This is a genomic window from Sporichthyaceae bacterium, from assembly GCA_036493475.1.
Classification (GTDB): Bacteria; Actinomycetota; Actinomycetes; order Sporichthyales; family Sporichthyaceae; genus DASQPJ01.
The window spans coordinates 1-55,466 of the sequence record DASXPS010000116.1 but is presented as its reverse complement, the minus strand read 5'-3'; the positions used below and the strand labels follow the sequence as shown (position 1 = coordinate 55,466).

Below are 55,466 nucleotides of genomic sequence, written 5' to 3'. Positions count from 1 at the left end.
GACGCTGCGCGTATGACAGTGGCGGCGTTCAGCGCGGGTTGACGATCGCGGCCAGCAACAGCCAGGCGATGGGCGCGGCCACCAGCAGCGAGTCCAGGCGGTCCATGATGCCGCCGTGGCCGGGCAGCAGGGTGCCCATGTCCTTGACGCCCAGGTCGCGCTTGAGCACGGATTCGCCGAGGTCGCCGACGGTCGACGCCACGGATAACGCCAGGCCCAGTAGCGCGCCTTGCCACCACGAGCCGCCGTCGATCATGACGATCACGCAGATCGCGCCGCCCGCCGCGCACGCGATGAGCGAGCCCGCCATGCCCTCCCAGGACTTCTTCGGGCTGATTTTCGGCGCCATCTGGTGCTTGCCGAATAACACGCCCGCCGCGTAGCCGCCGACGTCGTTGCAGACCACCACGATCACGAAGGTGGCCACCCGCCGCGCCCCGTCGTGCGGGGCGTTCATCAGGATCGTGAAGCCGGCCAGGAACGGCACGTAGACCGCGGTGAACACCCCCGCGGTGATGTCCGCGGCGAACCCGTCGGGGCCGTCCACCAACCGCCAGCCGACCACCGCGAGCGTGGTGAGTACCAGCCCGACCATCAGCGACTCGGTGCCGCCTTGGTAGGCCGCGACCAACATCGCCACCGAGCCGATGGCCAGCGGCACCAGCGGGGCGCGCACATTCTTGGTGGCCATCGCGGAGGTCAGCTCCCACACCGCTATGAGCACCGCGATGGACACCAGCGCGACGAACGCGGCCCGGGAGATGACGAGACACGCGATGACGGTGCCGCCCAGCCCGACGCCGACACCGATCGCGGCGGGCAGATTGCGCCCGGCTCGACCGGGACTCTTGGCCGGCGAAGCTGCCGTCACCACAAGCTCGCTGTCGTTTCGTCAGACCTCGAGCAGCTCGGCTTCCTTGTGCTTGAGCATGTCGTCGACCGCGGCGACGTGCTTGTGGGTGACGTCCTCCAAGTGCTTCTCCGCGCGCCGCACCTCGTCCTCGCCGGCGTCGCCGTCCTTCTGCAACTTGTGCAGGTGGTCCATGGCGTGCCGGCGGATGTTGCGAATGGACACCCGGGCGTCCTCGGCCTTGTGCCGGGCGACCTTGATGTACTCCTTGCGACGTTCCTCGGTCAGCAGCGGCAGCGCGACGCGGATGATCGAGCCGTCGTTGCCCGGGTTCACACCTAGGTCCGAATCGCGGATGGCACGCTCGATGGCACCCAGTGCGCTTTTGTCGTATGGCGTCACGATCACCATGCGCGCCTCGGGCGTGGCGAAGCCGGCGAGCTGGTTCACCGGGGTCGGACTGCCGTAGTAATCGACCATGATCTTGGAGAACATGGCCGGGTTCGCGCGGCCGGTCCGGATCGCGGCGAAGTCCTCCTTGCCGACCTCGACCGCCTTCTCCATCTTGTCCTCGGCCTCGAGCAGGATGTCGTCGATCATGACCTCTCCTAGATCTCGGCGCCGATGACGGTGCCGATCTTCTCACCGCGCACGGCCCGGCCGATGTTGCCCTCGGTGAGCAGGTCGAACACCACGATCGGCAGGGCGTTGTCCCGGCACAGACTGATCGCCGTGGCATCGGCCACTTTCAGCCCGCGGGCGAGGAACTCCGAGTACGTCAACGAGTCGAAGCGCACCGCGTTGGGGTTGGTCTTGGGGTCCGCGTCGTACACGCCGTCCACGCCCTGCTTGCCCATCAGCACGGCCTGGGCTCCGACCTCCAACGCGCGTTGCGCAGCGGTGGTGTCGGTGGAGAAGAAAGGCTGGCCCAAACCGGCACCGAAGATCACGATGCGGCCCTTCTCCAGGTGGCGCACCGCGCGGCGCGGGATGTACGGCTCGGCGACCTGGCCCATGGTGATCGCGGTCTGCACCCGCGTCTCCACGCCCTGCTTCTCAATGAAGTCCTGCATGGCCAGGCAATTCATCACGGTGCCGAGCATGCCCATGTAGTCCGCGCGGCCGCGGTCCATGCCGGCCTCGGAGAGTTCCTTGCCCCGGAAGTAGTTGCCGCCGCCGATCACCAACGCGATCTGCACCCCGGTTTCCCGGGCTACGTCTGCAACCTGACGGGCAATCAGCTGGACCACCGTCGGATCCACGCCAATGCCCTTGGGCCCGGCGAGCACCTCACCGGACAGCTTGAGCATGACCCGGCGATACACGCCCGGTCCGGTACCTGGCGTGTCCACCCGGGTCGTCCCTCCTGCTTAGTTGCCCATGCGTGCTCAGCGGTGCGGGCGCGGTGGTCAGGCCCCGCCGACCGAGAGCCGCGCGAAGGCCTTGACGGTCACGCCGGCCTCGTCGAGGACCGCCTTCACCGACTTCTTGTTGTCCTGCACCGAATTCTGCTCGAGCAGCACGACGTCCTTGTAGAAGCCCTGCACTCGACCCTCGATGATCTTCGGCAGCGCGGCCTCGGGCTTGCCCTCCTCGCGGGAGGTGGCCTCGGCGATCTTCCGCTCGTGCTCCACGGTCTCGGCCGGGACCTCATCCCGGGTCACGTAGAGGGGCTTCATCGAAGCGATCTGCAGGGCGGCACCGCGGGCGGCGGTGGCGTCCGACCCGTCGTAGGAGACGATCACGCCGACGGCCGGCGGCAGGTCCTTGCTCTTGCGGTGCAGATAGATCTCGACCTGCCCGTCGAAGCGCGCCACCCGACCGAGGTCGAGCTTCTCGCCGATGACCGCGCTGGCGGCGTCTATGGCCTCCCGCACGGTCTTGCCGCTCGCGAGGGTCGCCGCGAGCAGCGCCTCGCGGTCGCCAATGCCGGCCGAATCGGCCTGCGCCACGATCTCGTCAGCGAGCACCTGGAACTGCTCGTTCTTCGCGACGAAGTCCGTCTCGGAGTTCAGCTCGATCAGAGCGTTGCCCGAGGCGGCGATGAGGCCGGCGTTCGCGGTGCGCTCGGCGCTGCGCTTGGCGGCCTTGGCGGCACCCTTGGTGCGCAGGTGGTCGACGGCGCCTTCGAGGTCGCCGTTCGTCTCCTCCAGCGCCTTCTTGCAGTCCATCATTCCGGCGCCGGTCAGCTCCCGGAGCTTCTTGACGTCTGCCGCGGTGAAATCGGCCATGATCCTTCTCGTCCATTCCTCGTGGGTGGGCGCAGTCTGTGCGTCAGCGCGCGCTGCGGTGGTGCGACCCGATCGGGCCGCACCACCGACGTGCTCAGGCCTGGTCGGCGGAGGGCTCGGGCGCAGCTTCGGCGGCAGGCTCCGGCGCGGCTTCGGCGGCGGGCTCCGGCGCAGCCTCGGCGGCGGGCTCCGGCGCAGCCTCGGCGGCAGGCTCCGGCGCAGCCTCGGCGGCAGGCTCGACCGGCGGCGGGGAGGCAGCCGACTCCGCACCGGTGGTCGCATCCGCAGTCACGTCGGCGGTGACGAGCAACTCGCGCTCCCACTCGGCCAGCGGCTCGTCGGTGGCGACCTGCCCGGATGGCTTCTCATCCCCGCGGGCGGCACCGGAACGCGCCATCAGACCTTCGGCCACGGCGTCTGCGACCACCCGGGTGAGCAGGCTGATCGAGCGGATGGCGTCGTCGTTGCCGGGGATCTTGTAGTCGACCTCGTCGGGGTCGCAGTTGGTGTCCAGGATCGCGACCACGGGAATGTTCAGCTTCCGGGCCTCACCGACGGCGATGTGCTCCTTCTTGGTGTCCACGATCCACACCGCGCTGGGCACCCGGGACATCTCCCGGATACCGCCCAGAGTCTTCTCCAGCTTCTCCTTCTCGCGCTGCAGACCGAGCAGTTCCTTCTTGGTCATGCCCGAACCGGGGACGTCGTCATAGTCGAGCAGCTCCAGTTCCTTGAGCCGCTGCAGCCGCTTGTAGACGGTGGAGAAGTTGGTGAGCATGCCGCCCAGCCAGCGCTGGTTCACGTAGGGCATGCCGACCCGGGTCGCCTGCTCGGCGATGGCCTCCTGGGCCTGCTTCTTGGTGCCCACAAACATCACCGAGCCGCCGTGCGCGACGGTGGCCTTGACGAATTCGAACGCGCGGTCGATGTAGGACAGCGACTGCTGCAGATCGATGATGTAGATGCCATTGCGCTCGGTGAAGATGTAGCGCTTCATCTTCGGGTTCCAGCGGCGCGTCTGGTGTCCGAAGTGGACACCGCTTTCGAGCAGCTGGCGCATCGTGACGACGGCCATGGGTGTTCTCTCTTCTCGGTTGTCGCGGCGACCGGTCGGCCGCCGCCCTGACGCCCCGGGCGCGCCGTCCGGTCACCGGAATGACCGACCGAGAGCGTGCACACCGGAGACCCGAACTCGTCGGGCGCCGGGGGGCGTGCGAAGTACGACCCGGTGATCCGGGCCGCCGCAGGCATCCTATGACATGGCGGCGAGACGGGTTCGCAGGGCCAGGACGGCCTTGGAGTGCATCTGACTGACCCGGCTCTCCGTCACGCCGAGCACCTTGCCGATCTCGGCCAACGTGAAGCCCTCGAAGTAGTACAGCCGGACCAGCATTTGTTCGCGCTGCGCCAGCGCGCTCACCGCATCGGCGAGCAACTGTCGGGTCTCCAGCGACTCGAAGACGGCAGCCGGGTCCGGGGTGCCCGGGTCGTGCAGGGTGTCGCCCAGGTTCGGCGCGCCGGGGGTGTCATCCACCGCACCGAGCAGCTCGTCCAGCGCCAACACGTTGAGCGTGGACACCTGCCCGAACAGCTGGTGCAGCTCGGAGGTGGCGATACCGAGCTCGCCGGCCAGTTCGGGCTCGGTCGGGGTACGGCCCAGGCGGGTCTCGACGGCGGCGTAGGCACGCTCCAGCGCGCGGGCCTTGGCCCGGATCGAGCGGGGGATCCAGTCCAGCGCACGCAGTTCGTCGAGGATCGCGCCGCGGATGCGCCCGATCGCATACGGCTCGAAGCGGATGCCGCGGGTCGGGTCGAACTTGGCCACCGCATCGATGAGGCCGAACATGCCGAACGAGATGCAGTCCGCGGGGTCCACGGTGCGCGGCAGCCCCGCCGCGACGCGCCCCGCAACGAACTTGACCAACGGGGAGTAGTGCAGGATCAGCCGTTCCCGCAGGTCCTCCGCACCGGAGTCCTTGTAGTGCGACCACAGGGTCTCGATCGGCTCAGGCACGGGGATGCGCCGATTCGAACGAGGCCCGCAGCCGCTCCACCGACACGTGGGTGTAGAGCTGGGTTGAGGTCAGCGTGGCGTGGCCGAGCAGTTCCTGCACGCTGCGCAGGTCGGCCCCGCCCTCCAGCAGGTGGGTGGCCGCGCTGTGCCGCAGCCCGTGTGGACCCAGCACCGGGGCCCGGGGTACCTGCCGCAGGTGCGCGCCGACCAGGTCGCGCACCGCGCGTTGACCCAGCCGCCCGCCGCGCGCGCCCAGGAACACCGCGGGCCCGCTGTCCGGGCGGGCCAGCGCCGGGCGGGCATCGATCAACCAGGTCAGCACGGCGGCTCGGGCGGGTTCGCCGAACGGGACGGTGCGCTGCTTGGCGCCCTTGCCCATGGCCCGCAGCACCCGACGGTCGAGGTCCAGATCATCGATGTCGAGCCCCACGAGTTCCCCGACCCGCAACCCGGTGGCGTAGAGCAGTTCCAGCACCGCGCGGTCGCGTAGCCCGATCGGGCCGTCGTGCTCCGCGGGCACCTCCACCAGCGCGGCGGCCTGGTCGCGGGTCAGCACGCCGGGCAGTTTGTGCCTAACCCGCGGGCTGACCAGCCCGGCGCCGGCGTCCAGCCGGGCGAGCCCGGTGCGCGCCGCGTGCTCGGTGAACGTGCGGGTGGCGGCGGCCCGCCGGGCGATGGTGGCGTCGGCGTGCCGGGTGGTGCGCTCGGCGGCCAGCCAGCGACGCAGCACCGGCAGGGTCAAGCCATCGGGCGAGGTGACCCCGCTGCGGGCCGCGTGCCGCAGCAGCCGGGTGACGTCCCCGAGGTAGGCGCGGACGGTGTGCGGCGACATGCCGCGCTCGGCGCGCAGATGCACCTCGAAGGCGGCCAGTGCCTCGGTCAGCGCAGCCGGCAGAACGGCGCCGCCCGTCGGCGCGTCAACCGATGCCACCCCCTGCCCCATGCCAGCAAGGTCTCGGCCGGCGCCCGCAGATGCAAGCACCGACACGTTGCAGGAGTGACTGATGTTGCGTCAGTGCACTCAATGTCGGGCGTTCCGCGCTTGTCGGGCCAGCCGCCAACCGCCGTCCACCCGCTCCGCGAGGGCCAGTGCGGCCAGTTCGCCCAGCGCGGGCAACGCGTCCGGCACGCCGCACTCACGGGCCACCCGATCGGCGCTGGCGCATCCGCGGGCGGGCAGCGCCTCGAGCACCTCGAGCAGCCGATCGGGCAATTCGTCGCGCGGGCGGAGTTCGGATGCACGCGGCGGGGCCAGGTCGACGCCGAGGCGTCCGATGGCCTCGATGACCTCAGCGGGCCGGGTGATCGGGATCGCGTGTCGCGACCGCAGCAGTTCATTGCTGCCCGCGGACATCGCCGAGGTGATCGGGCCGGGCACCACCATCAGCGTTCGCCCCAGCTCATCGGCCCATCGGGCGGTGGTGGCCGCGCCGCTGCGCACGGCCGCCTCCACCACCACCGTGCCCCGGGTCAACGCCGCGATGATCCGGTTGCGGGTGAGGAAGCGCCGTCGCGCCGGCGCAGCGCCGGGCGCGGCCTCCGACAGCACCGCTCCCTCCGCCGCGATGCGCTCCAGCAGCGCCGCGTGCGCGCCGGGATAGGGCACGTCCACACCACCGGCCAGCACCGCGACGGTGGCCCCGCCGACAGCCAGCGCGCCGCGGTGAGCTGCCACGTCGATGCCGAAGGCGCCGCCGGACACCACGGCCCAGCCGGACTCGGCCAGCGTCGCCCCGAACTCACCGGCCACGTGGGTCCCGTACGGCGTGGCCGCCCGTGACCCCACCATCGCGACGGAGTTTCCCAGGTGCTCGGCCAGGCCGACGCCGCCGAGCAGCCACAATCCGAATGGCCGGCCCGGTCCGAGGTCGTCCAGCCCGCCGGGCCACTCCGGTTCGCCGGGACAGATCCAGCGCAGCCCGCGCCGGGTTCCCGCTTCCAGTTCGGCGTGGCCGTCCAGTCCGGCCAGTCGTACCCGCATGGCCGCCGCACCCGGGATCTCGGTACGACCGGCGCGGATCGCGGCCACCACCTCGACCGCGCCCAGGGCGTCGAGCAGTACCCCCAACCGTGGCTCGGCGGGTTCGGCGATCCGGGCGAGCAACGCCCGCGCCGCTCGTTGTTCGGAGTTCATGCCGCCCACCCCGATTGCCACCCGGCGCGCAGCGCCAACGCCGCACCCAACTCGTCCACCCCCGGTCGATCCCGGCCGGCCAGATCCGCCAACGTCCAGGCCACCCGCAGCACCCGATCCAGACCGCGGGCGGTCAACGTGCCGCGGTCCAGCGCCGCCTCCACGATCCGGGTGGCCGGCTCCTCGGTGCGCAGTCGTGCGCGCAGCAGCCGGCTGGGCAGGTGCGCGTTCAAGGTCCACGGCGTGCCGGCCAGTCGGTGCGCGCTGCGTGCCCGGGCCAACCTGACCCGGTCCGCCACGACCGCGGTGCTCTCCCCATCGCTACCGGCCAATAGTTCGGCACGACTGGGCCGATCCACCATCACCTGGATGTCGACCCGGTCCAGCAACGGCCGGGACAGCCGTCCCAGGTAGCGACGGCGCACGATCGAGCTGCAGGTGCAGGCCGCCCCGGCGCCGAGGCCGGCGCGCCCACACGGGCACGGGTTCGCGGCCAGCACCAGCAGGAAGTCGGCAGGGAAACAGGCGGTCAGCCCGGAGCGGAAGATCACCACCTCACCGCTCTCCATCGGCCCACGCAGGCTGTCCAGCACCCCGCCGCGGAACTCCGTGGCCTCGTCCAGGAACAGCACCCCCCGGTGTGCCAACGAGATGGCGCCCGGTCGAATCTCCCGCGACCCGCCGCCGACGATCGCGGCCTGGGTCGCCGAATGATGGGGCTGGAGGTAGGGCGGGCTGCTGATCAGCGGGACGTCGGCGGGCAACAAACCCGCCACCGAGTGAATCTCGGTGACCGCCAGGGCATCCCGCCGGGTCAGCGGGGGCAGCAGCCCGGACAGCCGCTCGGCCAACATGGTCTTGCCGACACCGGGGCTGCCGTGCAGGAACACGTGATGGCCGCCCGCCGCGGCCACCTCCAGCGCCCGGCGTGCCTCCAATTGGCCGCGCACCTCGGCCAGATCCAGCTGCGGCCGCCGCGCGTCCGGGCGCCGGGTCGGCACCTCCAGCTGGAGTTGCTCGGGCACCTCTTCGCCGCGCAGCAACGCCAACGCCTCGCGCAGCGAGGACACCGCGAGCACCTCGACGTCGGGGACGAGGGCCGCCTCGGTCGCGTTCGTCCGCGGCACCAGCACCCGGCCCAACCCGGCGCGGGACGCCGTGGCCACCGCGGGCAGCACGCCGCGCAGTCCGCGCACCGATCCGTCCAGCCCGAGCTCGCCCAGCACCGCCAGGTCGGCCAGCGCCTCCTGCGGCACCCGCGCGGCGGCCGCCAACACCACCAGCGCCAGCACCAGATCGAAGCCCGCCCCGGATTTGCGCAGATCGGCCGGGGACATGGACACGGTGATTTTCTGCTTGGGCCAGTTCTCTTCGCTGTTCGTCACCGCGGCCCGCACGCGCTCCCGGGCCTCGGACAGCGCGGTGTCCGGCAGCCCGATCAACGCGAACGACGGCAACCCGTTGCCGACGTCGGCCTCCACGGACACCAACCGCCCGGTGACCCCGGTCAGCGCCACCGACCAACTGCGCCCGAGCCCCATCAGCGGACCCTGCCCATCACAGGACACCGCGCAGGTGCTCGACCCGGATGCCGCCCGCCCGCCCGGCCCACACCCCGATCACGTCCACCCGCACCTCGGCGGCCCCGGATGCCTCGTCGTGTTCGGCCAACCAACTGGCGGCCAACCGGCGCAGGCGACCCAGCTTGGCCGCGGTGACCGCCGCGAACGGGCCACCGTAGGTGTCGTCGCGACGGGTCTTCACCTCGCACACGACCAACACCGAGCCCTCCCGGGCGATCAGGTCGATCTCCCCCGCCGGACAGCGCCAGTTACGCCCCAGCACCTGGAAACCGGCCTCGGTCAGGTACTTCGCGGCGAGCTGTTCCCCGTACCTGCCCAACTCGTCCTTGGCCCGCACGGCCACCACCTCCGCCGCGCAGCCTGCTCGGGGACGGGGGTGCGGCGCAGGGTTATCCGCGCCCTGTGGACAAGCGGCTCAGTTCTCCGGGAGCTTCAGATCCGATTTGGTCAGCTCCTCGACGTTGACGTCCTTGAAGGTGACCACCTTGACGTTCTTCACGAACCGCGCCGGGCGGTACATGTCCCACACCCAGGCATCAGTCATGGTCACCTCGAAGTAGGTCTCCCCGGCCTCCGAGCGCACCTGCAGGTCCACGTTGTTGGTCAGGTAGAACCGTCGCTCGGTCTCCACCACGTAGGCGAACAGGCCGACGACGTCGCGGTACTCCTTGTAAAGCTGGAGCTCCATCTCGGTCTCGTACTTCTCGAGATCCTCGGCGCTCATCGGCGTACCTCCCCGCGCTCGTGCGGCTGGGGAACCACGTTTCCCCTGTGCTGATTGATGAGCTCGCTGCGCTCGCTCATCCCCCGCCCCTCACTCCGGCTCCGTGCCCACATTCTCCCCGAGCACGCCCACTACCGTGCGCCCGGCCACCGCCGCCACGTTGACGTAGGAGAACCGATGGTGCGCGCAGGGTCCATGCTGCGCCAACGCGGCGGTGTGCTCGGGGGTGATGTATCCCTTGTGCGCCGCGAACCCGTAGTCCGGGTGCTCGACGTCCAAGGCGCACATCAGTCGATCCCTGGTCACCTTGGCAACGACCGAGGCCGCCGCGATGCACCCGGCCACCTGGTCGCCCTTCCACACGGCGAGCCCCGGCACGCCCAACCCGCTGACCGCGAAGCCGTCGGTGAGCACGTACGAGGCGGGGATGGTCAGCCGGACAAGTGCCCGGCGCAACGCGGCGATGTTGCTGCGGTGCAGGCCCACCCGGTCGATCTCACCCGGCGGCACGATCACCGTGCCCACCGCCAGCGCCCGCTTCATCACCTGCGCGTACACAACCTCGCGCGCGGCCGGAGTGAGCAGTTTGGAGTCGGCCAGGCCGGGAATCTCGCCCCGCTTGCCCGGCGCCAAAATCACCGCGGCGGCCACCAGCGGCCCGGCGCAGGCGCCGCGGCCGGCCTCATCGGCACCGGCCACCGGCGCCAGGCCGCTGCGGGCCAGGGCGCGCTCGTATCCATAGAGGTCACCGTCCGCGCGGACGGTCAGACGACGCGGTCGCATTGCTCAGACGGCGAGGTCGGGCAGGTCCTCCGGCCGCCGCGAGCCGCGCCGTCGCCGGATCAACGCCACCGGCAGCAGTGCGCCCACGCCGAGCGCCGACGTGGCCAGCGCGGCGCCGTCGAGTTCCTTGCGCTTGAAGGTGGCCGGCACCGGCAACGTGGACCACCGCGACAGCGGCCAGACCAGCACGAACGCGCGACCCACCACCCGGTCCTCGGCGATGGTGCCGTTGCCCGGCTCGTTCATGTGCAACCGGGAGTCCGCGGAGACCTCGCGGTGGTCGCCCATCACCCACAGCCGGTTCGGCGGCACGGTGACGCTGAATGATCGCTCGGAGGGAGCGTTCTGCTTGCCGGTGACCGGGTCGCGGTACAGGTAGGGCTCGTCCAACGGGATGCCGTTGACAGTGACCTTGCCGTTGGTGCAGCAGGCGACGCGGTCGCCGGGCACGCCGACGACCCGCTTGATCAGGTCCTTCTCGTTGTCCGAGGGCAGCAGGCCGACGAACACGAACACGTCCTTGAAGCTGCGCAGCACCGGGTTGCCGGTGCGCTGCGGGCGGTCCTCACCCAGCCAGGTGCCGGGGTCGCGGAACACGATGACCTCGCCACGCTTCGGGTTGCCGAAGTGCGAGGAGAACTTGTTGACCAGCACCCGGTCACCCTCCAGCAGCGTGTTCTGCATGGAGTCCGACGGGATGAAGAAGGCCTGCACCAAAAAGGTCTTGATCAGCAGGGCCAGCGCGAGCGCGACGAACACCAGGATCGGCAGTTCGCGCAGCAGGCTGGACGAGCGCCCGATCTCGTTGCGCTCGGCGGGCGGGATCTCCGGGGGCAACTCTTCCTCTCGACGGACGGTACGGCGCTGCAGCGGCCGCGGAGGTAGTGACTCCATCGGCTCGTGCGGCTCCGGCTCAACCGGTTCAGTCACCGGTGGCACGTCCATTCTTCGTCAGCCCCTCGAAACTGTCCGGGATCCGCAACCGACCCGCGTGGCTCCACGGCCACACGATCGCAACAGCACGCCCCACCACTTTGTCTATCGGAACAGTACCGCCGCCCGGGTCCCCCAAGTGGGCACGTGAGTCCGCCGATCGACTTCGGTGGTCCCCCATCACCCACAGCCGACCGGGAGGAACCACCACATCGAAGCGTTCTCCGGACGGAACATCACCCGGATAGAGGTACGGCTCGGTCAGTGAGATGTCGTTCACCTGCAGATGCCCCGTGGCATCACAACATTGGACGTGGTCACCCGGTATCCCTATCACCCGTTTGATGAAGTCGTCCTCATTGGCTGTCGCCCCGAACAGTGACCAGAGCGGTCCGAAGAACCCGCCGTGGTGATGTCCCTCCGCCTCGAAACTGTTGGCCCCGTTGAAAACCACGATCTGACCACGCCGAGGATGACCGATGTCGTAGGACAACTTGTCGACCAGCACCCGATCGCCGACGTCCAACGTCTGCTCCATCGACGGCGAAGGAATGAAGTAGGCCTGGAACAGGAAGGCCCGTACGCAGATCATCAGCGCCACCGTCAGCCCCAGGCCGATCAGCTGCACCCGACGCGTGCGCCGACGACGCTTGGAACGCAACTGCGCGCGGGTGCTGCGGCGGGCGGCACGGCCCGACTGAATCGGCGGTAGCAACCGATGTGCCCCTCGCTCCGGCGTGTCGTCCTCGGGCCCATCCGCAGTGTCGGTGTCGGCCGCGTTGAGGTCGACGTCGGCGCCCGCGGGCGCGTCGGCCGGGGCGTCGGCGGCGGGGTTATCGGCGGCGCCGTCCATTTGCGATCAAGCCTAGCCGCGGCGTCCGGTCGAACCGGACCGCGCAGCGCCGCGGGAGTGACGACGGTTGGGCGTGCTCAGCGGGCCGGCGCCGCGTCCCGCTTCTCCTTGATCTTGGCGGCTTTGCCGCGCAGGTCACGCAGGTAGTAGAGCTTCGCGCGGCGCACGTCGCCGCGGGTGAGCAGCTCGATCCGGTCGATCGACGGGGTGTTCACCGGGAAGGAGCGCTCCACGCCGACCCCGAAGCTGACCTTGCGGACGGTGAAGGTCTCGCGCAGCCCACTGCCCTGGCGGCGGATCACCACACCCTGGAAGACCTGAATACGGGACCGGTTGCCCTCCACGACCCGGACGTGAACCTTCAGCGTGTCGCCGGGGCGAAACGCCGGGATGTCGGAACGCAGATATGCGGCATCGACATCGTCGAGGGTGTGCATGGCGAAGTCACTCTCTCATCACAGGGGGAACGGGCCCGGAACTACAGCCGGAGCGGGGGTCAGTCTGCCACAGCCGACCGGTCGGGGTGAAACCGGCCGTTGGGGCCCGGCGTCCATCCCAGCTCACCCAGCGTGACCAAGTCGGCGGCGTCACAGTCGGCGACGGACAGCCTGGCCAGCAGATCCGGGCGGCTGGTGGCGGTGCGCCGCAGCGCCGCGTTCCGGCGCCAGCGGGCGATCGCCGCATGATCGCCGGAGCGCAGCACCTCGGGCACTTCCCACCCGCGCCACTCCTGCGGCTTGGTCCACACCGGGTACTCCAACAGACCGGCCGCGTGCGATTCCTCGTCCAGTGAGCCGGGATTGCCGAGCACGCCGGGCAGCAGTCGGGCGACCGCTTCCACCATCACCAGGGCGGCCACCTCGCCGCCGGCCAGCACGTAGTCGCCGAGGGACACCTCCTCGACGGCGTTGATCGCCGGTCGCTTGGCGGCCTGAGCAGCTACCCGGGCGTCAATGCCCTCGTAGCGCCCGCAGGCGAACACCAGCCAGGGCCGGGCGGCCCAGTTCTCGGCGGTGGCCTGGGTGAACGGGCAACCGGCCGGGGTCGGCACGATCAGCGTCACCCCGTCCGGCGGGCTTTCGGCGAGCAGGCTGTCCAGCGCCTGCCCCCACGGCTCCGGGCGCATGACCATGCCCGCGCCGCCGCCGTACGGGGTGTCGTCGACGGTGCGGTGCACGTCCGAGGTCCACTCCCGCAGGTCGTGCACGCGCACGTCGATCAGCCCGGCGCGGCGGGCCTTGCCGACCAGCGACAGTTCCAGCGGCGCCAGGTAGTCCGGGAAGATCGTGACGACGTCGACGCGCACTAGGGCGTGCCTCCTGATCCTCGCCGAACGCCGGTCGCGCCGGTAGCGGGGTTGGGAGGCATGCCCTACTCCTCCGGTGCGTCGTCGAGCAAACCGGGCGGGGCGTCGATGCGCAGCACCCCGGCGGCCAGGTCGAGCTCCGGCACGATCGCGGACACGAACGGCACCAGCACCTCGCGGCCGTCGTCCCGGCCGACCACCAGCAGGTCCTGGGACGGCAGGTGCAGCACCTCGGTGACCGTGCCGATCGGTTCGCCGGCCACGGTGTGCGCCGCCAACCCAACCAACTGGTGGTCGTAGTACTCCTCGTCGTCCTCGGGACGTTCGTTTTCGGCGACATCGATGAGCAGCAGCACGTTGCGCAGTTCCTCGGCGCGGTTGCGGTCCTCGACTCCCGCCAGGGCGAGCAGCAGCCGACCGCTGTGCCAGTGCGTGTATTCGACCGTCACCGGACCCACGCCGGCCGGATCGGTGCGCAACACCGCGCCCGGCACGAACCGCAGCTCCGGGGAGTCGGTGCGCACCTCGATGCTGACCTCGCCGCGCACGCCGTGCGGACGCCCGATGCGCCCGACCACGAGCTCCACCAGCGTGGTCTCAGCGACCGTGCTGATCGACCAGGTCGACTCTGACGCTGCGGCCGCCCAGGGCGCTGACCACGGTGCGTAGCGCGGTGGCGGTGCGGCCCGCGCGGCCGATCACCTTGCCGAGGTCGTCGGGGTGGACGCGGACCTCGAGCACCTTGCCGTTGCGCTGGTTGCGTTCGCGCACCCGGACCTCATCCGGGTGCTCGACGATTCCGCGCACCAGGTGCTCGAGGGCTTCCTCCAACATGCTCAGCTCTCGGTCTCGGTCGCGGCCGGCTCGGCCGGTGCCGATTCCTCGACGGGCGCCACGGTCTCCGCGACCGCGTCGGCGACCGCGGCCGCCTCGGCGGGCACCGTCTCGGCGGGTGCCGCCTCGGCGGGCTTCTCCTCCTGCTTCGGCTTCGCCGCGGCCCGAGCGGCGGGGGCGTCCAGGCCGGTCGCCACGAACGGGACCCCACCCTGGCGCACCCTCGGCTCGGCCACCTTCAGCGTGCCCTCGGCGCCCGGCAGCCCCTTGAACTTCTGCCAGTCCCCGGTGACCTTGAGCAGCGCCATCACGGCCTCGGTGGGCTGGGCGCCGACCTTGAGCCAGTGCTGGGCGCGCTCGGAGTCGATGTCGATCACCGACGGGTCGTGGGTCGGGTGGTACTTACCGATCTCCTCGATCGCCCGCCCGTCCCGCTTGGTGCGGGAGTCGGCGACGACAACGCGGTAGAACGGAGCGCGGATCTTGCCCATCCGCTTCAGCTTGATCTTGACGGCCACGGGGGTCGAATCTCCTGGTCTGCTTTACATCGGTGGACCGCGCCGATCCCAGTGGGGTCGGGTACGACGTGGTCCGATCGCCGCGCAATGGACGGGGTAGAGGGCCCGAGCCGGCACGGTCGCGGGGCGATTATGCCACCACGGAACCGCGCAGCACGATGCGCACCGGCGCACGCAGGGTGTCCAGGTCTTGTCGGGGATCCGCGGCGAGCACCAGGAAATCGGCTGGGTCGCCCTCTGCCAAGCCCGGTCGACCCAGGAACTTCCGGGCTCGCCAACAGGCACCACCCAGCGCGTACTCGCTCGGCAGTCCGGCGCGGACCAGCGCGACGATCTCGTCCACCAAGCGGCCGTGCGCGACCATCCCACCGGCATCCGAGCCGACGTAGATCGGCACCCCGGCCTGGAACGCCGCGGCGATCCGGTCCTCCACGCCCGACCAGAGCCGTCGCATGTGCGCGGCGTAGGCCGGAAACTTCGCCTCGCCGCCGTCCGCGATGCCGGGGAAGTTCTCCGTGACGTTGACCAACGTCGGGACCAGCGCGGTGCCCGCCGCGGCCATCCGGGCGATGAGCTCATCATCCAGGCCGGTGCCGTGCTCGATGCAGTCGAAGCCGGCGTCCAGCGCGTCGACCAGCGCCTGCCGACCGAACGCATGGGTGGTCACCCGCGCCCCCGCGCGGTGCGCGGCGGCCACCGCCGCGGTCAGGTTCTGCACCGGCCAGAGCGCGGTCAGGTCCCCCGCCTCGCGGTCGATCCAGTCGCCGACGAACTTCACCCAGCCGTCACTGCGCGCGGCCTGGGTGCGCACCTCCTCGACCAACTCCGCCGGCTCCACCTCGGCGCCGATGTCGCGGGAATAGCGCTTGGGACGGGCGATGTGCTGACCGGCGCGGACCACCTTGGGCAGGTCCGCCCGCTCGTCCATCCAGCGGGTGTCCACCGGCGAGCCGGCGTCGCGCAGCAGCAGCACCCCGGCGGCGCGCTCGTCGAGCGCCTGACGTTCCGTCACCTCCAGCGAGGTGGGGCCGTGCGCATCCAGTCCGACGTGGCAGTGCAGATCGACCAGGCCGGGCAGGATCCAGCCCTCGCCCACCGTGCGGGCATCGGCGCAGGGCTCGTAGCTGACCCGACCATCGCGGATCCACAGATCGACCGATTGCTCGTCGGGCAAACGCACGCCGCGGACGTGTAAGACCTCGTCGCTGCTCACTGCGATCCGGGCGGCATCAGGTCCTTGAACTCCGGGGGCAGCTCGAAGTTCGCCGGATCGAACGCGGGCGCCACCCCGTTCTCCGCGGCGGACTCGGCCGCGGCCTGCTCCGCCGCCCGCTTGGCCGGGTTGCCGCTGCGCGCGCCCTTGCCCTTGGCCTTGACCGGCTTGGCGGCCATCTTGCCGCGCGACTTCTTGCCGCCGCCGCGCCCGAACGGCATCCCACCCATGCCCGGCAGCCCACCCAGGCCCCCGGCCATCTGCTGCATCATCTTGCGGGCATCGAAGAACCGCTCCACCAGCTGGTTGATCTCCCCGACGCCGACCCCGGATCCCTTGGCGATGCGGGAGCGCCGGGAGGCATTGAGGATCTTCGGGTCCTCCCGCTCGGCGGGGGTCATCCCGTTGATGATGGCGACCACGCGGTCCAGGTCGGAGTCCTCGACCGAGCTGAGCTGGTCCTTGAACTCCCCCATGCCGGGCAACATGCCGAAGATCTTCTGCAGCGAGCCCATCTTGCGTACCTGCAGCATCTGCTGCTTGAAGTCCTCCAGGGTGAACTCGTTGCCCTTGCCGCCCCTGAGCAGCTTCTGCGCCATCTTCTCGGCCTGGTCGGCCTCGAAGTGCTTCTCCGCCTGCTCGATCAGCGTGAGCATGTCGCCCATGCCGAGGATGCGCGAGGCCATCCGCTCGGGGTGGAAGGCGTCGAAGTCGTCCAACTTCTCGCCGTTGGACGCGAACATGATCTGACGGCCGGTCACCGAGGCGACGGACAGCGCCGCACCACCGCGGGCGTCACCGTCGAGCTTGGTGAGCACGACGCCGTCGAACCCGACGCCGTCGAGGAAGGCCCCAGCGGTGGTCACCGCATCCTGGCCGATCATGGCGTCGACCACGAACAGGATCTCGTCGGGCTTCACCGCGTCGCGGATGTCCGCGGCCTGCTTCATCATCGCCGTGTCCACACCGAGGCGGCCCGCGGTGTCCACAATCACGATGTCGTGCTGGCGGCGGCGTGCCTCGTCGATGGAGTCGCGGGCGACCTTGATCGGATCGCCGACGCCACTACCGGGTTCGGGGGCGTAGACCACCACCCCCGCGCGCTCACCGACCACCTGCAGTTGTTGCACCGCGTTGGGCCGCTGCAGGTCCGCGGCGACCAGCATGGGCTGGTGACCCTGCCCGGCCAGCCACTTGGCGAGCTTGCCCGCCAGCGTCGTCTTACCCGAACCCTGCAGACCCGCGAGCATGATCACCGTCGGTGAGGTCTTCGCGAAGCGCAGCCGGCGGGTCTCCCCGCCGAGGATCTTGACCAGTTCCTCGTCGACGATCTTGATGACCTGTTGGGCGGGGTTCAGCGCCTGGCTGACCTCGGCCCCGCGGGCCCGCTCCTTGACTGCCTCGATGAACTTCTTGACCACCGGCAGCGCGACGTCCGCCTCGAGCAGCGCGACCCGGATTTCCCGCGCGGTGGCGTCGATGTCCGCGTCGGAGAGCTTGCCCTTGCCGCGCAGGTTCTTGAACGTGGCGGACAGACGGTCGGACAGGGTGTCGAACACAGCGCTGACGATCCTTCGGGATACGCGGACGGAACTCTCAGCCTAGCCGCCACGGCTCAGACCAACGCCTCCAGCACGACCGCGCGCACCTGCTCGGCCCGCGCGTCGGACAGCGGGCCGCCGTTGACCGGATCGACCAGGTAGAACACGTCCACCGCCTCCGCACCCCAGGTGGCCACCTTGGCCGAGCGAATATCCACCTGCGCGTCGGACAACGCCTGCCCGATGCGGTGCAGCAGGCCGGGTCGGTCGTGCGCGCGCACCTCCAGCACGGTGGCCGCGTCGGAGGCGTCCGGCACCACCTTGACGTTCGGCGGCGGCACCACGATGCCCGCCTTGGGTCGGTAGGCCGCCTCGCGGCGGGCCAACCGCTCGGTGAGGTCCAACCGGCCGTCCAGCACCCGCAGGATGTCGCCGCGCAGCAGCGCGGCATCCGGTGGGGAGCCGAACTCCGGGTTGACCGTCCACACCGTGACCGCGCTCGTGCCGATGGTCTCGGTGAACGCGGAGCGCACCACCAGTCGGTGCACGCTGAACACCCCGGCCACGGTGTGCAGCAGGCCGACCCGGTCCGGGGAAACCACGGTCACCGGGGTACCCAACTCGTTGCTCGCCCCGATGTGCACGTCCAGCACGCCCTCGGCTGCCAACGCGCGCTGCACGTCGGACAGCACCGAGGTCGAGCGCGGCGTCCGGCCCTGCAGCACCGTGCGGGTGCGTTCCACCAGGCGTCCGATCAGCTCGGCCCGCCACGGGCTCCACGCCGCGGGCCCGGTGGCCAGCGCGTCCGCCTCCACCATGGCGGCCATCAGCTCCAGCACCTCGACGTTGCCCACCGCTTCGGCGACGGTGGCCGCGGTCGCCGGGTCGTCCAGGTCGCGGCGGGTCGCGGTATCCGGCAGCAGCAGGTGGTGACGCACCAGGCAGGCGAGTACCTCGACGTCGTCGGCCGGGAAACCCAGCCGGGGTGCGAGATCGCGCACGATGGTCTCCCCGGCGATGCTGTGGTCGCCGGGATAGCCCTTGCCGATGTCGTGCAGCAGCCCGCCCAGCAGCAGCAGGTCCGGCCGGGACACCCGGCGGGTGAAGGCGGCGGCATTGGCCGCGGTCTCCACCAGATGCCGGTCGACGGTAAACCGGTGCACCGCGTTGCGCTGCGGTCGGCAACTGACCCGGCTCCAGTCCGGCAGCAGCGTGGTGATCACCCCGGCCAGGTCCAGCGCCTCCCACACCCCCACCGCCGGGCGTCCGGCGCCGAGCAGCCGGATGAGTTCGCCGCGGGCGGAGTCCGGCCACGGCTCCGGCAACCGCCGCGCGGTCGCGGCGAGGCGGTCCACTGTGGTCGGGGACAGCGGTAGACCCGCCTGAGCCGCGGCCGCCGCGGCGCGCAGCACCAGCACCGGATCCTTGGCCGGGTCTGCGTCGCGGGCCAGCATCGCCTCACCGTCGCCGGCCACTACGCCGTCGGCCAGCGGCACCCGCTCACCGGGCTTGGTCCCCTTTCCGGGCAGCCGGAATCGCTTCGTCCGCGATTCCAATTGCTGACCGACCCGACGCCAGGTGACGTCGGATGCGTAGACGACGGTGCGGCCCACCTCGGCCAGCGACCGCATCAAGGCATCGGCGTCCAGCAGGCCCAGCGCGGCGGCCACGTTGTCCTGCTCCTGCAACACCAGCCGGTCGGTGGCCCGCCCGGTGACCGTGTGCAGGGCATCGCGGACGTCGAGCAGTCGACCGTGTGCGGCGGCAATGCGCTCGTGTGGCACATCGGCCACCCAGGACGCGGCCACCGCCCGCAGTGCGACCAGATCGCGTAGACCGCCGCGGCTCTCCTTGAGATCCGGCTCCAACAGGAACGCCAAATCTCCGATGTCCCGATCACGGGACATCTGCTCCAGTTCCGGAAGCCGTTTGGGCGCCGCCGAGCGCCAATCCGCCAACATCGCCGACCGCAGTGCATCGGTCAGCGCGGAATCCCCGGCCACGTGGCGCACGTCGAGCAGACCGAGCATCGCCTTCATGTCCTCGGCGGCCACCGCGCGCGCCTGGTCGACGGTGCGCACCGAGTGATCCAGCTTCACCCCGTCGTCCCAGACCGGGTACCAAATGGCATCGGCCAACTGGGCGATGTCGCGACGCTTGTTGTGCAGCAGCAGTACGTCCAGGTCGGAACCGGCCACCAGCTCGCCGCGGCCGTAGCCGCCGACGGCGACCAGCGCCACGCCGGAATCGTCGCCCTTGCTCGCCGCCCGCAACAAATCCCGCAGCCAGGAGTCTGCGGCATGGCGCAGCGCGTCCCGGCGCGCCGGCCCGTAGGGCTCGGCGCGCTCCAACAACGCCGCCCGCGCGCGCGCATAACTCATCGGCATTCCTGATGTGTCGTCAGCTCAGCGGGCTCAGAGCGCGTCGACGTCACGTTCGCCGGTGCGCACCCGGACCACGGTGTCCACCGGCGTCACCCAGATCTTGCCGTCGCCGATCTTGCCGGTGCGGGCGGCCTCGGTCATCGCGGTCACCGCGGTGTCCACGTCGGCCGCGTCGACCACCACCTCGATCCGCACCTTGGGCACCAGGTCCACCACGTACTCCGCGCCGCGGTAGACCTCGGTGTGCCCGCGCTGCCGGCCGAACCCGCTGGCCTCGGTCACGGTCATGCCATGCACGCCCAGCGCCTCCAGCGCCGCGCGCACGTCGTCGAGCTTGAACGGCTTGATCACCGCAGTGATGAGCTTCATCGCTGGTCCACTCTCTCCTCAGCCGTCACTGCCCAGCGACGATACGGTCATCCGCCCGGTGGAGGCACCAGCGGGCGTGAGTTCGTACGCGGTCTCCGCGTGCAGGGCGAGGTCCACCCCGGAGATCTCGTGGTCGCGCTCGATCCGGAAGCCCATGATCTTGTGCAGCGCCCAGCCGATCAGCAGGGTCACCGTGAACGAGTAGGCCAGGGCCGCGACGACCGCCACCGACTGTCGGCCGAGCTGTTCCAGGCCGCCGCCGTAGAGCAGTCCGTCCACGCCGTCGCCCTTGTCCGGGGTGAGGATGCCGGTGGCCTGCGCGCTGCACACCAGGCCGATCATCAGCAGGCCCACGATGCCGCCGATCATGTGCACCCCCGCAACGTCGAGGGAGTCGTCGTAGCCGGCCCGGTACTTCACGGTGACCGCGAACGAGCAGACCGCGCCGGCGATCGCGCCCACCGCGAGCGCACCGACCGGGGTGATCGACCCGCAGGACGGGGTGATCGCCACCAGTCCGGCGACGGCCCCGGAGGCGGCACCGAAGGAGGTGAAGGTGCCGTCGCGCAGCCGTTCCACCGCCAACCAACCCATGATGCCCAGCGCGCCGGCGATCTGCGTGTTGACCAGCGCCAGGCCCGCCTGCGCGTTGGCGCCCAACGCCGATCCGGCGTTGAAGCCGAACCAGCCGAACCACAACAGACCGGCGCCGAGCATCACCAACGGCAGGTTGTGCGGGCGCATCGGGTCCTTCTTCCACCCCAGCCGCGGCCCGAGGATCAGCGCCAGGGCCAGCCCCGAGGCGCCGGAGTTGATCTCGACCGCGGTGCCGCCCGCGAAGTCGTAGACGTGCAATCGGTCGATGATCCAGCCGCCGTTGCCGCCGTCGGAGAAGAACACCCAGTGCGCCATGGGCGCGTAGACCACCGTGGTCCAGATGACGGTGAACACGCACCAGGTGCTGAACTTGGCCCGGTCCACGATCGACCCGGACACCAGCGCGCAGGTCACCAGCGCGAACATCAGCTGGAACATCGCGAACACCGGCGTGGGCACGGTGCCATAGACCTGGTCCATGGTGTTCTTCAGGCCGACCTCGTGAAAGCCGCCGATCAATCCGTGGCCGTGGTCCTTGCCGAACGCAAGGCTGTAGCCCCAGAGCACCCAGACGAGGGTGACGATCCCCAGCGTCACGAACGTCATCATCATCGTGTTGAGCACACTGCGGGCCCGGACCATGCCCCCGTAGAAGATCGCCAGTCCGGGGACCATCAACATCACCAGGGTGGTGGCGGCCAACAGCCAGGCGGTGTCGGCAGCGTTGATCTGAGGCATGGGCGTCCTCCGGCAGTGGGGCGCGACAGTCCGCGCTGAACGTACCGTCAGGTCGGCCGAATGTTTCGTCGGGATCACGCAACACGCACAAGCGGGCGGAGCGAACCTGAACGGCCCGCCCGGCAGGGTGCCGGGCGGGCCGTTGGTGCAGCGGATCTACAGGGCCTCGGAGTCGCGCTCCCCGGTGCGCACCCGCACCGCGGTCTCCACCGGGATCATCCAGGCCTTGCCGTCACCGATCTTGCCGGTCTGTGCGGCCTTGACCACGACTTCCAACACGTCGTTGGCATCGGGGTCGTCGACCAGCACCTCCAGGCGCACCTTGGGCACCAGGTCCACGGTGTACTCCGCGCCCCGATAGACCTCGGTGTGCCCGCGCTGCCGGCCGTAACCACTGGCCTCACTGACCGTCATGCCGTGCACCCCGAAGGTCTCCAACGCGGAGCGCACGTCGTCGAGCTTGAACGGTTTGATCACCGCGACGATGAGCTTCACAGGTCGACCCTCCCGCCGACGAAGGTGTCCGCGGAGGAGCCGGGCGGCGGTGGCGGAGGCGCCGCGGATCCGTGGTGGGTCAGCGACTGCAGCAGCGAATGCGAGCCAATGGTGTGGCGTGCCTGCGGTGCACCGATCGCGGTGAGCTCGTACGCGCTCTCCGCGTGGCTGGCCACGTCGACGCCGGTCATCTCTTCCTCCTCCGAGATCCGGAAGCCGAGCGTCTTGTGCAGGATGTAGCCGATGATCAGCGTGGCGAAGAACGAATAGCCCATGACCGCGAACGCACCGATCACCTGACGACGCATCTGATCCCAGCCGCCGCCGTAGAACAGGCCGTTGACCGCGGCCGGGGCCTTGTCGGTGGCCAGCAACCCGATCAGCAGGGTGCCGGTCAGACCGCCGAACATGTGCACGCCGACCACGTCGAGCGAGTCGTCCAGGCCCAGCTTGAACTTCAGACCGATGGCCAGCGAGCACACCGCACCAGTAATCGCACCCACCGCGATGGCACCCATCGGGTTCACCGAGGAACACGACGGGGTGATGCCGACCAGACCGGCCACGGCACCGGAGGCGGCGCCCAGTGTGGTGAAGTGACCATCGCGCAGCCGTTCCACGATCAGCCAGCCGAACATCGCCGCAGCGGTGGCCGTTTGGGTGTTCATGAACACCACGCTGGCCGGCGTGCCGGCCGCCAGCGCGGAACCGGCGTTGAAGCCGAACCAGCCGAACCACAGCAGGGCCATGCCGAGGAAGACGAACGGCACGTTGTGCGGGCGCATCGGGTCACGCCGCCAGCCCTTGCGCCGGCCGAGCACGATCGCCAGCGCCAATCCCGCGGCACCGGAGTTGATGTGCACCGCTGTGCCACCGGCGAAGTCGATGGCTTTCAACCGGTCGGCGATCCAGCCACCGTTGCCACCGTCGAAGAAGAACACCCAGTGCGCAACCGGGAAGTAGACCACCGTGGCCCAGATGGCCACGAACACGCACCAGGTGCTGAACTTCGCGCGGTCCGCGATCGCACCGCTGATCAGCGCGCAGGTGATGATCGCGAACATCAGCTGGAAGGCGGCGAAGGCCAGCGTCGGGTAATAGTGGGTGACCGAGAGCGCGTGCCCGGCCGAGTCGACGGCGACCTTCGGTGTGCTGCCGGAGAAGTCCACCTGCGGCACCGGGACCGAGATCACCGAGCCCGGGTCCATCTGCTTGATGAGCCCGGCGTCATCCCGACTGCCCAGCAGACCGTGCCCGACATCGGTGGTGAAGGAGAGGCTGTACCCGTACAGGACCCACAGGATCGAGACGATCGCCATCGCGGCGGCCGACATCATGATCATGTTAAGCACGCTCTTCACGCGGACCATGCCGCCGTAGAAGAACGCCAAGCCAGGCGTCATGAGCAGCACCAAGGCGCTGCTGGCGAGGATCCAGGCGGTATCGCCCGTATCGATGGTGGTGGGCATCCGGCAGTGCTCCTTCCTGCCGCGAGGCAGGGTGGCGATCACATATTCGCCAGAGCGTGCCGATGCTCCGTTTCACCGAGCGGCCGGACATGTTTCGGCAAGATCACCGATGGCGCACGGGTGTTACATCTGGATTAACTCGCCCTCAGTCCGCCAACAGGGCGTCCACGAACGCCTCGGGCTCGAACGGCGCAAGGTCGTCCGGACCCTCGCCGAGGCCGACCAACTTCACCGGCACGCCGAGGTCGCGCTGCACGGCGATCACGATGCCGCCCTTGGCGGTGCCGTCCAGCTTGCTCAACACCACGCCGGTGACGTCGACCACCTCGGTGAACACCCGGGCCTGGATCAGGCCGTTCTGGCCGGTGGTGGCGTCCAGCACGAGCAACACCTCGTGCACCGGGCTCTGCTTCTCCACCACCCGCTTCACCTTGCCGAGCTCGTCCATCAGCCCCGCCTTGGTGTGCAGTCGACCGGCGGTATCGATGAGCACCGCATCCACGTCGTCGCCGGCGGCCTGCTTGACCGCGTCGAAGGCGACACTGGCCGGGTCCCCGCCCTCGGGGCCGCGCACGGTCCGTGCCCCGACGCGGTTCCCCCAGGTCTGCAGCTGGTCCGCGGCGGCGGCCCGGAAGGTGTCCGCGGCGCCGAGCACCACGGTGCGCCCGTCGGCGACCAAAACCCGGGCCAGCTTGCCCGTGGTGGTGGTCTTGCCGGTGCCGTTGACGCCGACCACCAGGGTCACCGAGGGCCGCTGGCCGTTGGCGCGCACCGCGTGCAACGACCGATCCATGGTGACGTCGATCAACGCGAGCAATTCGGTGCGCAGCAGCTGCCGCGCGGCCTGCGGTGTGCGCGCCCCCTCCACCCGCGCCGCGGTGCGCAGCCGCTCCATCAGCTCACCGGTCGGGCCGACGCCGATGTCCGCGGACAGCAGCGTCTCCTCGATCTCCTGCCAGGTGTCCTCGTCGAGCACATCGCGGGAGAGCAGGGTGAGCAGGCCCTTGCCGAAGGTGCCCTGCGAGCGGGCCAGCCGAGAACGCAGCCGCACCAGTCGGCCGGCAGTCGGTTCGGGGACGTCGAGCGGGGGCGCTTCGAGCAGCGACTCGACCGACTCCAGCGTGGTCGCGACCTCGTCGACCTGCGCCGGGGGCGGCTGGGTGGGCTTGGCCTTCGGCGGGGCGGTCGGCGCAGCCTTCGGGGTCTCGACCTCGGTGTCGCGAGACGGCCGGCCGCGCAGCCCGGCGCCCACCAGTCCGGCCACGACGGCACAGGCCAGCATGACGACGACGATCGTGACGATCAGGTATTCCACACCGACCCCGAGAGGTTGAGATATCTGGTGACCCCGGACCGAGCTGTGTCACTTCGCGGGTAACCGCTCCAGCATGGTGCGCAGTCCTTCCACGCCGTCGTACAGGTGCCCTTTCATGCCGATGCGCTCGGCGCCGGCGACGTGCTCGGGGCGCGCCCCGACGTACAAGCATGCCTGTGGGCGAGCCTCAAGTATTTCCGCAGCCCGCAGGAAAATACCGGCGTCCGGTTTGGCCACGCCCTCGTGGGCGGAGTCGATGATGGTGTCGACCTTTTCGGCCACCTCGAGTTCCACCAGGTCGAAGCGCAACCGGTCGGTGGCATTGGCGATCAGTCCGACCGTGAACCCTTCGGTCCGCAGCCCGGTGATCACGTCCAGCACGTCGGGGTCGATGTGCCCGTGGCGGGCACTCCAGTCCGCGACGCAGTCGATGGCCTTACCGACATCGCCGCAGATGGGCACCATCGCGGCGGCCACCGCAGCGCGCCAGTCCTGGTCGGTGATCCGACCCAACAATGCCGGGCCGAACCGGTCGGGGTGGTAGGCCACCGCGGTGAGGGTGCCCGGCTCCACGCCGTAGAGCCGCTCGATGGCCTCGACCTGCGAGCCGTCCCACACGCGCAGCACGCCGTCCACGTCGAACAGGAAGGCCGCGACGCCGTTGGGTGCACTCACGTCAGCATCATCCCGGGCGCGGCCCAGCCGGGGTCAGACCGGCTGGTCCTCACGCAGTCGTTGGCTGATCACCGTGGTCACCCCGTCGCCGCGCATGGAGACGCCGTACAGCGCGTCGGCGACCTCCATCGTGCGCTTCTGGTGGGTGATCACGATCAGCTGGCTGGAGTCGCGCAACTCCTCCATGATCGTGAGCAGCCGACCCAGGTTGGTGTCGTCCAACGCCGCCTCGACCTCGTCGAGGACGTAGAACGGACTGGGCCGGGCCCGGAAGATGGCGACCAGCAGCGCGACCGCGACCAGGGCGCGCTCACCACCGGACAGCAGCGAGAGCCGCTTGACCTTCTTGCCGGGCGGGCGGGCCTCCACCTCGATGCCGGTGGTCAGCATGTCGTCGGGATCGGTGAGCAGCAGCCGGCCCTCGCCGCCCGGGAACAGCCGGGAGAACACGCCCTCGAACTCCCGCTGCACGTCCAGCCAGGCGGCGGTGAACACCTGCTGGACCCGCGCGTCCACCTCGGCGATGACGGTGAGCAGGTCGCGCTGGGACTTCTTGAGGTCCTCCAGTTGCGTGGTGAGGAAGCTGCTGCGCTCCTCCAAAGCGGCGAACTCCTCCAACGCGAGGGGGTTCACCTTGCCCAGCAGGGCCAGGGCCCGCTCGGCGGCCCGTAGCCGCTTCTCCTGGTCGGGGCGCACGAACGGCACCAGACTGACGGGCTCCTCGGACAGCGTGACCGCGCCGCCCTCGGCGTCCGGCACCTCGGCCAGCACCGGCACCAACTGGTCCGGGCCGTACTCGGCGATCAGCGCGTCGGGCGCGATGCCCAGCTCTTCGACGGCGCGCTGCTCCAGGCCCTCGATGCGCAGCCGGTGCTCGGCGCGGGCCACCTCGTCGCGGTGCACGGAGTCGGTGAGCCGGTTCAGCTCGGCATCCAACCCCCGCTCGGCGCTGCGCAGCTCGGCGAGCTCTGTCTCCAGTTTGCGGCGGGACTCCTCGGCGGCGGCGCGCTGCTCGGCCGCGGTACCCAGTGACGCCTCCAGCAGCCCGAGGCAGTGGGTGACCGCGATGGCGACCGCGGCGGCCACCCGACCCGCGCGTGCGCGCTCGATCTGCCGGGCCGCCGCCCGTTCGCGGGCCGCGCGCTCCGCGGCGGCGGCACGCAGCAGGGCGTCGGCGCGACCGGCCAGACCCGCGACGCGCTCCTCGCCGGTGCGGACCGCCAGACGGGCCTCCAGTTCGGCGGCCCGGGCGGTGGTGCAGGCCCCGGCCAACCGGTCCCGCTCCTCGGTGCCGACGTCGGTCTCGACCGGGTCCCGCTCGGCCTGCTCGAGCCGCTCCTCCAGCTCGGCCAGGCCCACCAAATCGGCGTCGCGCGCCTGCTCGGCAGCGGTGACCGCAGCGGCCAGCCGCTCGGTCTCGGCGCGGGCACCGCGGGCGGCGGCGCCCAGCCGGCCCAATTGCTCGGCCAACGCGGCCAGGCCGGCGTCGGATTCATTGAGCTTGTCCAGCGCCTCCGCGGCGGCCGCGGCAGCCGCCGCCCGGGCGGCCTCCGCGTGGGCCAGGTCCGCATGCAACGTCTCGGTCAGCGTCTCGGCCTCGGCCAGTGCGGCGGCGGCCTCATCCACGGCGGACTGGATGGTCAGCAGGCTCGGCGGGCTCGCCGAACCACCCGCGGCCCGGTGCGCGGTGAGCACGTCCCCATCCGGGGTGACCGCGCGGGCCCAGGGGTGGGCACCGACCACGTCCGCGGCCGTGGCCAGGTCGGGCACCAGCAGCCAGTCGGCGAGCAACGCCTGCACGGTGGCCCGCAGCGAGGCCGGGGCGGCGACCAGGCCGAGCAGCGGCGTGGTGCCCGGCGGCGTGCTGCGTTCGGCGCCCGTGGCGGCCGCGGCGTGGGTGACCACCAGGTGCGCCTGCCCGGCATCGGTGGTCTTGAGGTGTGCCAGGGTGGCGGCCGCAGCCTGTAGGGAGGCGACGGCGACCGCGTCGGAGGCCCCGGCCAGCGCCGCGGACACCGCGGTCTCATGGCCGGTGGACACGGTGAGCATGCGGGCGACCGAGCCGACCACGCCGTGATCGTCGGGGGCGGCGAGCAGTACCGCGGCGCCGTCCCGGCGGGCGAGGCTGAGTTCCAGGGTTTCCTTCCGGGTGCGCAACGCGGTGCGTTCCCGCTCGGCCTCCCGGTCCCGCTGCCGCAGGTCCTTGAGTGTCTCCTCGGCCCCGGCGAGAACGGCCGCGGCCGCCTCGTAGGCCTCGTCGAGGTCGACCTCGCCCTTGTTGAGCCCCGCGGCCTGGCCCTCGATCTCGCCGAACTCCGCCTCGGCCCGTTCCGCGCGCGCCTCGGCCTCGGTCAGCCCGGCGGTCAACCGGCCGATCTCCTGCGCTGCGGCGGCGGCGCGGGCGCGCAGGCTGTTGACCTTTCCCTGCAGCCGGGCCAGGCCCTCGCGGCGGTCTGCGGCGGCGCGCAGCCCGCTGGCGACGCGACGTTCCTCGGTGGCGAGCTCGTCCTCGAGTTGCTTGCGGGTGTTGACCGCGTCGGTGAGCGTCCGGCGGGACAGCTCGACGCCGTCGGCCAGGTCGGCCTCCTGGGCGCGGATCTCCTCCGCGTCGCGCTGCATCTGATCGGGGTCCCGCCCCGGACGGTTGTCCTCCGGGTCGGCGGCGAGCAGGCGGACCCGCTCACCCGCGAGCCTGCCGGTGCCGGACAAACGCTCACGCAGCGCGGAGAGCCGGTACCAGGTCTCCTGCGCGGCGGCCAGTTCCGGCGCGGCCTCACCAAGGCGTGCGCCGGTCGCCGTCTCCCGGTCACGGACCGCAGCGAGCTGCCCCTCCACCTCCGCCTGCCGCTCCCGTAGCGCGGCCTCGTCGGCCACCTCCGCCTCGAGGTTGGCGCGCAGCGCGAGCAGGTCGTCGGCCAGCAGTCGCAGCCGCGCATCGCGCAGATCGGCCTGCACCACCGCCGCCCGCCGCGCCACCTCCGCCTGCTTGCCCAACGGCTTCAGTTGCCGGCGCAGCTCGGTCACCAGGTCGGAGACCCGGGTCAGATTCGCCTGCATGGCGTCGAGCTTGCGAAGCGCCTTCTCCTTGCGCTTGCGGTGCTTGAGGACGCCCGCAGCCTCCTCGATAAACCCGCGGCGCTCCTCCGGCGACGCCGACAGGACCGCGTCAAGTTGCCCCTGCCCCACGATCACGTGCATCTCGCGGCCAATACCGGAGTCCGACAGCAACTCCTGAATATCCAGCAAGCGGCAGGAGTCCCCATTGATCGCGTATTCGGACCCACCGTTGCGGAACATGGTCCGCGTGATGGTCACCTCGGCGTAGTCGATCGGCAGCGCCCCATCGGTGTTGTCGATGGTCAGCGCCACCTCCGCGCGCCCCAACGGCGGCCGACCCGCCGTGCCGGCAAAGATGACGTCCTCCATCTTGCCGCCGCGCAGCGACTTCGCCCCCTGCTCCCCCATCACCCACGACAGGGCGTCCACCACATTGGACTTGCCCGAGCCATTGGGCCCCACGACACAGGTGATCCCCGGCTCAAACCGCAGCGTCGTGGCCGACGCAAACGACTTGAAACCCCGCAGGGTAAGGGTTTTCAGATGCACGGACAGTGTCCCCCGAGTCGGCTCCGCCCGACACTAGCCGCTGACATAACGCCACACCGAATGCCGCACCACGCCGATACCAATGAGGCGAAAGTGATCGCCGGACGGCCCCTCCCCTCCGCTCATTCATGATTGGAGCGGGGACTGTCATACGCCAAGCGTCACTCTTGGGCCCGAAATGGCGCTCGCAATGACGCCCGGCGTATGAGAGAGCACCCGCAGATCATGAATGAGCGAGCGGGGCGACCCAGGGCTCCTACGCCTGGCCCACGCGACGGTCAGAGCGGCCTGGAGCGGGGTGCGGGTTCGGGCGGTGGGTGAGGTGCGGGCGGTGGGGCGGTTGAGGCTCCTGGGGCTGGTCAAGCTTGGGGCGGGCGGGGAACGAGGGGGTCCTACGCCTGGCCCACGCGACGGTCAGAGCGGCCTGGAGCGGGGGCGGGGGCGGGCTTGGGCGGTGGGTCAGGTGCGGGGGTGGTGGGTCGGCTGAGGCTCCTGGGGCTGGTCAAGCTTGGGGCGCCACGACCCCAGATGCAGGTCGCGACGTCAGTGACACCAGAGGCGCCGCGATCGCCCCACTGGGCGCAACTCGCATCCATGGCCGCGGTAGACCGCACGCGGCGTGGGCGCGCGCGGCTTGGGCGCGCGGCGGGAGGTCACCCAGGCGGTGACCTTCTGGGCGCGATAGGTAGGCGGCTTGGGCGCGCGGCGTGGGCGCGCGGCGGGAGGTCACCCAGGCGGTGACCTTCTGGGCGGCGTGACGCGCGGCGGGGGCGCGGGGCGTGCGGGCGGCGGGCGGCGTGCGGCGGAGTGCACGCGCGGAGTGTCGCCAGGCGCGTAGGGGTCGCGCGCGAAGCGCCGCGACCCGTTCGCGACGCGGAGCGTCGCTCTGTGATGCGAGGCGAGTAGGTGTGCGCTTTCCGCACACACAGAGACCCCGAGACGAGCGCTGGGGTGCTCGCGCCCGCCTGCGAGCACCCCAGCGCGTCTTGGGGACGGTCAGGCCCGCCGACCGACCGCCCTGGCGGTGCCGTCTCCCGGAGGAGGGACACCGGGCGAGGGTTCACCGCGGTCCCGGTTCCGCTCGCGCGCCCGCCAGCGCGATGAACGGGTGGGACCAGGGACCGAAGTCCCCTTTGCGGAGAAACGCCGATCTGACGATCAACTCCCTCTGCCGACCTCAACGAGCAAGTTGGATCGAGGTCACGCGCCAGTTACGGCCAAGCTAGCGGAGGGGCCGGGCGCTTCCGCGGAACGGCGGGCCCGCCACGCCGATTGCCATTTCGGGTTCACGGAAAAAGGGACGCCGAGAACGGCGTCCCTTTTAGGTGCTGAGCGATAGCGCTCAGGTCAACGCGGGCTCGTGAAGCTCCACGGTGAGTAGCTCGTCGCGGTGCAATGCCGCGCAGAGCGAATCGTTCTCGGCCCGTACTCGCATGAGTTCGGACTCGAGTTCGACAATACGTCGCTGCATACGCCGCATTTCGGCGAGCATGCGGGGGTCCGGGCCACCTATGTGCCCGAGAATTGCCTTTGCCATCTGTGAGGGTCCTCCACGCTGAGAGACCAGCTGGTAGCCGACGTGTCTGCCTCCGGCTCCGATACGCGGGTAGTGACCGGAACTGGGAGCGCGGGTTACGTCTAGAGTCGCATCAGAATGCGGTCCGGTCAAGCCTGGGGAGCGCGCAGCGGCGCCTGCCCTGGTCAGGTCCGGGCAAAGCGGGCGGGACCTGAGAGCCACTCAGCTGGATCATGGCTGAGTGCTTTGGCGCACGCAAGTGGATTGTGCAACCGGGTGACGGACATAGATATCGATCCGGTCACAGCGCAGGAGCTGCGCGATACGGGCGCCGTTGGCAATGTGGACAGAAATAGGACGAGCGATTCATGAACGGTTCGCGACGAATTGGCGTCCCGCACCGACCGCACGGTTTGTCCTCCCGGCCGTAAGCCTGCAGCGACCGATCGAAGTACCCACTGGCGCCGTTGACGTTCACATAGAGGCTGTCGAACGAGGTGCCGCCGGCCGCTAGCGCCGCGGTCATCACCTCGACGGAAGCCGCGAGCACCTCCCGGATTTTCCCCGGCGGCAGGTTCTCCGTGGGCCGGGCGTAATGCAGCTTGGCCACCCACAGCGCCTCGTCGGCGTAAATGTTGCCGATCCCGCTGATCAGGCTCTGGTCGAGCAGGGCCCGCTTGAGTTCGGTGCGCTTGCGGCGCATCGCCGCGACGAAGCGCGGTGCGGAGAAGCGGGGATCGAGCGGGTCGCGGGCGATGTGCGCGATGGGCACCGGCAGCACCGTGCCGTCCACCTCGGTCATCGGCTCCACGGACAGCCCACCGAACGTGCGCTGGTCGACGAAGCGGAGCTCCGGGCCGCCGTCGGCGAACCGGATGCGCACCCGCAGGTGGGTCTCCAGCGGCGCGGTGTCCGGCTGCACCAGCAGCTGCCCGCTCATGCCCAGATGCGCGAGCACCGTCTCGCCGGAGTCCAGCGGCAGCCACAGGTACTTGCCGCGCCGTTCGGCGGACAGGATGCGCCGGCCGACCAGCCGACCGCGAAAGTCCGCGCTGCCCGGCACGTGCCGGCGCACCGCACGCGGATGGTCGACGTTGACCGCGGCGATCTCCCGGTCCAACACGAAGCGCGCCAGCCCGGCGCGCACCGTCTCCACCTCGGGTAGTTCGGGCACGGCGCGGGCGGGTCGGGAAGCCGGCGGTCAGGACTCGTGCGCGGCGGGCAGGTCCGCGGCGTGCTTGCGGCGCAACGAGGTCCACGCGGCCTCGGCGGCCTGCTGCTCGGCCTCCTTCTTGCTTCGCCCGCTGCCCATGCCGTAGTCGGCACCGCCGACCCGGGCGGTGGCCTGGAACATTTTCTCGTGGTCCGGCCCGCTCTCGGTGACCGCGTACTCCGGCACACCGATGCCCACGGTCGCGGTGAGCTCCTGCAGGCTGGTCTTCCAGTCCAGGCCGGCGCCGAGACCGGCCGAGGCCTCAATCAACGGATCGAACAACCGATGCACCAGCGCCGAGGCCTCGTTCAGGCCACGGTCCAGGTACACCGCCCCGATCAGCGCCTCCAGGGTGTCGGCCAGGATCGAGGACTTGTCCCGCCCGCCGGTGCCCTCCTCCCCGCGGCCCAGGCGCAGAAAGTCGCCCAGTTCCAGATCGCGTCCGACCTCGGCCAGCGCGCGCATGTTGACCACCGCGGCACGCAGCTTGGCCAACTGCCCCTCGGGCAGGTCGGGGTGGCGGTGGAACAGCGAGTCGGTGACGACCAGACCGAGCACGGAGTCGCCGAGGAACTCCAGCCGCTCGTTGGTGGGCAGGCCGCCGTGCTCGTAGGCGAACGAACGGTGGGTCAGCGCGCGCTCCAGCAGGGGTGGGGACACGCTGACGCCCATCCGCTTCTCGAGATCCGCGGAGGGGATCTCGTCCGCCGGCGAGCCGGTCATGAGCTCAGGTACCGAGCACCTGACGGCGGTTGTACGTCCCACACGTCGGGCACACGGTGTGCGGCAGCTTCGGCTCGCGGCAGCGCTCGCAGTTGGCCAGCGTCAGCGGCGCGGCCTTCCAGTTCGCGCGTCGGCTGCGGGTGTTGCTGCGCGACATCTTCCGCTTGGGAACCGCCACGGTCACTCACTCCTGTTCGTCGTTTCCCACTAGTCCCTGCAAAACGGCCCACCGGGGGTCGATCTGCTGGTGAGCGTGCTCTGGGTCCTCCGCCAGCCGCGCGCCACACTCGACGCACAGGCCGGCGCAGTCGTCCTCGCACACCGGCTGCAACGGCAGCATGAGCACCACCGCGTCCCGCAACGTCGGCTCCAGATCGAGCAGATCGTCCTGTAGCCAACTGGTCTCCTCATCGCCGTCGCGACCGGGAAACACGAACAACTCCGCGAGCTCCACGACAATCTCGTCGTGGACGGGCTCCAGGCAGCGCACGCACTCCCCAGCCAGCGGCGCCCCTGCCGTTCCCGACACGAGCACGCCGTCCAGGACCGCCTCGAGCCGCAGATCCAGCTCGATGGTCGCCCCTTCGGGCACTCCGATGACCGGCAGACCCAGATCCGCAGGTGCCGGAACAGATCGGGAAACCCGTTGCATCGACCCGGGCCGCCGGCCGAGACGGCGGGCGTCGAGCACCAGGGGTGCCTGCGGGTCGAGTCGCTGGGTTTTCTGAATCTCTTCGGGCATCACGCATCAGTGGTCCGTCAGACCAAGGCGGAAGGTTACCCGAGTTCGTCCAGTGGGCCCAAACCGTGCTGCTCCGGAGCGTCGCCGCCGGCCTCGGCCACCCGAAGATGATCCCCGAGGTCCTCCATGTGGTGGCGCCCGTGCATGTTCTCCCGGCCCCGGCGGACGCCGTCCAACATCTGCTCCAGCATGGCGACCAGATCGCCCAGCTGCCGCGCGGCCGCGGCCGCGGAGGGCGCGGGATCCTCACCGGCGTGCCGGGCGAGGGACAGCGTGCGCTCCAGGATGACTTCGACGTGGGCAAGTTTGGCGTCCGCGTCGAGGTCGGCTTGCTCCCGCGCCGCGGCGAGCTCGGCCTCGGTGGCAGCCCGCATCGCGTCGGCCCAGGCAGCGGCTTCGACCCCGACGCTGGTCAGGGACATCCGCCGCTGGGCCTCCTCGGCAGCCTCGGCGAGCACCTGCTCCGCCCGCCCGAGGGCCTGCGCCAGCACCCCGTCGCGCTCGGCAAGCAGCTCGTCGGCGCGGGCCAGCCGGTCGGGCAACGCGGCCTTGATGGCGTCAATGCGCTCCAGCGTCGCCGCCCGGTTGACCAGGCAGGACGCGGACATCGGCATCGCCCGCGCGCCGCGCACCTGCTCGCGCAGGTCGGCGAGCAAACCGGCGACGTCCGGGACGTCGGGTTGGGTGCCGGTCAGGACGACTCCGCGAGTCGTTTGAGCAGCCGCTCCAGCACCCGGTCGGGCACCATGCCGGTGATGTGCGCCCGGTGCCCGGCGACCTCCTTGACCAAGCTGGAGGACAGGAAGCTGTAGACCGGGTTGGTCGCCACGAACAGCGTCTCCACGCCGGTGAGCGCGTGGTTCATCTGGGCCATCTGGAGCTCGTAGTCGAAGTCGCCGACCACCCGCAGGCCTTTCACGATCGCCGGGATGTCATTGGCCGCGCAGTAGTCGACCAGCAGGCCCTCGAAGGAGTCGACCCGCACGTTTCCGTACTCGGTGAGCTCCTCGCGGAGCATGTCGAGGCGCTCCTCGAGGCTGAACAAGCCCCGCTTGTTCCGGTTCACCAGGACCGCGACCACAACCTCGTCGGCCAGCTTGGCGGCACGCGCGATCACGTCGAGATGACCGTTGGTCACCGGATCAAAGGAGCCGGGGCACACGCAGCTACGCACGGGGCCAGTGTGGCGTGTCGTCAGCCCGGATGCACGCCCGGGTCGGCTCCGATGCGACGGCCATACCACAGGGTGGCCTCGCCGTAGCGGCGGTGCTGCACGTCGAGGAACCCGTCCGGCCACACCCAGTCCCGGTCCCGGCCGGCCCGCTCCACCACGACGACCGCCTCGGCGGCCAGCCAGCCGTGGGCGACGGCCAGGCCCAGCACCTCGGCCAGGTCGGGGGCGGGCAGGGCGTAGGGGGGGTCGGCAAACACCACCTCGAAGACCGCGTCACTGCCGCGGGCCAGCACCGTGGCCACCTTGCCCGCGAGCACCGTGCACTCCCCCAGGGCCAGCGCGGCGACGTTCTCCCGCAGCACGCGCAATGCGTCGGGGTTGTGCTCGAGCAGGGTGACCGCCGCAGCGCCGCGGGAGCGGGCCTCCAAACCGACCGCGCCGCTGCCCGCGTACAGGTCGAGGAACCGCGCGTCGGCCTCGGCCAACGTGGCCAGCGTGGAGAACAGGGCCTCCCGGGTGCGGTCCGCGGTGGGCCGGGTGTCCCGGCCCTCCGGGGCCCGCAGCCGACGTCCGCCGGCCGTACCGCCGACAATCCGCAGGTTCACCCTGTGCCCACTCGGCCGCTCAAGAATTCACGACTTGTCGAGGTAGCCGGCGCGCTGCGTGTCCAGCAGGTCGGCCAACGCCGCGGCCAGGGCCGGCAGGGAGCGCAGTTCCGGGTCGGCATCGATGACCCGGGTCGCCTCGACGCGGGCCGCGGCGATGAGGTCGGCGTCCCGGATCACCGACAGGATGCGCAGGCTGGACCGGCCGCCCGACTGAGACGTGCCGAGTACGTCGCCCTCCCGGCGGGTGAGCAGATCGACGCGGGACAACTCGAAGCCGTCGGTGGTCGCGGCCACAGCGTCGAGGCGTTCGCGGGCCGGGGTGCCCGCCTCGGCGTCGGTGATCAGCAGACACAGACCGGCGGCCGTGCCCCGGCCGACCCGGCCGCGCAACTGGTGCAGCTGCGAGATACCGAACCGCTCCGCATCCAGCACGGCCATCACGGTGGCGTTGGGCACGTCGACGCCGACCTCGATGACCGTGGTGGCGATAAGCACGTCCAACTCGCCGGCCGCGAACGCAGCCATCACTGCGTCCTTGCGCTCGGTGGGCATTCGTCCGTGCAGCACATCGACACGCAGGCCGGCCAGCGGTCCGGCGGCGAGGTCCGGGGCGACGTCGAGCACGGCGGCGGCCGGTCGGCGTTCCTCTTCGTCCTCCAGGAAGGGGTCCGGCGGCATGCCGTCCTCGTCCTCGGCCTCGCCGATGCGCGGGCAGACCACATAGGCCTGGTGGCCGCCGGTCACCTCCTCCCGGATGCGCTGCCAAGCGCGGTCGAGGAAGTTCGGCTTGTCCGCGACCGGCACCACGTGCGTGGCGATCGGCGAGCGCCCCGCCGGGAGCTCGGTGAGCGTGGAGACGTCCAGGTCGCCGAACACGGTCATCGCGACCGTGCGCGGGATCGGGGTCGCGGTCATCACCAGCAGGTGCGGCAGGGTGATGCTCTTCGCGCGCAGTGCGTCGCGTTGCTCGACGCCGAAGCGGTGCTGTTCATCGACCACGACCAGCCCGAGGTCGGCGAACTCAACCTTGTGCTGCAGCAGCGCGTGGGTTCCGACCACGATGCCGGCCTGGCCACTGGCCGCATCGAGCAACGCGGCGCGGCGGGCGGCAGTGCCCAGCGACCCGGTGAGCAGCGCGACCCGGGTGCCGTTCTCGTCCCCGCCCAGGGTGCCCGCCTCGGCCAACGGTCCGAGCAGCGCGCACAGCAAGCGGTGGTGTTGCTGGGCGAGCACCTCGGTGGGTGCGAGCAGCGCGGCCTGTCCGCCGGCGTCCACCACGGCCAGCATGGCGCGCAGCGCGACCACGGTCTTGCCGGAACCGACCTCGCCCTGCAGCAGCCGGTTCATCGGACAGCTGCGGGCCAGCTCCGCGGTGAGTTCCTCACCCACCTCGCGCTGACCCGTCGTCAGTTCGAAGGGCAACCGATTGTCGAAAGCGGCCAGCAAGCCGTCGGGGCGGGCCACCCGTGGCGTCGCGGGCAGACCACGGGTCGCCGAGCGACGCTGCGCCAGCGCGGCCTGCAGCACGAAGGCCTCTTCCCAACGCAGCCGGGACTTGGCCCACTGGGCCTGCGCCCAGTCCTTTGGGCGATGCACGATGAACAACGCATCGGCAAGGTTCGCCAGGTTGTGCTCGGCGCGCAGCTCGGCGGGCAACGGGTCGGCGAATTCCTTGGTGGACGCCCAGGCCAACGCCTCCTTGACGTACTTGATGATGTCCCAGCTCTGCACCGCCCTGGTGGCCGGATAGACCGGGATCATCTCGCCGATCCAATGTGTCGCGGCGCGGTCGCCGGACGGGAGGTCACCGATCGGGAGTTCGTCCTCGGCGTCGCCGACCAGATGGAACTCCGGGTGCGCCAACTGCGGCTTGCCGTTGTAGAAGCCGACCGTGCCGGAGAACAGCGCGCGATGGCCCTTCTCCAGGCGCCTGGCGTTGTGCTGGTTGCCGAAGAAGACCAAATTCAGCTGGTGCCGGCCGTCGGTGACGACGAGTTCCCAGATCTTGCCGTGCCGCCGCTGCATGCTCCGCGACTTCACCGAGATGACCTCGGCGAGCACGGTGACCTGGCTGCCGCGCTCCAATGCAGCCAGCGGGGTCAGCTCGCCGCGCTTCTCGTACCGGCGCGGGTAATGACGCAGCAGGTCGTCGGCGGTGCGCATGCCGAAGGCCTTCTCCAGCTTCTTGGCGGTCGCCTCACCGACCACCCGATGCAGTGATTCCCCCAGCGGGTGATGCTCGGAGGTCACTCGACCCCGATCAGCAACGGATAGTCCGGCTGGCCCCCGTCATAGGCGATGCATTCCACGTCCGGGCGGCGCCGGCGCACGCCGTGGGAGAGCCGGCCGACGGCGCCACTGGTCAGGCCCACGCCGGAGATCAACGTGACCAGTTCACCGCCACCGCCGAGCAGGCGATCCACCACCCCGGCGCCGACGAGCTCTGCGTCGGTGCCGATCAGCACGACATCGTCGTCGATCAGCCCGAGGGCGTCCCCGGCGCGGCACACTCCGGCGCTGGTCATCGCCTCCGTGGGTGCGATCAGCACCGCGCCGTGCCGGGTGGCCCCGGCGGCGGAGGTCATCGCGACCAGGTCGTCACCGAAGCGGCGGCCGGGTTCATGCACGGCGAGGGCGGCCAATGCCTGCACGGAGGCCTCGGTGGGCAGCACCGCGACGGTGATGCCGACCTCCCGGGCCTGGGTGGCGACGGCCTCGCAGGCCGCGCGGCTGGCCGAATCGTTGGGTAGCAGCACGACCTCGCTAACCCGCGGGCGGCGCACCGTCTCCAGCAGGGCAGCGGTGGCCGGCACCGCACCCGGTGGCACCTCCAGCACCAGCGCGCCGGCCTCGTCGAGCAACTTGGCCAGGCCCGGCCCGGAAGCCAGCGCGATCACCGCCCGCCCGTTGCCCAGCCGCTCGCCGGCGTGCTCCGGACGCTCCAGGATGTTGGTGATCCGGATCCGGTACGGGCGTCCGGACTGCATCGCGGCTTCCAACGCGACGCCACAGTCGTCGGTGTGCAGATGGACGTTCCACAGGCCCTCGCCGCCGACCACCACCAGGGAGTCGCCGGCGCCGGCCAGATCGGCGCGCAGCCGCGCGGCGGCCCCATCGTCGCCCTCGAACAGGAACATCAGCTCGTACGCGGTGTTGGTGCCGACCGAGCAGCGCTCCGTGCGCAGTCCGGGCACGCGCAGCCGGGTGCGCGCCGGCGGGGACATCCGGGTGAGGCCGCTGGCCCGAGCGGCCAACACATCGAGAACGACGGTGAGCCCGCGGCCGCCGGCATCCACCACGCCGGCCCGGGCCAGCACGTCCAGTTGCAGCGGCGTCAGCTCCAGGGCTTGGCCGGCCGCAGTGGCCGCGTGCTGCAGCACCTCGGCGACGGTCGAGCCGGTCGCCGCGTCCGCAGCGGCCCGGCCGACGGTCAGCATGGTGCCCTCGGTGGGTCGGTCCACCGCCGCGTACGCCAAATCCGCCGCGGCGCGCAGGGCGCGGGCGACGATCTGGGCGGCGGTGGCATCGGGCTCGACCGGCGCGAGCAAGGCCCGACCGGCCCCGCGCAGCATCTGGCTGAGGATGGCACCGGAGTTACCCCAGGCGCCCAGCATGGCCCCGCGGGCCACGGCTTCGACGCAGGTCGCCGCGTCGGCCTCCGGGCCGAGCTCGTTGGCGGCCTGGGCGGCGGCCTCCATGGTCAGGTACAGGTTGGTGCCGGTGTCCGAATCGGCCACCGGGAACACGTTGAGCGCGTCAATTTCCTCCCGCGCCCGGCCCAGTTCGGCCAGCACGTCACCGGCCCAACGCCGCACATCCTCGGCGGCCAGTCGGTCGACCGCGGCGGGCGGGCGGTCGACCGGGCCGCCCGGAGTGGGAGTCACCGTCATTCCGGCACTTTAATCACTACCGGCCGGTTCGTGGCCCGTCCTCGGCGCGCCGTCGGTTGGCCCGGCGGCCGCAGGGTCGGCTATTGTCTGTCCTCGGCCCGGACACGTCCGGGCATCTCCGGCGCGCGCCGGGGACCGTCGAGGACCTGTTCTGGAGTGTGCACCCGTGGCTGCCAACTGCGACGTCTGCGGCAAGGGCCCGGGCTTCGGCAACAGCATCTCGCACTCCCACCGGCGCACCCGCCGCCGCTGGAACCCGAACATCCAGACCGTGCGCGCGCTGGTCGGCGGTACCCGTCGGCGCATCCAGGCCTGCACATCCTGCATCAAGGCGGGCAAGGTCACTCGCTGAAGCGCAGCACCCACCGCTGGTCGACCGGCCCCGGGCCGGCACCCATCGGATAACCGGCCGCGATCGCGCCGGTGACGAAGTCCTTTGCCGCCCGCGCCGCGCCGGGCACATCCAGTCCGCGGGCCAATCCGACGGCTAATGCCGTGGCCAGCGTGCACCCTGTGCCGTGCGTGTGCGGCGTGTCCAGGCGCTTTGCGCGCATGAGCCGGGCCGAGTGGCCGTCGCTGAGCAGATCCACGGCGTCGCCGCTCAGATGCCCGCCCTTGATCAACACCCAGCGCGGGCCCAGGTCGAGCATGGCGATCGCCGCGGCGTCCAGATCGGACTCCTCGGCCACCACGACGCCGCTCAGCACGCGGACCTCGCCCAGGTTGGGGGTGGCCACCGTGGCCAGCGGCAACATCCGGGTACGCATCGCGTCCAGGGCGTCGGCGGCCAACAACGGGTCGGCGTGGGTGGAGGCCAGCACCGGGTCTACGACGATCGGCACCCCGGCCGCATGCAACGGGGCCAGCAGCTCGGCGACCGTGTCCACCACCTCGGCCGAGCCGAGCATGCCGGTCTTCACCGCGTCCACGCCCAGGTCGTCGAGCACCGCGGCGAACTGCGCCCGGACGGCGTTCGCGGGCAGCGGCCACCACTGGTGCACCCCGCGCGAACTCTGCGCGGTGACCGCGGTGAGCACCGTGCTCGCGTGCCCACCCAGCGCGAACACCGTCTTCACGTCTGCCTGCACGCCCGCCCCGCCGGCGGAGTCCGACCCTGCGATGGCGAGCACCCGCAACCGTTCCGCCGCGTTCAACGCTGCTCCCGATAGTGGTCCCACCCGGCACGGCCGGGGCGCGGCGCACCGTCCACTGTGACCCCGGGCTCGCCCGCGTGCACCCAGCCGATGCCGCGCCAGCCCGGCGGCAACGACGTGCCGGGCGGGAACGTCGCGACCAGGGCATGGTCCTCCCCGCCGCTGAACACCCAATCCGCGGGGTCGACGCCGAGGTCCGCGGCCGCCGCCCGTACCCGGTCGTCGGGCGGCAGGGCGTCGGTGGCCAGGTCGATGTGCACGTTGCTCGCCGCGGCGAGGTGGCCGAGGTCGGCGAGGAGGCCGTCGCTGACGTCGATCATCGCCGTGGCACCGGCGTCCGCGGCCCGGGGGCCGGCGGCGTACGGCGGACGTGGGCACCGGTGCGCGTCGACCAGCTCGGGATGCCGGACCCCCAACCCGGCCTCCAGCAGCGCGAACCCGGCCGCCGAGTCGCCCAACCGCCCGCACGCGGCCACCACGTCCCCGGCCCGGGCGCCGGCGCGGCGGACCGGAGCACGGCCCTGCAGGTCGCCGAGCGCGCTGACCGCGAGCACCACCAGCGGGCCGGCGGTGACATCGCCGCCCACGACCGCGGCGCCCGTCTCGGCTGCCTCCACCGCCAGGCCGGTGGCCACATCCAGCAACCACTGCGCGTCCAGCTCCGCGGGCGCCACCAGTCCCCACAGCAGCGCCGTGGGTACCGCGCCCATCGCGGCCACGTCGGCCAGATTGGCCGCAGCGGCCTTGCGTCCCACGGCCGCGCCGTGTCGCGCGAGGAGCCGGAAGTGCCGGTCCTGGACCAGAACGTCGGTGCAGGCGACCACCCGCCCGTCCGGTGAACTGAGCACCGCCGCGTCGTCACCGGGACCGACCAGCACACCGGCGTGCTGCGGCAGCCGCGCGGTCAGGGCGGCGATCAATCCGAACTCGCCGAGGCTGCCGACGGTCGGAGTCACGGCCAAGCTCCCTCGCGATAGGTTCTGGGGCGTCGCGGCACAACACGGAGGTCATCAGTCATGTCGGTCCAGGCATACATCCTCATCCAGACCGAAGTGGGCAAGGCAGCGGTGGTCGCGCAGCAGATTCAAGACATCGCCGGGGTGACGCTCGCCGAGGATGTCACCGGCCCCTACGACGTGATCGTGCGGGCCGAGGCCGGGTCGGTGGACGAACTCGGCAAGTTGGTCGTCGCCCGGGTGCAGTCGGTGGACGGCATCACGCGCACGCTGACCTGCCCGGTGGTCCACCTCTGAGGCCTGGTCCGATCCTGGTCCTCGCCGTGCTCGGGTTGGCCGGCTGCGGTTCCTCGACGCCGGTCGCGGTGAGCCCGGTGCCGTCATCCGCCCCCGCGGCGCAGGACGTCTGTCGGCGGTTGGTCGGCGCGCTGCCGAACAAGGTCGACGATTTGCCCCGGCGGCACATCTCCCCGGAGCAGGGGACGACCGCGGCCTGGGGCAACCCACCGGTGGTACTGCGCTGCGGCGTCGGCAAACCCGCGGGGCTGACGCCGACCTCGGTGCTGGCCGGGGTGAACGGGATCTACTGGTTCATCGACGACCAACCCGACGTGCGGATCTGGACCACCGTCGGGCGGCGGGTGAACGTCGAGATGCGCATCCCGAGCAAGCACGACCCGCCGCAGGGCCCCGTGGTGGACATCGCGGCGGCCATCACCGCCATCGACCCCAAGGCGTGACGAGCGGCGTCTGACGCAGCCTCAGCGCAGGCCGCGGCGGCGGCGCAACGCGGTGCGCAGCAACCGGTCGATCAGTTGCGGGTAGTCGATCCCGGATGCGGCCCACATCGAGGGGAACATCGACACCGGGGTGAAGCCCGGCATGGTGTTCACCTCGTTGAGCACGATGCGCCCGTTGTCGGTGACGAAGAAGTCCACCCGGGCGAGGCCCTCGCAGGACAACGCGTCGAAGGCGCACACCGACAGCCGGCGCACCTCGTTCGCGAGCTCTTCCGGCAGGTCCGCGGGCACAGTGAGCTGGGTGGAGTCCTCGAGGTATTTGGCCTCGAAATCGTAGAACTCGCGCCCGCCGACCACCTGGATCTCCGCGGTGACGCTGGCCTGCGGCGCGGTCGGCGTGCCGTCGGGCAACAGCTCGCCCTCCAGCACCCCGCACTCGATTTCTCGGCCCACGATGGCGGCCTCGACGATAACCTTCGGATCCCATTCCTGGGCCAACGCCATCGCGGCGTCCAGGCCGTCGGGACCGTGCACCTTGCTGATGCCGACACTGGAGCCGCCACGTGCCGGCTTCACGAACACCGGCCAGCCCAGTTCCGCGATGGCCTTGCGCACGCCGTCCGCGTCCTCGATCCAGCGCCGCGGCGGCACCACCACATACGGGCCGACGGGCAGACCGGCGCCGGCCAGCACCACCTTCATGAAGGCCTTGTCCATGCTGACGGCGCTGGCCAGTACACCTGACCCGACATAGGGCAGATCGGCGAGTTCGAACAGGCCCTGAATGGTGCCGTCCTCACCGAACGGCCCGTGCAGCACCGGGAACACCACGTCCAAATGGCCGATCGCGCCGGCCACCGCGCCGTTGTCGTGCAGGGCCAGCCCACTGGCCGTCGGATCGCCGGCGAGCACCACCGGGGACGACTGCCCATCCACGGTGGGCAGTGTGTTGCCCACGATGGCCAGCCGGTCCGGGTCGTCGGCGGCGAGGACCCACCGGCCCTCCTGCGAGATGCCGACCGGCACCACGTCATAGACGTCGCGATCAATCGCCCGCAGCACGCTGGCCGCTGAGACACACGACACCGCGTGTTCGGACGAGCGGCCGCCGAACACGACCGCGACCCTCGGCTTGCGCGCGCTCATCGGGTCGACAGTAGCGCGATCAGCGCACCAGATCGGCGAGTTTCGCGAGCTTGTCCAGTTCCGGCAGGACCGTGTCGGCAGCGGCCGAGGGCGCGATGAACAGGGTGCGTTCCAACCCCAGCTCGGCGTATTCGTGTACCGCCTCCTCGGTGGTCTTACCGCCGAATATGGTGACCGGTACCGGCGGATGGCCGCGGTCGGCGGCCAGCTTCTGCAGCTCGGCCACCCGGGCGGCAAACATGCCCGGTTTGAAGCGGTTGATCGGCATCCAGCCGTCGCCATAGTCCAGCACCCTGTCGAAGGCTCCGGCACCGTCGCCGCCGATGAGCACCGGGGGTTGGCGCACCGGCTTGGGCCAGGACCACAACGGATCGAAGTTCACGTAGTCGCCGTGATACTCGGCCTGCTCGTGGTTCCAGATCTCCTTGCAGGCCAATACCCGCTCGCGCATCACGTCCCACCGGGTCTTCGGGTCGGTGCCGTGATCGGCCATCTCCTCGCGGTTCCAGCCACCTCCGATGCCGAACAGCACCCGGCCACCGGAGAGGTGATCCAGCGAGGCGATCTCCTTGGCCAGGTAGATCGGGTCACGCTGCACGACCAAGGCGACACCGGTGCCCACGTGCAGGCTGGTGGTGACCGCGGCCGCCGCGGACAACGCGACGAACGGATCAAGGGTGCGGTAGTAGAAGCGCGGCAACTCCGGGCCGCCCGGCCACGGGCTCAATCGGGAGACCGGGATGTGCGAGTGCTCGGGGACGAACAGCGACTCGAAACCGCGCTCCTCACACGCCCTGGCCAACTCGGTGATCGAGATCGACTCGTCGGTGGCGAAGATGACGATCCCAGTCTTCATCCAATTCCCTCGCGTTCGTGTTTCGCCGATCTGGACATGAGCGTGCGCAGCACCACGCCGGGTGGCACGCCGTCCCGGATCGCCGCGGCGACCTGGGTCACGATCGGCATCTCGACCCGATGCCGGGCGGCCAGATCGCAGATCGCCTCGCAGGTCTTCACGCCCTCGACCACCTGACGGGTGTCCGCGGTGAGCACCTCGACGGAGACACCGGCGCCGACCCGCTCACCGAAGCTGCGGTTGCGCGACAACGGTGACTGGCAGGTGGCCACCAGGTCACCGAGGCCCGCCAGGCCGGCGAATGTGTAGGGATCGGCACCCAGCGCGACGCCGAGGCGGGAGGTCTCCGCGATGCCGCGGGTCAGCAGGGCGGCCTTCGCGTTGTCGCCCAGTCCCATGCCGTGTGCCATGCCGACCGCCAACGCGATCACGTTCTTGACCGCGCCACCGAGTTCGGCGCCGATCACATCGGTGTGCGTGTAGGCCCGAAACCAGTCGGTGTGGCAGGCGTCCTGGACGCGCCCGGCCACGTCGAGGTGCGCGCTGGCGACAACGGTCGCCGCGGGCTGACGCAGCGCCACCTCGCCGGCCAGATTCGGTCCTGTCACCACCGCGATCCGCTCCGGGCCGGCCCCGGTGACCTCGGTGATCACCTGACTCATCCGGTAGGTGGTGGTCAACTCCACGCCCTTGGCCAGGCTGATCAGCACGGCGTCGGGGCGCAGCAACTCCGACCACTGCTCTAGGTGTTCGCGCAACCGTTGGGAGGGCACGGCGAGGAACACCAGATCCGCGTCGGCCAGTGCGGCCGCGGCGTCCGAGGTGGGTGCCACGGCCTCGGGCAGTTCCACGCCGGGCAGATGGTCGACGTTGCACCGCTTGACCGCCATCGCCTCGGCGAGTTCCGGCCGACGCGCCCACAACGCGACCTCGTTGCCCGCATCAGCCAGGACCAACGCGAACGCTGTGCCCCACGCACCGGCGCCGAGCACCGCTACCCGACTCACACGGTCCCCTGTTCCGCAGCCCCGCCGACGGCGCCGGGGCTGCCGAACGGCGCAACCCCGGCAGTGCGCGGGTCGTAGCGTTCGGTGGGCGCCTGTTCCCCGCGGATCACCTCCAACTCCGCGGTGATCGCGTTCATGATGCGCATCGTTGCCTCGGCCAACAACTCCGCGGTGAGTTCCCGCCCGCGCAGGTCGTCAAGGTCGACCGGGGCGCCGGCCCGTGCGTACACCGTGCGGCGGGGCAGGAGCGTCGGCCGATGTGAATAGGGCGCCAGCACGCGCTGTGCACCCCACTGCGCGACCGGGATCACCGGTGCCCCGGCCTCCAGTGCAATGCGAGCCGCGCCGGTCTTGCCGACCATCGGCCACATCCCGGGATCGCGGGTAATCGTGGCCTCCGGATAAACAATCACCAACGCGCCCTGGTCACGCACGGCGGCCACCGCCGCGGCCACCGAGGCCGCTGCGCTCTGCGCACCGCGATGCACCGGAATCATGTCGGTGCCGCGGAAAACCCGGCCCAACCCGCGGGCTTCGAACAACTCCGCCTTCGCCAGAAATCGCGGCGTGCGTCCACTGGAGTCGATGAAATAGCCGAAGGTCACCGGGTCGATCTTCGAGATGTGATTGGCGGCAACCACAACTCCGCCGGTGCGCGGCACATTCTCCCCGCCGGACCAGCGGTGTCGGATGATCGACCGCAGCCAGGGGATGAGCAGCACCTCGACCGTACGGAACCACGGTCGCTTGCGATCACCGCCCACTCCTCGCCCTTTCCCTCCTCGCGCGATTGCTGCCGGCAGCCTTTCACGTCAACGGGCCGGTGGGCTGTGCACGGGGTCGACGTCGGTGCCGTTGGATCCGGTGACAGGATCGGCCGCGATGACCGATCGGGGTGAGAACGCGCAGACCGCAGCCTGGTCGCTGGTACTGCCGGTCAAACGCCTGGACACGGCGAAATCCCGATTGCGCGGCCCGGCCGCGGCACACCGGGCCGCTCTTGCGCTCGCGTTCGCAGCGGACACCGCGGCGGCCGCGTTGGCCACCGTCGGGGTCGTTGAACTGGTGGTGGTGACCGACGATCCCGCGGCCGCAGAGCTCACCGCGGCACTGGGCGCCCACGTGGTCGACGACAGGCCCGACGCGGGATTGAACGCGGCACTGTCCTGGGGCGCGACGGTGGCCCGGCAACGCGCACCGCAGGCGGGTATCGCGGCGCTGTCCGCGGACCTGCCCGCCCTGCGCACCGCGGAACTCGGTGAGGTGTTGGCGTTCGCCTCGGTGGCGAACTGCGCGGTGGTGGTCGCCGATGCGCACGGCTCGGGCAGTACGGCTTATTTGGCCGCGGCGACTGTGCCATTCGCCCCCGCCTTCGGCCCGGACTCCCTGCGGGCACATGTCGCCGGCGGGGCGGTGGCCTTCCCCGGCGCGGGTGTGCCCTCGATCCGGCAGGACGTGGACACCCTGGAGGATCTGTGGGCCGCAGTGGCTCTCGGAGTGGGCCCGCACACGAGCGCCATCGTGCAATCGATCGAGCCCTGACCTGCGTCGGGGCCGGAGCAGCGAACTGCTCCGGCCCCGACGTGCGTTGTGCTGGCTAGGCCCTCTTGGCCGGCGCGCGCTTCGCGGGCGCCCTCTTGGCCGGTGCAGCCTTCTTCGCCACAGCCTTCTTGGCGGGTGCGGCCTTCTTCGCGACGGCCTTCTTTGCGACGGCCTTCTTGGCCGGTGCGGCCTTCTTGGCGGGTGCGGCCCTCTTCGCCACGGCCTTCTTGGCCGGTGCAGCCTTCTTCGCCACGGCCTTCTTCGCCGGTGCGACCTTCTTCGCCACGGCCTTCTTCGCCGGTGCAGCCTTCTTCGCCGTCGCCCGAGCCGGGGCGGCGGCCTTGGCGGCTGCGGCGACCTTACGAGCGGCACCCGCGGCCGCGCTGGTCACGGTGGCAGCAGCGGCGGTAATGCGCGGCAACTTCTTCGCCCCGCTCACCACGTCCTTGAAGCCGGTGCCGGCCTTGAAACGAGGCACCGAGGTCTTGGCCACCCGAACGCGCTGACCGGTGGCTGGGTTACGGGCCATCCGCGCCGGCCGCTCGACCTTTTCGAACACACCGAAGCCGGTGATGCCGACCTTCTCGCCACGGGCCACGGTGCGGGTGATGGTGTCGACCACGGCGTCGAGAGCCTGCGCGGCCGCCTTCTTGTTGCCCTCGAATCTGCTCGCCAGCTCGTCGATCAGCTGCGTCTTGTTCATTGCGTCCCTCCGACGCCGACCTACGGGCACACAAAAGCCCGGCTCGTGGGAGAAGTTAGGCCCAGTGACGTACCTAAAACAATCACCAAAGGCTTCTAGATTCGTTGTGTCGCAAGCGAATCTGCCGAGTTCCGCTCCGTTCGCCCCGGTTCTGAAGCCCGATTCGGTTCACCCATGCGGACCAATCGAGACTTTGGTCGGTCCGCATTCGCGGTGAATTTCCCTTGCCCGTAAGGACAATCAGCGCTCTGTCGCCGATTGTCCGCGACGGGGTACCGACCTCAGCGGGCGGGCAGGGTGGCCGGTAACCAGGCCGGCCGGATCTTCTCGAATGCATCGATGTCGTCGGTGTGCCGCAACGTCAATCCGATGTCGTCAAGGCCCTCGAGCAGCCGCCAACGCGAGTAGTCGTCGATGTCGAAGTTGGCCACGAAGTCGCCGCAACGGACCTGACGGTCCACCAAATCGACGGTGATCTCGGTACTCGGATCGGCCTCGGACCGTTCCCACAACAGCTCCACCGATGACTGCGGCAGGGTCAACGTGAGCAGTCCGCCCTTGAGCGAGTTGCCTCGGAAGATGTCGGCGAATCGGGTGGAGATGACAACCCGGAAGCCGTAGTTCTGCAGGGCCCACACCGCGTGTTCCCGCGAGGAGCCGGTGCCGAAGTCGGGGCCGGCGACCAACACCGTCGCGCCCTCGCGGTCCGCGTGGTTGAGCACGAAGCTCGGGTCCGTGCGCCAGCTTGCGAATAAACCGTCCTCGAAACCGTCCCGGCTGATTCGTTTCAGGTACACCGCGGGGATGATCTGGTCGGTGTCCACGTTGCTGCGGCGCAGCGGCACCATCCGACCGGTGTGCGTGATGAAGGCTTCCATGTCAGCTCTCCTCGGACAGGTCGGCGGGGGCGGCGAGATGCCCGGTGACCGCGGTGGCGGCGGCAACCAGTGGTGAGACCAAGTGCGTCCGTCCGCCCTTGCCCTGCCGGCCCTCGAAGTTGCGGTTGGACGTCGAGGCGCTGCGCTCTCCCGCGGCCAGCTGGTCGGGGTTCATGCCCAGACACATCGAGCACCCGGCGAACCGCCATTCCGCGCCCGCCGCGGTGAACACCGCATCGAGGCCCTCGGCCTCGGCCTGCAGTCGCACCTTCGCCGAGCCCGGCACCACCAGCATGCGCACGCCCGGTGCGACCTTGCGGCCGGCGATAACCTGCGCGGCGGCGCGCAGGTCCTCGATGCGACCGTTGGTGCACGAGCCGAGGAACACGGTGTCCACGGTGACCTCGCGCAACGGCATGCCGGCCGTCAGGCCCATGTATTGCAGCGCGCGCTCGGCCGTGGAGCGCTCGACCGGGTCGGCGATGTCCGCCGGGTCGGGCACCCGCTCGGACAGCGGCGCACCCTGAGCGGGGTTGGTACCCCAGGTGACGAACGGGCTGAGGTCCGCGGCGTTCAGCACCACCTCGGTGTCGAAGGTCGCGTCGTCGTCGGTGCGCAGCTCGCGCCAGGCGGCCAGCGCAGCATCCCAGTCGGCACCGTTCGGCGCGTGCGGGCGGCCCTTCAGATAGTCGAAGGTGACCTCGTCCGGGGCGACCAGGCCGGCCCGCGCACCTGCCTCGATGGACATGTTGCATACGGTGAGCCGGCCCTCCATGGACAAGTTACGAATGGCCTCACCGCGGTACTCGATGACATAGCCCTGGCCACCGCCGGTACCGATCTTCGCGATCACCGCGAGGATGATGTCTTTCGAGGTGACGCCGACGGGCAATGCCCCGTTCACCGTGACGGCCATCGTCTTGAACGGCCTGAGCGGCAGGGTCTGGGTGGCCAGCACGTGCTCCACCTCACTGGTGCCGATGCCGAAGGCGAGGGCACCGAAAGCGCCGTGGGTGGAGGTGTGGCTGTCGCCGCAGACGATCGTCATGCCGGGTTGGGTGATCCCCAGTTGGGGGCCGACCACGTGCACGATGCCCTGGTCCACATCGCCGAGCGAGTGCAGCCGAATGCCGAACTCTTCGCAGTTCTTGCGCAGTGCATCGACCTGGGTACGCGACACCGGGTCGGCGATGGGCTTGTCGATGTCGAGGGTGGGGACGTTGTGGTCCTCGGTGGCCAGCGTGAGATCGGGGCGGCGTACCGGGCGACCCGCCGCGCGCAGCCCGTCGAAGGCCTGGGGGCTGGTCACCTCGTGGATGAGGTGTAGGTCGATGTAAAGCAGGTCCGGCTCGTTCTCGGCCCGTCGTACGACGTGCGCGTCCCAGATCTTCTCGGCGAGTGTGCGGCCCATAATCCCGGTCTCCTCCGGACTTGCGTCTCGCGCTGTTGAGTTTCACAGTATGAGACGGCAGTATCAATCCATGGACAAGTCTAGCGGACTATCCGGTGTTGGCGTACTGGACAAGGCAGCGGCCGTCCTGGGCGCCCTGGAGGCCGGCCCGGCCACCTTGGCGAACCTGGTGACCGCCACCGGCCTGGCCCGTCCCACCGCGCACCGGTTGGCCGTCGCCCTCGAACATCACCGGTTGGTGACCCGCGACCTACAGGGCCGCTTCGTGCTCGGTCCGCGATTGGCCGAGTTGGCCGCGGCGGCCGGTGAGGACCGCCTGTTGGCCGCGGCCGGGCCGGTGTTGGTGCACCTGCGCGACGTGACCGGAGAGAGCGCGCAGCTCTACCGCCGGCAGGGCGATCACCGGGTGTGCGTGGCCGCGGCCGAGCGACTGTCCGGGCTGCGGGACACGGTGCCGGTGGGCAGCTCGCTGCCGATGTCCGCGGGCTCGGCCGCACAGGTGTTGCTGGCCTGGGAGGACCCCGAGCGCATGCATCGCGGATTGCAGGGTGCGGTGTTCCAGGCGACCACGCTGGCCGCGGTGCGTCGACGTGGGTGGGCACAGAGTGTCGGCGAACGCGAGGCCGGGGTGGTCTCGGTATCCGCGCCGGTGCGCGGCCCGGGCCACCGGGTGGTCGCCGCGGTGTCGGTGTCCGGACCGTTGGATCGGTTGTCCCGCCAGCCGGGTCGGTTGCACGCGAACGCGGTGATGGCCGCCGCGGAGAAGCTCACCGAGGCGCTGCGTCGGGGTACCGGTAAGACCGGACCCGAGGCCGAGCCCGCGGCGACGCGACGTGGTGCAGTGCGGCGCACGCCATGAACGGAACGCAGGGATTGCACCCGCAAACCATCGCGGTGGTGGCGGGTCGACCCGAGCAGGTCCCGGACGCACCGATGAACACGCCCCTGACCTTGGCCTCGACCTACGTGGCCGGCGGGGATTTGGAGTACGGCCGTTACGGCAATCCGACCTGGCAGGCCTTCGAGACCGCATTGGGCGCGCTGGAGGGTGGCCACGGGTTGGCCTATCCGTCCGGGCTGGCCGCGTTCGGTGCGGTGCTGGAACTGGTCCGACCCGATGCCATTGTGGTCGCGCCGCGGCACGCCTACCTGGGGTCGTTGGGCCGATTGGTGCAGGAGGGAACTCGGCATGATCTGATGACCCGTCTGGTGGATGTGGCGGACACCGAAGCGGTGATCGCCGCGCTGGACGGTGCGGACCTGGCCTTGCTGGAGTCCCCCACGAACCCGGCACTCGAGGTCGCCGACCTCCCCACGCTGTGCGCGGCCGCCCGCGAACGCGGGGTCCTGCTGGTGGTGGACAACACCTTCGCCACCCCGGTGGCCCAGCGCCCGCTGGGACTCGGCGCGGATCTGGTGCTGCACTCGGTGACGAAATTCATCGCCGGGCACAGCGACGTCGTGCTCGGCGCCCTGGTCTGCGCGGACCACGGGATGTGGCAACGGTTGGAACAACGTCGTCGGATCACCGGGGTCATCCCGGGGCCGATGGAGTGCTGGCTGGCCCTGCGCGGGTTACGCACCCTGCACCTGCGGGTGGAACGGGCCACTGCCAACGCCACGGTGTTGGCCCCGCGACTGGCCGTCCATCCCGCGTGCCGACGGGTGCGCTACCCCGGTCTGCCGACCGATCCCGGCCACGCCCGGGCCGCGGCGATGGGCAGTTTCGGCGCGGTGATCAGCGTGGAGTTCGCCGATGCGGCGACCGCGGACGCGTTCTGCACGGCGACCCGGTTGTGGGTGACCGCAACCAGCCTGGGCGGGGTGGAATCCATGTTGGAGCGACGCCGGCGGTGGCCGGGTGAGTCGCCGACGATCGCCGAGGGTCTGGTGCGCATGGCCGTCGGCATCGAGGCCGTCGAGGACCTGTGGGCGGATCTGGCCGCGGCGCTGGACTCGCTGTAGGGCTCAGGCCGGGTCGCGTTCCCGACGGATCGCCGCGTAGGCGCGGGGTTGGTAACGGACGCGTTCGGGCAGCCGCGGCCAGACCTGACGGATCACGAACGACATCGCGTCCAACACATGTTGGTCGCGCGCGGTCCAGTTGAGTTCGAGAGTCTCGCGGGCCCTGGGCGGCATCAGGCCCGCCCCCAGCCACACGTTGGCCTTCATGGTCGGCCACCGCAGCACCCGCCACAGCACGTCCGGCACATAGGGCGGAGCCGGGATGGCCTGGCCCCCCGCGCTCATCGCCCAGCGCGTGGTCTCGTTGTGCTCCAACTCGTGCTCCAGCATGTGCTGGAAGTACGCGTCGAACTCCTCCCATGTCTCGACCACTGGGCGCATGGACAGCCCGTAGCGCTGCCACCAGGTCACCCCCTCACGGACCAACTGGTCCTTCTCCTCCAGAGTGAGCGGAGTGCCGAAGAACTCATTGGTCGCCACGATCGCCTCGACGAACGTGACGTGCGTCCACCAGAAAATCTCCGGGTTCAGCGCCGACCAGCGTCGGCCGTGCCCGTCGTCGCTGCCCTTGATGTCGCGGTGGTAGTCGCGCACCTCTCCCGCGGTGGCCTCGGCGTTCTCGTCGTAGATGACCCCGGCGATCGGTGGGATCGAGCGGAACAACCGATCCCACGGGTCGTCGAAGAAGTTCGAGAGCTGCTGCAGCGCGGAGTTCACCGCGGGGTGCATGTTCTGCAGGGTGCCGGTACGCCACAACAACAACAGGCCGAGCCGGTCCCCGTGGTAACGCCAGGTCAGGGAGCCGGGACCGATAGGGGCGCCGATGACGGTGTCGGGTTCGGTGACGGTCATCGGGCCCTCTCAATTTCTATGGGTGCGTCCGTCCGATGGGCGGCGAGGGTGCCGCGGGCGATCTCCCGGATTTGGCGCACCAGGCGCGCCACTGGGTAGGTGCTGGGATCACGCATGTGCAGCCGGACCATTTCCTCGCCGGCGAGTTGGTGCAGGTGCGCGGCCAGTTCCGGGTCGGCGACGCCGTCCGGCAGCCGGCTGGTGAGCAGGTGTTGCACGTGCGCGCGGGCCAGCGCGCGGCCGGACGCGATACGCGCGTGCAGCTCCGGTGGACCGCCCTCCGGCGGGTTGAGCAGGATGCGCCACGCCGCGGGGGCCAGCGACACGGCGTGCAGCATCGCCTGCAGCATCGCCTCGGAGACCTCGACAAGGTCGAGTTCGGCAGGCATCGGCGCCAAGGCCTCGGCCAGGCCGAGCATGGCCTGCGCGGTCTCCCGGTCGATCAACGCGGCGACCATGCCGGGCAGGTCGCCGAACTGCGCGTAGATCAGCGTGCGGGTGACCCCGGCATCGCGGGCGACCCGGTCGATGGTGGCGGCATGGAAGCCCTCGGCGACCACGACGTCGCGGGCGATGTCCAGCAGCATGTGGCGCCGTTCCTCGGCGGACATGCGTTGCCGAGTCATCGGCCCTCCACAAAGTTACGACTTGTAACTTAGCTCGAAGTTACAAGTTGTAACCATGGCGGTCAAGCCCTCGCCCCCGGCGGAAGATAGCGCGCGCCGGGACCGAGGGAGGCCGCGATGTCCTGTGGGTTGGACAGGGTGCAGCGGCGCAGCGACAGACACCCGCAGCCGATGCAGGCCGTCAACCCGTCGCGCAGCGCGGTGAGCGCGTCGATGTGTTGGTCCAGCCGGGCCCGCCAACTCGCGGACACCCGCGTCCAGTCCGCCTTGGTCGGGGTGCGTGCGCCGGGCAGCTCGGCAAGTGCGGCGCGGATCTCGTCCAGGGCCAGCCCGACGTTCTGCGCGGCCCGGATGAAAGCCAGGCGGCGCAGCGTCTCGCGCCGGAAGCGGCGCTGTCCCCCGCTGGTGCGGGTGGCGGTGATCAGACCGAGCGACTCGTAGTAGCGCACCGCGGAGGTGGCACACCCCGCTCGCTCGGCCAACTCCCCGATCGTCAGCAGGTCCGTGGCGCGGTCCATCGGCAATCCCCTTGACTTCAAGTGAACTTTAAGTTGCAGGCTAGCTCGCAGAAAGGAGCGAGGGATGACGAACATTCGAACCGCACTGATCACCGGTGGATCCCGTGGGCTCGGCCGCGCGTTGGCCGCTGCCCTGGTGAGCCGGGACTGGCGGGTGATCATCGACGGCCGCGATGCACAGCGGTTGGTGGTGGCCGGCCGGGAGATCGGCGCCGAGCCGATCGTCGGCGACGTGGCCGACCCGGTGCATCGGGCCGCGCTCGCGGCCGCGGTGGGCACCCGCCTCGATCTGCTGGTGAACAACGCGAGTGTGCTGGGGCCGTCACCGCAACCGGGCCTGGCGGAGTATCCGTTGGCGGCGTTGGAGGAGGTGTACCGGGTGAACACGTTCGCGCCGGTCGCGTTGGTGCAAGCGCTGCTGCCGGCGCTGAGCAACACGGGCGGCCGGATCGTGAACGTGTCCTCGGACGCCGCGGTCGAGGCGTACCCCGGATGGGGAGGGTACGGCTCGTCGAAGGCGGCGCTGGACCACCTGAGCGCGGTGCTGGCCGCAGAGCATTCGGAGTTGCGGGTGTACGCCGTCGACCCCGGCGACATGAACACCGACCTGCACCAGTTGGCGTTCCCCGGTGAGGACATCAACGACCGGCCGAGCCCGGAGTCGGTGGTGCCCGCGCTGCTGGAGCTGATCGAGGCCGAGTTGCCCAGCGGCCGTTACCGCGCCGCCGACATGATGCCGGTGGGCCGACGATGAGGGTGCTGACGCCGGCGACGGTGTTCGACCTGCCCGCGGGCGCCGAGGCCGTCGCTCCGCCCGAACGGCGTGGCCTGGGTCGCGACGGCGGGCGGCTCCTGGTGGCCCGGCCGGACGGGTTATCCCATCACCGGTTCCGCGATCTGCCGACGGTGTTGGTGCCCGGCGATCTGGTGGTGCTCAATACCTCCGCGACATTGGCCGCCGCACTCGGCGGTACCGACGCATCGGGCGCCGCGGTGCCGGTGCACGTCTCCACGCAACTCGACGACAGCACGTGGGTGGTGGAGCTGCGCCGGCCGGACAACACCGGCCCGGATCTGACCCGCACTCGGGGTGAGTGGATCGGGTTGCCCGCCGGGGCGTGGGTGCAGTTGATGAAGCCCTACCCGGACCCGACCGCGGCGTCGTCCCGCCTGTGGCGCGCCCGGCCGAGCAACGCGCCGCCGTTGGCGGCGTACTTGGCGATGCACGGCCGCCCGATCGAGTACGGCTACCTACGCAGCCGGTTCACGCTGGCCGACCATCAGACCGTCTACGCCGGGAAGGCCGGCAGCGCCGAGATGCCCAGCGCCGGACGACCGTTCACCGACCGGATGCTGGTGCAGCTGATCACCCGCGGCGTCACCATCGCACCACTGGTGCTGCACACCGGGGTGTCCAGCCCCGAACTGCACGAACCTCCGACCCCGGAACGATTCGCGGTACCCCCGGCCACCGCTGACGCCGTGAACGCCGCTCGCGCCGCCGGCCGTCGCGTGATCGCGGTCGGCACCACCGTCGTGCGCGCCTTGGAGACGGTCGCCGACGCCGACGGCCGAGTCCGCGCCGCCGCCGGCTGGACCGACCTCGTCATCGGCCCCGACCGCCCCATCCGCGTCGTCACCGGACTACTCAGCGGCCTGCACCCGCCGGAGGCCACGCACCTGGTCATGCTCGAGACGGTGGCCGGCGCGCGCCTGGTCGCCGACGCCTACGCCGCCGCCCTGGAGCGGAGGTATCTGTGGCACGAGTTCGGCGACTCGATGCTGTTCTTGGGCTCCCGCCAGACCACTGATGGGCAGGGTTGAAACGATTGGTGCGAGCCTTCGGCCACTGGCTCCCCACCCGTTTCAACTGTGCCCGGGGGTTGCCACACCGAGCGCATGAGCCGACGCCGGCACCCGTCCGCCCACGGGGTGCCGGCGGTGCGAGCGAAGCGAGCCACCGCCCGGGGGGTGCCGGTGGTGCGAGCGAAGCGAGCCACCGCCCGGGGGGTGCCGGTGGTGCGAGCGAAGCGAGCCACCGCCCGGGGGGGTGCCGGTGGTGCGAGCGAAGCGAGCCACCG

General features: G+C 70.6%; 59 protein-coding genes. 9 read left to right on the top strand and 50 right to left on the bottom strand.

Annotation, left to right across the window (positions count from 1 at the left end; translation table 11 throughout):
* Positions 1 to 28 precede the first annotated feature (28 nt).
* The 38 genes from VGJ14_12305 to VGJ14_12120 form a co-directional block, all read right to left on the bottom strand.
* Complete coding sequence (locus tag VGJ14_12305) at positions 29 to 871, bottom strand: phosphatidate cytidylyltransferase (GenBank protein ID HEY2833200.1); 843 nt, start codon at positions 869 to 871, stop codon at positions 29 to 31.
* A 21-nt stretch (positions 872 to 892) separates the two neighbouring features.
* Positions 893 to 1,450, bottom strand: coding sequence for a ribosome recycling factor (gene frr / locus VGJ14_12300; protein ID HEY2833199.1), 558 nt, complete (start codon positions 1,448 to 1,450; stop codon positions 893 to 895).
* Between the two features lie 8 nt (positions 1,451 to 1,458).
* Positions 1,459 to 2,160, bottom strand: coding sequence for a UMP kinase (gene pyrH, locus VGJ14_12295; GenBank protein HEY2833198.1), 702 nt, complete (start codon positions 2,158 to 2,160; stop codon positions 1,459 to 1,461).
* Positions 2,161 to 2,259: 99 nt separating this feature from the next.
* Positions 2,260 to 3,081, bottom strand: a complete 822-nt coding sequence (gene tsf / locus VGJ14_12290; protein HEY2833197.1) for a translation elongation factor Ts — start codon at positions 3,079 to 3,081, stop codon at positions 2,260 to 2,262.
* A gap of 94 nt (positions 3,082 to 3,175) precedes the next feature.
* On the bottom strand, positions 3,176 to 4,156 hold the full coding sequence (gene rpsB / locus VGJ14_12285; protein HEY2833196.1) for a 30S ribosomal protein S2: 981 nt from the start codon (positions 4,154 to 4,156) through the stop codon (positions 3,176 to 3,178).
* A gap of 177 nt (positions 4,157 to 4,333) precedes the next feature.
* Positions 4,334 to 5,095 (bottom strand): FliA/WhiG family RNA polymerase sigma factor, encoded by a 762-nt coding sequence (locus tag VGJ14_12280; GenBank protein HEY2833195.1) that lies wholly within the window; start codon positions 5,093 to 5,095, stop codon positions 4,334 to 4,336.
* Entirely contained in the window at positions 5,088 to 6,038 is a 951-nt protein-coding gene (locus VGJ14_12275) for a tyrosine recombinase XerC (GenBank protein ID HEY2833194.1), read from the bottom strand. The genes VGJ14_12280 and VGJ14_12275 overlap by 8 nt, the downstream gene beginning before the upstream one ends.
* 78 nt (positions 6,039 to 6,116) lie before the next feature.
* Positions 6,117 to 7,229 (bottom strand): DNA-processing protein DprA, encoded by a 1,113-nt coding sequence (dprA, locus tag VGJ14_12270; GenBank protein ID HEY2833193.1) that lies wholly within the window; start codon positions 7,227 to 7,229, stop codon positions 6,117 to 6,119.
* Entirely contained in the window at positions 7,226 to 8,770 is a 1,545-nt protein-coding gene (locus VGJ14_12265; GenBank protein ID HEY2833192.1) for a YifB family Mg chelatase-like AAA ATPase, read from the bottom strand. The genes dprA and VGJ14_12265 overlap by 4 nt, the downstream gene beginning before the upstream one ends.
* A gap of 16 nt (positions 8,771 to 8,786) precedes the next feature.
* Entirely contained in the window at positions 8,787 to 9,149 is a 363-nt protein-coding gene (locus VGJ14_12260; GenBank protein HEY2833191.1) for a YraN family protein, read from the bottom strand.
* A gap of 78 nt (positions 9,150 to 9,227) precedes the next feature.
* Positions 9,228 to 9,536, bottom strand: coding sequence for a DUF2469 domain-containing protein (locus tag VGJ14_12255; protein HEY2833190.1), 309 nt, complete (start codon positions 9,534 to 9,536; stop codon positions 9,228 to 9,230).
* Positions 9,537 to 9,626: 90 nt separating this feature from the next.
* Positions 9,627 to 10,319, bottom strand: a complete 693-nt coding sequence (locus VGJ14_12250) for a ribonuclease HII (GenBank protein ID HEY2833189.1) — start codon at positions 10,317 to 10,319, stop codon at positions 9,627 to 9,629.
* Positions 10,320 to 10,322: 3 nt separating this feature from the next.
* Positions 10,323 to 11,249 (bottom strand): signal peptidase I, encoded by a 927-nt coding sequence (gene lepB, locus VGJ14_12245; GenBank protein HEY2833188.1) that lies wholly within the window; start codon positions 11,247 to 11,249, stop codon positions 10,323 to 10,325.
* Complete coding sequence (gene lepB / locus VGJ14_12240; protein HEY2833187.1) at positions 11,242 to 12,105, bottom strand: signal peptidase I; 864 nt, start codon at positions 12,103 to 12,105, stop codon at positions 11,242 to 11,244. The genes lepB (VGJ14_12245) and lepB (VGJ14_12240) overlap by 8 nt, the downstream gene beginning before the upstream one ends.
* A 77-nt stretch (positions 12,106 to 12,182) precedes the next feature.
* Positions 12,183 to 12,542 (bottom strand): 50S ribosomal protein L19, encoded by a 360-nt coding sequence (gene rplS, locus VGJ14_12235; protein ID HEY2833186.1) that lies wholly within the window; start codon positions 12,540 to 12,542, stop codon positions 12,183 to 12,185.
* A 59-nt stretch (positions 12,543 to 12,601) separates the two neighbouring features.
* A complete protein-coding gene (gene trmD / locus VGJ14_12230; GenBank protein HEY2833185.1) occupies positions 12,602 to 13,411 on the bottom strand; it encodes a tRNA (guanosine(37)-N1)-methyltransferase TrmD in 810 nt (269 codons plus the stop codon).
* Positions 13,412 to 13,476: 65 nt separating this feature from the next.
* Positions 13,477 to 13,998, bottom strand: coding sequence for a ribosome maturation factor RimM (rimM, locus tag VGJ14_12225; protein HEY2833184.1), 522 nt, complete (start codon positions 13,996 to 13,998; stop codon positions 13,477 to 13,479).
* A 10-nt stretch (positions 13,999 to 14,008) separates the two neighbouring features.
* Positions 14,009 to 14,245, bottom strand: a complete 237-nt coding sequence (locus VGJ14_12220; GenBank protein HEY2833183.1) for an RNA-binding protein — start codon at positions 14,243 to 14,245, stop codon at positions 14,009 to 14,011.
* Positions 14,246 to 14,247: 2 nt separating this feature from the next.
* Complete coding sequence (gene rpsP / locus VGJ14_12215) at positions 14,248 to 14,763, bottom strand: 30S ribosomal protein S16 (protein HEY2833182.1); 516 nt, start codon at positions 14,761 to 14,763, stop codon at positions 14,248 to 14,250.
* A 130-nt stretch (positions 14,764 to 14,893) separates the two neighbouring features.
* Positions 14,894 to 15,976, bottom strand: coding sequence for an amidohydrolase family protein (locus VGJ14_12210; GenBank protein HEY2833181.1), 1,083 nt, complete (start codon positions 15,974 to 15,976; stop codon positions 14,894 to 14,896).
* On the bottom strand, positions 15,973 to 17,535 hold the full coding sequence (gene ffh, locus VGJ14_12205; protein ID HEY2833180.1) for a signal recognition particle protein: 1,563 nt from the start codon (positions 17,533 to 17,535) through the stop codon (positions 15,973 to 15,975). The genes VGJ14_12210 and ffh overlap by 4 nt, the downstream gene beginning before the upstream one ends.
* A gap of 56 nt (positions 17,536 to 17,591) precedes the next feature.
* On the bottom strand, positions 17,592 to 19,898 hold the full coding sequence (locus VGJ14_12200; GenBank protein HEY2833179.1) for a [protein-PII] uridylyltransferase: 2,307 nt from the start codon (positions 19,896 to 19,898) through the stop codon (positions 17,592 to 17,594).
* A gap of 33 nt (positions 19,899 to 19,931) precedes the next feature.
* Positions 19,932 to 20,270, bottom strand: coding sequence for a P-II family nitrogen regulator (locus tag VGJ14_12195; protein ID HEY2833178.1), 339 nt, complete (start codon positions 20,268 to 20,270; stop codon positions 19,932 to 19,934).
* An 18-nt stretch (positions 20,271 to 20,288) separates the two neighbouring features.
* Entirely contained in the window at positions 20,289 to 21,605 is a 1,317-nt protein-coding gene (locus VGJ14_12190; GenBank protein HEY2833177.1) for an ammonium transporter, read from the bottom strand.
* A 156-nt stretch (positions 21,606 to 21,761) separates the two neighbouring features.
* Entirely contained in the window at positions 21,762 to 22,100 is a 339-nt protein-coding gene (locus tag VGJ14_12185; protein ID HEY2833176.1) for a P-II family nitrogen regulator, read from the bottom strand.
* Positions 22,097 to 23,569 (bottom strand): ammonium transporter, encoded by a 1,473-nt coding sequence (locus VGJ14_12180; GenBank protein HEY2833175.1) that lies wholly within the window; start codon positions 23,567 to 23,569, stop codon positions 22,097 to 22,099. The genes VGJ14_12185 and VGJ14_12180 overlap by 4 nt, the downstream gene beginning before the upstream one ends.
* Before the next feature lie 145 nt (positions 23,570 to 23,714).
* Positions 23,715 to 24,884 (bottom strand): signal recognition particle-docking protein FtsY, encoded by a 1,170-nt coding sequence (gene ftsY, locus VGJ14_12175; protein HEY2833174.1) that lies wholly within the window; start codon positions 24,882 to 24,884, stop codon positions 23,715 to 23,717.
* A 48-nt stretch (positions 24,885 to 24,932) separates the two neighbouring features.
* On the bottom strand, positions 24,933 to 25,559 hold the full coding sequence (locus tag VGJ14_12170) for an HAD family hydrolase (GenBank protein ID HEY2833173.1): 627 nt from the start codon (positions 25,557 to 25,559) through the stop codon (positions 24,933 to 24,935).
* A gap of 33 nt (positions 25,560 to 25,592) precedes the next feature.
* Positions 25,593 to 29,165, bottom strand: coding sequence for a chromosome segregation protein SMC (smc, locus tag VGJ14_12165; protein ID HEY2833172.1), 3,573 nt, complete (start codon positions 29,163 to 29,165; stop codon positions 25,593 to 25,595).
* Positions 29,166 to 30,982: 1,817 nt separating this feature from the next.
* Positions 30,983 to 31,855, bottom strand: a complete 873-nt coding sequence (gene mutM, locus VGJ14_12160; protein HEY2833171.1) for a bifunctional DNA-formamidopyrimidine glycosylase/DNA-(apurinic or apyrimidinic site) lyase — start codon at positions 31,853 to 31,855, stop codon at positions 30,983 to 30,985.
* A gap of 27 nt (positions 31,856 to 31,882) precedes the next feature.
* Positions 31,883 to 32,617 carry a ribonuclease III gene (gene rnc / locus VGJ14_12155; protein HEY2833170.1) on the bottom strand — a complete coding sequence of 245 codons (735 nt, stop codon included), beginning with the start codon at positions 32,615 to 32,617 and terminating at the stop codon, positions 31,883 to 31,885.
* A gap of 4 nt (positions 32,618 to 32,621) precedes the next feature.
* Positions 32,622 to 32,795: a 50S ribosomal protein L32 gene (gene rpmF / locus VGJ14_12150; GenBank protein ID HEY2833169.1), complete on the bottom strand. Its 174-nt coding sequence runs from the start codon at positions 32,793 to 32,795 to the stop codon at positions 32,622 to 32,624.
* Between the two features lie 6 nt (positions 32,796 to 32,801).
* On the bottom strand, positions 32,802 to 33,359 hold the full coding sequence (locus VGJ14_12145; GenBank protein ID HEY2833168.1) for a YceD family protein: 558 nt from the start codon (positions 33,357 to 33,359) through the stop codon (positions 32,802 to 32,804).
* 35 nt (positions 33,360 to 33,394) lie between these two features.
* Positions 33,395 to 34,015 carry a hypothetical protein gene (locus tag VGJ14_12140; GenBank protein HEY2833167.1) on the bottom strand — a complete coding sequence of 207 codons (621 nt, stop codon included), beginning with the start codon at positions 34,013 to 34,015 and terminating at the stop codon, positions 33,395 to 33,397.
* Between the two features lie 35 nt (positions 34,016 to 34,050).
* Positions 34,051 to 34,533, bottom strand: a complete 483-nt coding sequence (coaD, locus tag VGJ14_12135; protein ID HEY2833166.1) for a pantetheine-phosphate adenylyltransferase — start codon at positions 34,531 to 34,533, stop codon at positions 34,051 to 34,053.
* A 20-nt stretch (positions 34,534 to 34,553) separates the two neighbouring features.
* A complete protein-coding gene (gene rsmD, locus VGJ14_12130; protein ID HEY2833165.1) occupies positions 34,554 to 35,138 on the bottom strand; it encodes a 16S rRNA (guanine(966)-N(2))-methyltransferase RsmD in 585 nt (194 codons plus the stop codon).
* 27 nt (positions 35,139 to 35,165) lie between these two features.
* Positions 35,166 to 37,391 (bottom strand): ATP-dependent DNA helicase RecG, encoded by a 2,226-nt coding sequence (recG, locus tag VGJ14_12125; GenBank protein ID HEY2833164.1) that lies wholly within the window; start codon positions 37,389 to 37,391, stop codon positions 35,166 to 35,168.
* Positions 37,388 to 39,031: a DAK2 domain-containing protein gene (locus VGJ14_12120; GenBank protein HEY2833163.1), complete on the bottom strand. Its 1,644-nt coding sequence runs from the start codon at positions 39,029 to 39,031 to the stop codon at positions 37,388 to 37,390. Before VGJ14_12120 ends, recG begins: the two co-directional genes overlap by 4 nt.
* 166 nt (positions 39,032 to 39,197) lie before the next feature.
* Here VGJ14_12120 and rpmB point away from each other — a divergent pair, with 166 nt between their 5' ends.
* On the top strand, positions 39,198 to 39,383 hold the full coding sequence (rpmB, locus tag VGJ14_12115) for a 50S ribosomal protein L28 (protein HEY2833162.1): 186 nt from the start codon (positions 39,198 to 39,200) through the stop codon (positions 39,381 to 39,383).
* Here the strand turns inward: rpmB and thiD are convergent.
* A complete protein-coding gene (gene thiD / locus VGJ14_12110) occupies positions 39,373 to 40,185 on the bottom strand; it encodes a bifunctional hydroxymethylpyrimidine kinase/phosphomethylpyrimidine kinase (GenBank protein ID HEY2833161.1) in 813 nt (270 codons plus the stop codon). The genes rpmB and thiD overlap by 11 nt on opposite strands.
* Positions 40,182 to 41,141, bottom strand: a complete 960-nt coding sequence (locus tag VGJ14_12105; GenBank protein HEY2833160.1) for a thiamine-phosphate kinase — start codon at positions 41,139 to 41,141, stop codon at positions 40,182 to 40,184. Before VGJ14_12105 ends, thiD begins: the two co-directional genes overlap by 4 nt.
* 60 nt (positions 41,142 to 41,201) lie before the next feature.
* Between VGJ14_12105 and VGJ14_12100 the strand changes: the two genes are divergently transcribed.
* Both VGJ14_12100 and VGJ14_12095 read left to right on the top strand, forming a co-directional pair.
* The gene (locus VGJ14_12100) at positions 41,202 to 41,438 is read left to right on the top strand and encodes an Lrp/AsnC ligand binding domain-containing protein (GenBank protein ID HEY2833159.1); all 237 of its coding nucleotides are present in this window, start codon (positions 41,202 to 41,204) and stop codon (positions 41,436 to 41,438) included.
* A 26-nt stretch (positions 41,439 to 41,464) separates the two neighbouring features.
* The gene (locus VGJ14_12095; GenBank protein ID HEY2833158.1) at positions 41,465 to 41,881 is read left to right on the top strand and encodes a DUF3515 domain-containing protein; all 417 of its coding nucleotides are present in this window, start codon (positions 41,465 to 41,467) and stop codon (positions 41,879 to 41,881) included.
* 21 nt (positions 41,882 to 41,902) lie between these two features.
* On the opposite strand, the gene VGJ14_12090 is transcribed toward VGJ14_12095, so the two are convergent.
* The 4 genes from VGJ14_12090 to VGJ14_12075 are packed head-to-tail and all read right to left on the bottom strand — an operon-like array spanning position 41,903 to position 45,654.
* Complete coding sequence (locus VGJ14_12090) at positions 41,903 to 43,027, bottom strand: D-alanine--D-alanine ligase family protein (protein ID HEY2833157.1); 1,125 nt, start codon at positions 43,025 to 43,027, stop codon at positions 41,903 to 41,905.
* A 19-nt stretch (positions 43,028 to 43,046) separates the two neighbouring features.
* On the bottom strand, positions 43,047 to 43,883 hold the full coding sequence (locus tag VGJ14_12085; protein HEY2833156.1) for an LLM class F420-dependent oxidoreductase: 837 nt from the start codon (positions 43,881 to 43,883) through the stop codon (positions 43,047 to 43,049).
* Entirely contained in the window at positions 43,880 to 44,890 is a 1,011-nt protein-coding gene (locus VGJ14_12080; GenBank protein HEY2833155.1) for an NAD(P)H-dependent glycerol-3-phosphate dehydrogenase, read from the bottom strand. Before VGJ14_12080 ends, VGJ14_12085 begins: the two co-directional genes overlap by 4 nt.
* The gene (locus VGJ14_12075) at positions 44,887 to 45,654 is read right to left on the bottom strand and encodes a lysophospholipid acyltransferase family protein (GenBank protein HEY2833154.1); all 768 of its coding nucleotides are present in this window, start codon (positions 45,652 to 45,654) and stop codon (positions 44,887 to 44,889) included. Before VGJ14_12075 ends, VGJ14_12080 begins: the two co-directional genes overlap by 4 nt.
* A 118-nt stretch (positions 45,655 to 45,772) precedes the next feature.
* On the opposite strand from VGJ14_12075, the gene cofC reads away from it, so the two are divergent.
* Positions 45,773 to 46,432 (top strand): 2-phospho-L-lactate guanylyltransferase, encoded by a 660-nt coding sequence (gene cofC / locus VGJ14_12070; GenBank protein HEY2833153.1) that lies wholly within the window; start codon positions 45,773 to 45,775, stop codon positions 46,430 to 46,432.
* A gap of 55 nt (positions 46,433 to 46,487) precedes the next feature.
* On the opposite strand, the gene VGJ14_12065 is transcribed toward cofC, so the two are convergent.
* The 3 genes from VGJ14_12065 to leuC all read right to left on the bottom strand — a co-directional run bounded on the left by VGJ14_12065 (position 46,488) and on the right by leuC (position 49,424).
* Positions 46,488 to 47,135 carry an HU family DNA-binding protein gene (locus VGJ14_12065; protein ID HEY2833152.1) on the bottom strand — a complete coding sequence of 216 codons (648 nt, stop codon included), beginning with the start codon at positions 47,133 to 47,135 and terminating at the stop codon, positions 46,488 to 46,490.
* Positions 47,136 to 47,416: 281 nt separating this feature from the next.
* Positions 47,417 to 48,013: a 3-isopropylmalate dehydratase small subunit gene (leuD, locus tag VGJ14_12060; protein ID HEY2833151.1), complete on the bottom strand. Its 597-nt coding sequence runs from the start codon at positions 48,011 to 48,013 to the stop codon at positions 47,417 to 47,419.
* A gap of 1 nt (position 48,014) precedes the next feature.
* Positions 48,015 to 49,424, bottom strand: coding sequence for a 3-isopropylmalate dehydratase large subunit (leuC, locus tag VGJ14_12055; protein HEY2833150.1), 1,410 nt, complete (start codon positions 49,422 to 49,424; stop codon positions 48,015 to 48,017).
* 70 nt (positions 49,425 to 49,494) lie between these two features.
* On the opposite strand from leuC, the gene VGJ14_12050 reads away from it, so the two are divergent.
* Together VGJ14_12050 and VGJ14_12045 are read left to right on the top strand one after the other, a co-directional pair.
* Complete coding sequence (locus tag VGJ14_12050; GenBank protein ID HEY2833149.1) at positions 49,495 to 50,283, top strand: IclR family transcriptional regulator; 789 nt, start codon at positions 49,495 to 49,497, stop codon at positions 50,281 to 50,283.
* Complete coding sequence (locus VGJ14_12045; protein HEY2833148.1) at positions 50,280 to 51,389, top strand: PLP-dependent aspartate aminotransferase family protein; 1,110 nt, start codon at positions 50,280 to 50,282, stop codon at positions 51,387 to 51,389. The genes VGJ14_12050 and VGJ14_12045 overlap by 4 nt, the downstream gene beginning before the upstream one ends.
* A gap of 3 nt (positions 51,390 to 51,392) precedes the next feature.
* Here VGJ14_12045 and VGJ14_12040 read toward each other — a convergent pair whose 3' ends face one another.
* From VGJ14_12040 to soxR, 3 genes are all read right to left on the bottom strand, one after another.
* Complete coding sequence (locus tag VGJ14_12040) at positions 51,393 to 52,241, bottom strand: oxygenase MpaB family protein (GenBank protein HEY2833147.1); 849 nt, start codon at positions 52,239 to 52,241, stop codon at positions 51,393 to 51,395.
* A complete protein-coding gene (locus VGJ14_12035) occupies positions 52,238 to 52,867 on the bottom strand; it encodes a TetR/AcrR family transcriptional regulator (protein ID HEY2833146.1) in 630 nt (209 codons plus the stop codon). Before VGJ14_12035 ends, VGJ14_12040 begins: the two co-directional genes overlap by 4 nt.
* Positions 52,868 to 52,929: 62 nt before the next feature.
* Positions 52,930 to 53,385 carry a redox-sensitive transcriptional activator SoxR gene (soxR, locus tag VGJ14_12030; GenBank protein HEY2833145.1) on the bottom strand — a complete coding sequence of 152 codons (456 nt, stop codon included), beginning with the start codon at positions 53,383 to 53,385 and terminating at the stop codon, positions 52,930 to 52,932.
* A gap of 64 nt (positions 53,386 to 53,449) precedes the next feature.
* On the opposite strand from soxR, the gene VGJ14_12025 reads away from it, so the two are divergent.
* The 3 genes from VGJ14_12025 to VGJ14_12015 all read left to right on the top strand — a co-directional run.
* On the top strand, positions 53,450 to 54,139 hold the full coding sequence (locus VGJ14_12025; GenBank protein ID HEY2833144.1) for an SDR family NAD(P)-dependent oxidoreductase: 690 nt from the start codon (positions 53,450 to 53,452) through the stop codon (positions 54,137 to 54,139).
* Positions 54,136 to 55,209 carry an S-adenosylmethionine:tRNA ribosyltransferase-isomerase gene (locus VGJ14_12020; GenBank protein ID HEY2833143.1) on the top strand — a complete coding sequence of 358 codons (1,074 nt, stop codon included), beginning with the start codon at positions 54,136 to 54,138 and terminating at the stop codon, positions 55,207 to 55,209. The genes VGJ14_12025 and VGJ14_12020 overlap by 4 nt, the downstream gene beginning before the upstream one ends.
* 75 nt (positions 55,210 to 55,284) lie before the next feature.
* On the top strand, positions 55,285 to 55,466 hold a 182-nt coding region (locus VGJ14_12015; GenBank protein ID HEY2833142.1), incomplete at its 3' end, for a hypothetical protein.

Excerpts from the sequence above, each read along its gene's own strand:
- frr (HEY2833199.1), bottom strand. The coding sequence starts at position 1,450 with ATGATCGACGACATCCTGCTCGAGGCCGAGGACAAGATGGAGAAGGCG.
- pyrH (HEY2833198.1), bottom strand. The coding sequence starts at position 2,160 with ATGCTCAAGCTGTCCGGTGAGGTGCTCGCCGGGCCCAAGGGCATTGGC.
- tsf (HEY2833197.1), bottom strand. The coding sequence starts at position 3,081 with ATGGCCGATTTCACCGCGGCAGACGTCAAGAAGCTCCGGGAGCTGACC.
- rpsB (HEY2833196.1), bottom strand. The coding sequence starts at position 4,156 with ATGGCCGTCGTCACGATGCGCCAGCTGCTCGAAAGCGGTGTCCACTTC.
- VGJ14_12275 (HEY2833194.1), bottom strand. The coding sequence starts at position 6,038 with ATGGGGCAGGGGGTGGCATCGGTTGACGCGCCGACGGGCGGCGCCGTT.
- dprA (HEY2833193.1), bottom strand. The coding sequence starts at position 7,229 with ATGAACTCCGAACAACGAGCGGCGCGGGCGTTGCTCGCCCGGATCGCC.
- VGJ14_12265 (HEY2833192.1), bottom strand. The coding sequence starts at position 8,770 with ATGGGGCTCGGGCGCAGTTGGTCGGTGGCGCTGACCGGGGTCACCGGG.
- VGJ14_12255 (HEY2833190.1), bottom strand. The coding sequence starts at position 9,536 with ATGAGCGCCGAGGATCTCGAGAAGTACGAGACCGAGATGGAGCTCCAG.
- VGJ14_12250 (HEY2833189.1), bottom strand. The coding sequence starts at position 10,319 with ATGCGACCGCGTCGTCTGACCGTCCGCGCGGACGGTGACCTCTATGGA.
- lepB (HEY2833187.1), bottom strand. The coding sequence starts at position 12,105 with ATGGACGGCGCCGCCGATAACCCCGCCGCCGACGCCCCGGCCGACGCG.
- rplS (HEY2833186.1), bottom strand. The coding sequence starts at position 12,542 with ATGCACACCCTCGACGATGTCGATGCCGCATATCTGCGTTCCGACATC.
- VGJ14_12220 (HEY2833183.1), bottom strand. The coding sequence starts at position 14,245 with ATGTTGGAGGAAGCCCTCGAGCACCTGGTGCGCGGAATCGTCGAGCAC.
- VGJ14_12200 (HEY2833179.1), bottom strand. The coding sequence starts at position 19,898 with ATGAGTTATGCGCGCGCGCGGGCGGCGTTGTTGGAGCGCGCCGAGCCC.
- VGJ14_12195 (HEY2833178.1), bottom strand. The coding sequence starts at position 20,270 with ATGAAGCTCATCACTGCGGTGATCAAGCCGTTCAAGCTCGACGACGTG.
- VGJ14_12190 (HEY2833177.1), bottom strand. The coding sequence starts at position 21,605 with ATGCCTCAGATCAACGCTGCCGACACCGCCTGGCTGTTGGCCGCCACC.
- VGJ14_12180 (HEY2833175.1), bottom strand. The coding sequence starts at position 23,569 with ATGCCCACCACCATCGATACGGGCGATACCGCCTGGATCCTCGCCAGC.
- rnc (HEY2833170.1), bottom strand. The coding sequence starts at position 32,617 with ATGACCGGCTCGCCGGCGGACGAGATCCCCTCCGCGGATCTCGAGAAG.
- VGJ14_12145 (HEY2833168.1), bottom strand. The coding sequence starts at position 33,359 with ATGCCCGAAGAGATTCAGAAAACCCAGCGACTCGACCCGCAGGCACCC.
- VGJ14_12120 (HEY2833163.1), bottom strand. The coding sequence starts at position 39,031 with ATGACGGTGACTCCCACTCCGGGCGGCCCGGTCGACCGCCCGCCCGCC.
- VGJ14_12100 (HEY2833159.1), top strand. The coding sequence starts at position 41,202 with ATGTCGGTCCAGGCATACATCCTCATCCAGACCGAAGTGGGCAAGGCA.
- VGJ14_12090 (HEY2833157.1), bottom strand. The coding sequence starts at position 43,027 with ATGAGCGCGCGCAAGCCGAGGGTCGCGGTCGTGTTCGGCGGCCGCTCG.
- VGJ14_12085 (HEY2833156.1), bottom strand. The coding sequence starts at position 43,883 with ATGAAGACTGGGATCGTCATCTTCGCCACCGACGAGTCGATCTCGATC.
- cofC (HEY2833153.1), top strand. The coding sequence starts at position 45,773 with ATGACCGATCGGGGTGAGAACGCGCAGACCGCAGCCTGGTCGCTGGTA.
- VGJ14_12065 (HEY2833152.1), bottom strand. The coding sequence starts at position 47,135 with ATGAACAAGACGCAGCTGATCGACGAGCTGGCGAGCAGATTCGAGGGC.
- leuD (HEY2833151.1), bottom strand. The coding sequence starts at position 48,013 with ATGGAAGCCTTCATCACGCACACCGGTCGGATGGTGCCGCTGCGCCGC.
- leuC (HEY2833150.1), bottom strand. The coding sequence starts at position 49,424 with ATGGGCCGCACACTCGCCGAGAAGATCTGGGACGCGCACGTCGTACGA.
- VGJ14_12050 (HEY2833149.1), top strand. The coding sequence starts at position 49,495 with ATGGACAAGTCTAGCGGACTATCCGGTGTTGGCGTACTGGACAAGGCA.
- VGJ14_12045 (HEY2833148.1), top strand. The coding sequence starts at position 50,280 with ATGAACGGAACGCAGGGATTGCACCCGCAAACCATCGCGGTGGTGGCG.
- VGJ14_12040 (HEY2833147.1), bottom strand. The coding sequence starts at position 52,241 with ATGACCGTCACCGAACCCGACACCGTCATCGGCGCCCCTATCGGTCCC.
- VGJ14_12035 (HEY2833146.1), bottom strand. The coding sequence starts at position 52,867 with ATGACTCGGCAACGCATGTCCGCCGAGGAACGGCGCCACATGCTGCTG.
- soxR (HEY2833145.1), bottom strand. The coding sequence starts at position 53,385 with ATGGACCGCGCCACGGACCTGCTGACGATCGGGGAGTTGGCCGAGCGA.
- VGJ14_12025 (HEY2833144.1), top strand. The coding sequence starts at position 53,450 with ATGACGAACATTCGAACCGCACTGATCACCGGTGGATCCCGTGGGCTC.
- VGJ14_12020 (HEY2833143.1), top strand. The coding sequence starts at position 54,136 with ATGAGGGTGCTGACGCCGGCGACGGTGTTCGACCTGCCCGCGGGCGCC.